The sequence below is a fragment of the Novosphingobium sp. B 225 genome, assembly GCF_002198665.1.
GTDB lineage: Bacteria > Pseudomonadota > Alphaproteobacteria > Sphingomonadales > Sphingomonadaceae > Novosphingobium.
This window is the reverse complement of record NZ_MWLM01000072.1, coordinates 1-54,406: the sequence shown is the minus strand read 5'-3', so window position 1 is coordinate 54,406 and position 54,406 is coordinate 1. Positions and strand designations below refer to the sequence as shown.

At 64.2% G+C, this 54,406-nt stretch carries 56 protein-coding genes, 1 tRNA gene and 1 pseudogene (1 of these 58 cut by a window edge); 30 read left to right on the top strand and 28 right to left on the bottom strand.

Going from position 1 to position 54,406, the window contains the following annotated elements:
• From MNBBLIKP_RS16635 to MNBBLIKP_RS16615, 5 genes are all read left to right on the top strand, one after another.
• On the top strand, positions 1-887 hold the 3' portion of the coding sequence (locus tag MNBBLIKP_RS16635; protein WP_088311395.1) for a class I SAM-dependent methyltransferase. It extends 178 nt beyond the left edge of the window; 887 of the gene's 1,065 nt are visible here — the last part of the coding sequence; its start codon lies beyond the left edge, outside the window; its stop codon occupies positions 885-887.
• Between the two features lie 17 nt (positions 888-904).
• Entirely contained in the window at positions 905-1,909 is a 1,005-nt protein-coding gene (locus tag MNBBLIKP_RS16630; protein WP_254913097.1) for an alpha/beta hydrolase, read from the top strand.
• A 41-nt stretch (positions 1,910-1,950) separates the two neighbouring features.
• Positions 1,951-2,574, top strand: coding sequence for a lysophospholipid acyltransferase family protein (locus tag MNBBLIKP_RS16625; protein WP_088311393.1), 624 nt, complete (start codon positions 1,951-1,953; stop codon positions 2,572-2,574).
• On the top strand, positions 2,567-3,361 hold the full coding sequence (locus MNBBLIKP_RS16620) for a DUF1295 domain-containing protein (RefSeq protein WP_088311392.1): 795 nt from the start codon (positions 2,567-2,569) through the stop codon (positions 3,359-3,361). The genes MNBBLIKP_RS16625 and MNBBLIKP_RS16620 overlap by 8 nt, the downstream gene beginning before the upstream one ends.
• 623 nt (positions 3,362-3,984) lie before the next feature.
• The gene (locus MNBBLIKP_RS16615; RefSeq protein ID WP_254913096.1) at positions 3,985-4,341 is read left to right on the top strand and encodes an endonuclease domain-containing protein; all 357 of its coding nucleotides are present in this window, start codon (positions 3,985-3,987) and stop codon (positions 4,339-4,341) included.
• A gap of 158 nt (positions 4,342-4,499) precedes the next feature.
• Here the strand turns inward: MNBBLIKP_RS16615 and MNBBLIKP_RS16610 are convergent, their stop codons facing one another.
• The gene (locus MNBBLIKP_RS16610) at positions 4,500-6,284 is read right to left on the bottom strand and encodes a bifunctional metallophosphatase/5'-nucleotidase (RefSeq protein ID WP_088311391.1); all 1,785 of its coding nucleotides are present in this window, start codon (positions 6,282-6,284) and stop codon (positions 4,500-4,502) included.
• A gap of 127 nt (positions 6,285-6,411) precedes the next feature.
• On the opposite strand from MNBBLIKP_RS16610, the gene MNBBLIKP_RS16605 reads away from it, so the two are divergent.
• Entirely contained in the window at positions 6,412-7,047 is a 636-nt protein-coding gene (locus MNBBLIKP_RS16605; RefSeq protein ID WP_088311390.1) for a TetR/AcrR family transcriptional regulator, read from the top strand.
• Between the two features lie 36 nt (positions 7,048-7,083).
• Here the strand turns inward: MNBBLIKP_RS16605 and MNBBLIKP_RS16600 are convergent, their stop codons facing one another.
• The 5 genes from MNBBLIKP_RS16600 to MNBBLIKP_RS16580 all read right to left on the bottom strand — a co-directional run bounded on the left by MNBBLIKP_RS16600 (position 7,084) and on the right by MNBBLIKP_RS16580 (position 11,917).
• Entirely contained in the window at positions 7,084-8,340 is a 1,257-nt protein-coding gene (locus tag MNBBLIKP_RS16600; protein WP_088311510.1) for an MFS transporter, read from the bottom strand.
• Between the two features lie 28 nt (positions 8,341-8,368).
• Positions 8,369-8,920: an RBBP9/YdeN family alpha/beta hydrolase gene (locus MNBBLIKP_RS16595; protein WP_088311389.1), complete on the bottom strand. Its 552-nt coding sequence runs from the start codon at positions 8,918-8,920 to the stop codon at positions 8,369-8,371.
• A complete protein-coding gene (locus MNBBLIKP_RS16590; protein WP_088311388.1) occupies positions 8,917-9,969 on the bottom strand; it encodes a 3-keto-5-aminohexanoate cleavage protein in 1,053 nt (350 codons plus the stop codon). The genes MNBBLIKP_RS16595 and MNBBLIKP_RS16590 overlap by 4 nt, the downstream gene beginning before the upstream one ends.
• 107 nt (positions 9,970-10,076) lie before the next feature.
• Positions 10,077-10,925: a TauD/TfdA dioxygenase family protein gene (locus MNBBLIKP_RS16585; protein WP_088311387.1), complete on the bottom strand. Its 849-nt coding sequence runs from the start codon at positions 10,923-10,925 to the stop codon at positions 10,077-10,079.
• Positions 10,926-10,939: 14 nt separating this feature from the next.
• Positions 10,940-11,917: a quinone oxidoreductase family protein gene (locus MNBBLIKP_RS16580; protein WP_088311386.1), complete on the bottom strand. Its 978-nt coding sequence runs from the start codon at positions 11,915-11,917 to the stop codon at positions 10,940-10,942.
• Between the two features lie 87 nt (positions 11,918-12,004).
• Between MNBBLIKP_RS16580 and MNBBLIKP_RS16575 the strand changes: the two genes are divergently transcribed.
• From MNBBLIKP_RS16575 to acs, 3 genes are all read left to right on the top strand, one after another.
• Complete coding sequence (locus tag MNBBLIKP_RS16575; protein WP_140420638.1) at positions 12,005-13,045, top strand: AraC family transcriptional regulator; 1,041 nt, start codon at positions 12,005-12,007, stop codon at positions 13,043-13,045.
• Positions 13,029-13,772 carry an energy transducer TonB gene (locus MNBBLIKP_RS16570; protein ID WP_254913095.1) on the top strand — a complete coding sequence of 248 codons (744 nt, stop codon included), beginning with the start codon at positions 13,029-13,031 and terminating at the stop codon, positions 13,770-13,772. The genes MNBBLIKP_RS16575 and MNBBLIKP_RS16570 overlap by 17 nt, the downstream gene beginning before the upstream one ends.
• Positions 13,773-14,255: 483 nt before the next feature.
• Entirely contained in the window at positions 14,256-16,184 is a 1,929-nt protein-coding gene (gene acs, locus MNBBLIKP_RS16565) for an acetate--CoA ligase (RefSeq protein ID WP_088311384.1), read from the top strand.
• A gap of 51 nt (positions 16,185-16,235) precedes the next feature.
• Here the strand turns inward: acs and MNBBLIKP_RS16560 are convergent, their stop codons facing one another.
• Entirely contained in the window at positions 16,236-16,784 is a 549-nt protein-coding gene (locus MNBBLIKP_RS16560) for a lipocalin family protein (RefSeq protein WP_088311383.1), read from the bottom strand.
• A gap of 88 nt (positions 16,785-16,872) precedes the next feature.
• On the opposite strand from MNBBLIKP_RS16560, the gene MNBBLIKP_RS16555 reads away from it, so the two are divergent.
• Positions 16,873-17,313, top strand: a complete 441-nt coding sequence (locus MNBBLIKP_RS16555; RefSeq protein ID WP_088311382.1) for a DUF2721 domain-containing protein — start codon at positions 16,873-16,875, stop codon at positions 17,311-17,313.
• A 43-nt stretch (positions 17,314-17,356) separates the two neighbouring features.
• Here MNBBLIKP_RS16555 and MNBBLIKP_RS16550 read toward each other — a convergent pair whose 3' ends face one another.
• The 7 genes from MNBBLIKP_RS16550 to MNBBLIKP_RS16520 all read right to left on the bottom strand — a co-directional run bounded on the left by MNBBLIKP_RS16550 (position 17,357) and on the right by MNBBLIKP_RS16520 (position 23,488).
• Entirely contained in the window at positions 17,357-18,139 is a 783-nt protein-coding gene (locus tag MNBBLIKP_RS16550; RefSeq protein ID WP_088311381.1) for a hypothetical protein, read from the bottom strand.
• A 5-nt stretch (positions 18,140-18,144) separates the two neighbouring features.
• Entirely contained in the window at positions 18,145-18,399 is a 255-nt protein-coding gene (locus MNBBLIKP_RS16545) for a hypothetical protein (RefSeq protein WP_088311380.1), read from the bottom strand.
• A 271-nt stretch (positions 18,400-18,670) separates the two neighbouring features.
• Entirely contained in the window at positions 18,671-18,964 is a 294-nt protein-coding gene (locus tag MNBBLIKP_RS16540) for a polyhydroxyalkanoic acid system family protein (protein WP_088311379.1), read from the bottom strand.
• Positions 18,961-19,707: a hypothetical protein gene (locus MNBBLIKP_RS16535; protein ID WP_088311378.1), complete on the bottom strand. Its 747-nt coding sequence runs from the start codon at positions 19,705-19,707 to the stop codon at positions 18,961-18,963. The genes MNBBLIKP_RS16540 and MNBBLIKP_RS16535 overlap by 4 nt, the downstream gene beginning before the upstream one ends.
• 175 nt (positions 19,708-19,882) lie before the next feature.
• Positions 19,883-21,088, bottom strand: coding sequence for a toxic anion resistance protein (locus tag MNBBLIKP_RS16530; RefSeq protein ID WP_088311377.1), 1,206 nt, complete (start codon positions 21,086-21,088; stop codon positions 19,883-19,885).
• Positions 21,089-21,344: 256 nt separating this feature from the next.
• Positions 21,345-21,617, bottom strand: a complete 273-nt coding sequence (locus MNBBLIKP_RS16525) for a hypothetical protein (protein WP_088311376.1) — start codon at positions 21,615-21,617, stop codon at positions 21,345-21,347.
• A 92-nt stretch (positions 21,618-21,709) separates the two neighbouring features.
• Positions 21,710-23,488, bottom strand: coding sequence for a fatty acyl-AMP ligase (locus tag MNBBLIKP_RS16520; RefSeq protein ID WP_088311375.1), 1,779 nt, complete (start codon positions 23,486-23,488; stop codon positions 21,710-21,712).
• Positions 23,489-23,627: 139 nt separating this feature from the next.
• Here MNBBLIKP_RS16520 and MNBBLIKP_RS16515 point away from each other — a divergent pair, with 139 nt between their 5' ends.
• The 4 genes and pseudogenes from MNBBLIKP_RS16515 to MNBBLIKP_RS16500 form a co-directional block, all read left to right on the top strand.
• Entirely contained in the window at positions 23,628-24,170 is a 543-nt protein-coding gene (locus MNBBLIKP_RS16515) for a regulatory protein RecX (protein ID WP_088311508.1), read from the top strand.
• Positions 24,167-24,655 (top strand): DUF192 domain-containing protein, encoded by a 489-nt coding sequence (locus MNBBLIKP_RS16510; protein ID WP_088311374.1) that lies wholly within the window; start codon positions 24,167-24,169, stop codon positions 24,653-24,655. Before MNBBLIKP_RS16515 ends, MNBBLIKP_RS16510 begins: the two co-directional genes overlap by 4 nt.
• A 47-nt stretch (positions 24,656-24,702) precedes the next feature.
• Positions 24,703-25,116, top strand: coding sequence for an NADH:ubiquinone oxidoreductase subunit NDUFA12 (locus MNBBLIKP_RS16505; protein WP_088311373.1), 414 nt, complete (start codon positions 24,703-24,705; stop codon positions 25,114-25,116).
• A pseudogene (locus tag MNBBLIKP_RS16500) lies at positions 25,116-25,514 on the top strand (DUF2155 domain-containing protein); the annotation flags it as partial. The gene MNBBLIKP_RS16505 and the pseudogene MNBBLIKP_RS16500, both read left to right, overlap by 1 nt.
• Before the next feature lie 35 nt (positions 25,515-25,549).
• On the opposite strand, the gene aat reads toward MNBBLIKP_RS16500, so the two are convergent.
• Positions 25,550-26,320 (bottom strand): leucyl/phenylalanyl-tRNA--protein transferase, encoded by a 771-nt coding sequence (gene aat / locus MNBBLIKP_RS16495; protein ID WP_088311372.1) that lies wholly within the window; start codon positions 26,318-26,320, stop codon positions 25,550-25,552.
• Between the two features lie 94 nt (positions 26,321-26,414).
• Here aat and MNBBLIKP_RS16490 point away from each other — a divergent pair.
• The 8 genes from MNBBLIKP_RS16490 (at position 26,415) to rplA (ending at position 32,690) form a co-directional block, all read left to right on the top strand.
• Positions 26,415-26,490: transfer RNA gene (locus tag MNBBLIKP_RS16490), tRNA-Trp, on the top strand.
• Between the two features lie 29 nt (positions 26,491-26,519).
• A complete protein-coding gene (locus MNBBLIKP_RS16485) occupies positions 26,520-28,052 on the top strand; it encodes a hypothetical protein (RefSeq protein WP_140420637.1) in 1,533 nt (510 codons plus the stop codon).
• Positions 28,053-28,187: 135 nt separating this feature from the next.
• Positions 28,188-28,382, top strand: coding sequence for a preprotein translocase subunit SecE (secE, locus tag MNBBLIKP_RS16480; RefSeq protein WP_088311370.1), 195 nt, complete (start codon positions 28,188-28,190; stop codon positions 28,380-28,382).
• Positions 28,383-28,417: 35 nt separating this feature from the next.
• Positions 28,418-28,954 (top strand): transcription termination/antitermination protein NusG, encoded by a 537-nt coding sequence (gene nusG, locus MNBBLIKP_RS16475; protein ID WP_088311369.1) that lies wholly within the window; start codon positions 28,418-28,420, stop codon positions 28,952-28,954.
• Between the two features lie 4 nt (positions 28,955-28,958).
• Positions 28,959-30,281: a M20/M25/M40 family metallo-hydrolase gene (locus MNBBLIKP_RS16470; RefSeq protein WP_088311368.1), complete on the top strand. Its 1,323-nt coding sequence runs from the start codon at positions 28,959-28,961 to the stop codon at positions 30,279-30,281.
• A gap of 45 nt (positions 30,282-30,326) precedes the next feature.
• Positions 30,327-31,406 carry an acyltransferase family protein gene (locus tag MNBBLIKP_RS16465; protein ID WP_088311367.1) on the top strand — a complete coding sequence of 360 codons (1,080 nt, stop codon included), beginning with the start codon at positions 30,327-30,329 and terminating at the stop codon, positions 31,404-31,406.
• A 146-nt stretch (positions 31,407-31,552) separates the two neighbouring features.
• Entirely contained in the window at positions 31,553-31,984 is a 432-nt protein-coding gene (gene rplK / locus MNBBLIKP_RS16460) for a 50S ribosomal protein L11 (protein WP_088311366.1), read from the top strand.
• 4 nt (positions 31,985-31,988) lie between these two features.
• On the top strand, positions 31,989-32,690 hold the full coding sequence (gene rplA, locus MNBBLIKP_RS16455; RefSeq protein WP_088311365.1) for a 50S ribosomal protein L1: 702 nt from the start codon (positions 31,989-31,991) through the stop codon (positions 32,688-32,690).
• A gap of 57 nt (positions 32,691-32,747) precedes the next feature.
• Here rplA and MNBBLIKP_RS16450 read toward each other — a convergent pair whose 3' ends face one another.
• The 3 genes from MNBBLIKP_RS16450 to MNBBLIKP_RS16440 are packed head-to-tail and all read right to left on the bottom strand — an operon-like array spanning position 32,748 to position 35,577.
• Positions 32,748-33,287 carry a hypothetical protein gene (locus tag MNBBLIKP_RS16450; RefSeq protein WP_140420636.1) on the bottom strand — a complete coding sequence of 180 codons (540 nt, stop codon included), beginning with the start codon at positions 33,285-33,287 and terminating at the stop codon, positions 32,748-32,750.
• Positions 33,277-34,035, bottom strand: coding sequence for a competence/damage-inducible protein A (locus MNBBLIKP_RS16445; protein ID WP_088311363.1), 759 nt, complete (start codon positions 34,033-34,035; stop codon positions 33,277-33,279). Before MNBBLIKP_RS16445 ends, MNBBLIKP_RS16450 begins: the two co-directional genes overlap by 11 nt.
• A gap of 42 nt (positions 34,036-34,077) precedes the next feature.
• Complete coding sequence (locus MNBBLIKP_RS16440) at positions 34,078-35,577, bottom strand: flavin-containing monooxygenase (RefSeq protein WP_441339291.1); 1,500 nt, start codon at positions 35,575-35,577, stop codon at positions 34,078-34,080.
• A 104-nt stretch (positions 35,578-35,681) separates the two neighbouring features.
• Here MNBBLIKP_RS16440 and MNBBLIKP_RS16435 point away from each other — a divergent pair, with 104 nt between their 5' ends.
• Positions 35,682-36,656, top strand: a complete 975-nt coding sequence (locus tag MNBBLIKP_RS16435; protein WP_088311361.1) for a magnesium and cobalt transport protein CorA — start codon at positions 35,682-35,684, stop codon at positions 36,654-36,656.
• Positions 36,657-36,925: 269 nt separating this feature from the next.
• Here MNBBLIKP_RS16435 and MNBBLIKP_RS16430 read toward each other — a convergent pair whose 3' ends face one another.
• On the bottom strand, positions 36,926-38,236 hold the full coding sequence (locus MNBBLIKP_RS16430; RefSeq protein ID WP_088311360.1) for a UDP-glucose dehydrogenase family protein: 1,311 nt from the start codon (positions 38,234-38,236) through the stop codon (positions 36,926-36,928).
• Complete coding sequence (locus MNBBLIKP_RS16425) at positions 38,237-39,034, bottom strand: metallophosphoesterase family protein (RefSeq protein WP_088311359.1); 798 nt, start codon at positions 39,032-39,034, stop codon at positions 38,237-38,239.
• Between the two features lie 295 nt (positions 39,035-39,329).
• On the opposite strand from MNBBLIKP_RS16425, the gene MNBBLIKP_RS16420 reads away from it, so the two are divergent.
• Entirely contained in the window at positions 39,330-40,028 is a 699-nt protein-coding gene (locus MNBBLIKP_RS16420) for a TorF family putative porin (protein WP_441339289.1), read from the top strand.
• Between the two features lie 78 nt (positions 40,029-40,106).
• On the opposite strand, the gene MNBBLIKP_RS16415 is transcribed toward MNBBLIKP_RS16420, so the two are convergent.
• Entirely contained in the window at positions 40,107-40,874 is a 768-nt protein-coding gene (locus MNBBLIKP_RS16415; protein WP_088311357.1) for an SIMPL domain-containing protein, read from the bottom strand.
• Positions 40,875-40,958: 84 nt separating this feature from the next.
• Between MNBBLIKP_RS16415 and MNBBLIKP_RS16410 the strand changes: the two genes are divergently transcribed.
• On the top strand, positions 40,959-41,393 hold the full coding sequence (locus MNBBLIKP_RS16410; RefSeq protein ID WP_088311356.1) for a VOC family protein: 435 nt from the start codon (positions 40,959-40,961) through the stop codon (positions 41,391-41,393).
• Between the two features lie 123 nt (positions 41,394-41,516).
• Here the strand turns inward: MNBBLIKP_RS16410 and nhaA are convergent, their stop codons facing one another.
• The 7 genes from nhaA to MNBBLIKP_RS16375 are packed head-to-tail and all read right to left on the bottom strand — an operon-like array spanning position 41,517 to position 47,986.
• Positions 41,517-42,698, bottom strand: coding sequence for a Na+/H+ antiporter NhaA (gene nhaA / locus MNBBLIKP_RS16405; protein WP_088311355.1), 1,182 nt, complete (start codon positions 42,696-42,698; stop codon positions 41,517-41,519).
• A gap of 59 nt (positions 42,699-42,757) precedes the next feature.
• A complete protein-coding gene (locus tag MNBBLIKP_RS16400) occupies positions 42,758-43,486 on the bottom strand; it encodes a hypothetical protein (protein ID WP_088311354.1) in 729 nt (242 codons plus the stop codon).
• Entirely contained in the window at positions 43,483-44,214 is a 732-nt protein-coding gene (locus tag MNBBLIKP_RS16395) for a hypothetical protein (protein WP_088311353.1), read from the bottom strand. Before MNBBLIKP_RS16395 ends, MNBBLIKP_RS16400 begins: the two co-directional genes overlap by 4 nt.
• Positions 44,198-45,241 carry a hypothetical protein gene (locus MNBBLIKP_RS16390; protein ID WP_088311352.1) on the bottom strand — a complete coding sequence of 348 codons (1,044 nt, stop codon included), beginning with the start codon at positions 45,239-45,241 and terminating at the stop codon, positions 44,198-44,200. The genes MNBBLIKP_RS16395 and MNBBLIKP_RS16390 overlap by 17 nt, the downstream gene beginning before the upstream one ends.
• A 21-nt stretch (positions 45,242-45,262) precedes the next feature.
• Positions 45,263-46,342 (bottom strand): toxic anion resistance protein, encoded by a 1,080-nt coding sequence (locus MNBBLIKP_RS16385; RefSeq protein WP_088311351.1) that lies wholly within the window; start codon positions 46,340-46,342, stop codon positions 45,263-45,265.
• Between the two features lies 1 nt (position 46,343).
• Entirely contained in the window at positions 46,344-47,081 is a 738-nt protein-coding gene (locus MNBBLIKP_RS16380; RefSeq protein WP_088311350.1) for a hypothetical protein, read from the bottom strand.
• Between the two features lie 59 nt (positions 47,082-47,140).
• Positions 47,141-47,986 carry a hypothetical protein gene (locus MNBBLIKP_RS16375; RefSeq protein WP_088311349.1) on the bottom strand — a complete coding sequence of 282 codons (846 nt, stop codon included), beginning with the start codon at positions 47,984-47,986 and terminating at the stop codon, positions 47,141-47,143.
• Positions 47,987-48,110: 124 nt separating this feature from the next.
• On the opposite strand from MNBBLIKP_RS16375, the gene MNBBLIKP_RS16370 reads away from it, so the two are divergent.
• From MNBBLIKP_RS16370 to MNBBLIKP_RS16350, 5 genes are all read left to right on the top strand, one after another.
• Positions 48,111-49,871 carry an acyclic terpene utilization AtuA family protein gene (locus tag MNBBLIKP_RS16370; RefSeq protein WP_254913093.1) on the top strand — a complete coding sequence of 587 codons (1,761 nt, stop codon included), beginning with the start codon at positions 48,111-48,113 and terminating at the stop codon, positions 49,869-49,871.
• A gap of 141 nt (positions 49,872-50,012) precedes the next feature.
• On the top strand, positions 50,013-51,416 hold the full coding sequence (locus MNBBLIKP_RS16365; RefSeq protein WP_254913092.1) for a glycosyl transferase family protein: 1,404 nt from the start codon (positions 50,013-50,015) through the stop codon (positions 51,414-51,416).
• Positions 51,413-52,588, top strand: a complete 1,176-nt coding sequence (locus MNBBLIKP_RS16360) for a hypothetical protein (protein WP_088311347.1) — start codon at positions 51,413-51,415, stop codon at positions 52,586-52,588. The genes MNBBLIKP_RS16365 and MNBBLIKP_RS16360 overlap by 4 nt, the downstream gene beginning before the upstream one ends.
• A gap of 49 nt (positions 52,589-52,637) precedes the next feature.
• On the top strand, positions 52,638-53,552 hold the full coding sequence (locus MNBBLIKP_RS16355) for a sulfite exporter TauE/SafE family protein (protein WP_088311346.1): 915 nt from the start codon (positions 52,638-52,640) through the stop codon (positions 53,550-53,552).
• Positions 53,549-54,301 (top strand): TIGR02186 family protein, encoded by a 753-nt coding sequence (locus MNBBLIKP_RS16350; protein ID WP_088311345.1) that lies wholly within the window; start codon positions 53,549-53,551, stop codon positions 54,299-54,301. The genes MNBBLIKP_RS16355 and MNBBLIKP_RS16350 overlap by 4 nt, the downstream gene beginning before the upstream one ends.
• The last annotated feature ends 105 nt before the right edge of the window (positions 54,302-54,406 follow it).

Below are 54,406 nucleotides of genomic sequence, written 5' to 3'. Positions count from 1 at the left end.
TCGGCGAACTGATCGGGCTGTGGCTGACCGACATGTGGATCCAGGCCGGGCGCGAGCAGGGGGTCCACTATGTCGAGCTGGGGCCGGGCCGGGGTACGCTGGCCAAGGATGCCTTGCGCGTGGCGAAGCGGTATGGGCTGGAACCGACAGTCCATTTCGTCGAAGCCTCGACCGCGCTCAAGGACATCCAGCTGGAAACCATGCCCGGCGCGCAGTGGCACCATGATCTGTCCAGCCTGCCGCCCTATGGCCCGATGCTGGTGGTGGCGAACGAGTTTCTGGACGCCTTGCCGGTGCGGCAGCTGGTCAAGACGCCCGATGGCTGGCGCGAACGGATGGTGGTGCCCGAAGGCGACCGCTTCGTCTGCATCGCGGGCAGCCAGCCGATGGACGCCGCCGTGCCCGAAGCGCGGCGGCAGGCGGCGGACGGCACGATCATCGAAACCTGCCCCGGCGCGGCGGCGACGGTCTATGAAGTGGCCGGGCGGCTGATCGAACAGGGCGGGGCGGCCTTGTTCATCGATTACGGGCACGATTCCCTGCGCGATGGATCAACCTTGCAGGCGGTGCGCCAGCATCTGAAAGTCGATCCGTTCGTGGGTCCGGGCGAGGCGGACCTGACCGCCCATGTCGATTTCGCCACGCTGGCCCCGATTGCCCAGTCGCGCGGAGTGCGCTGGCTGGGCACGGTGCCGCAGGGCCGCTGGCTGCGCGAACTGGGGATCGAAGCCCGCGCCCAGGCGCTGGGTGAAGTCGCACCCGAGCATAAGGCCGCGCTGGAAAGCGCGCGTGACCGGCTGATCGGGGAAGGGCAGATGGGCCTGCTGTTCAAAGTGATGGGCCTGGCCGCGCCGAACTGGCCGGGCGGTGTGGGGTTCCACGGGTGATCGGGGGAGTATCTGGCATGGTTCGCATGGTTCAAAAGCTGGCCTTGGTACTGATTGGGCTGGGGTTCCTGACTGGCCAGCCTGCCCTGGCGCGGACCGAAAAGATCACGGTTCATTCGCCTGCAATCGCGGGCAATCTTGAAGGCAATTCGCCTGACCGCACGGTCTATGTCGTGCTGCCGCCCAGCTATGACAGCGCGAAAAAGCGCCGCTTTCCGGTGATCTATTTCCTCCACGGGTTCAATTCGACCGCCGATACCTACATGGACCGGATCCCGTTCGATGATGACCTGAAAGCCGCCGGGAAAGGGCGGCAGGAAGCGATCATCGTGGTGCCGGATTCGATGACCAAATGGGGCGGCTCGATGTATTCCAGTTCGCCCACGATTGGCGATTTTGAAGGGTTCATCACGCATGATCTGATCGGCTGGATCGATGGGCACTATCGCACTTTGTCCAAACGTGAATCGCGCGGGCTGGTGGGGCATTCGATGGGCGGTTACGGCACCTTGCGGCTGGGGATGAAGCACCCGCAGCTGTTCGGCGCGCTCTATGCCATGAACCCGTGCTGCCAGATCCCGCGCCCGGCCGCGCTGGCCGATCCGAAGTTCGAGGGCTACTCGGTTGAGGAAGCGCTGAAGCTCGACTGGATGTCGCGCGGGAACTACGCAGTGGCCTCCGCCTGGTCCTCCAATCCGCAGCGCCCGCCGTTCTATTCGGATCTTGGCACGAAGGACGGCAAACCCGATGACTTCGTGCTGGCGCAGTGGGCGGCAAATTCGCCCGCGGCGATGGCCAGCCAATATGTGCCCGCACTGAAATCGATGGCCGGGATCGGGATCGATACCGGGGATACCGATTTCGTCCGCCCGGATGACGAACTGATCCATCAGCACCTGACCAAACTGGGCGTCCCGCACGATTGGGAGCTTTATGTCGGCGATCACGGCAACCGCATCACCGAACGGTTCAAGGCTGTGGTCCTGCCGTTCTTCGCGCGCCACTTGAAGGGTTCCAACTAGCCGCGATCCTGTTAGTCTTCCTGCCTGAACGGGGAGAATGAATGACACGTGCAGCGGCCGAACGGCGAGCGTCTCTTTTATCGCGCCTGGTCAAGCGCGTGTTGCTGTGGCTCTACCGCTGGAAAGGCTGGGCGCTGCAGGGGGAGGAACATATCCCGCCGCGCTGCGTGATTCTGGGCGCGCCGCATACCAGCAACTGGGACTTCGTGTTCTTCCTGGGCGCGGTTACGCAGCTGGGGGTCGAACCGGCCTTCATGGGCAAGCACACCCTGTTCAAATGGCCGCTGAAGCGCTTCATGTTCGACATGGGCGGGGTGCCGGTCAACCGCAGCAAGGGCGGCAACTATGTCGACGCGCTGGTTTCAGAGTTCAAACGCCGCAGCAAGCTGGCGCTGGTGATCGCACCAGAAGGGACGCGCAGCGGGGGCACGGGCTGGCGATCAGGCTTTTACCACATCGCGCACGGCGCCGGGGTGCCGATCGTGCTGGCCTGGGTCAATCAGGCGACCATGCAGGGCGGAGTCGGCCCGGCGATCATGCCAACCGGCGATTACCGCGCGGACCTGGCGCGGATCGCGGCGTTCTATCGCTCGGTCCTGCCGGGCCATCCGCGTAACGACGGGATCGAGGCCAGTGTAGCGCGAGAGGAGCAAGGCAATGGGTGAAGCGCTGCTGATCAATCTGGCGGTCGATCTGGCGATGATGGTGCTGCTGTGCTGGGTCGCAGTGCGGATTGGCGACGTGTCGTTCATCGACGCGGTCTGGGGCGCGGGCATGGTGGTCATGGCGGCGGCAAGCTGGCTTCAGCTGACCGCGCCGGGCCAGCGCGCCATGGTGCTGCTGGGCATGACCGCGGTGTGGGGGCTGCGGCTGGGCTGGCACCTGTTTACCCGCTGGCGCGCGCATGGCGAGGATCCGCGCTATGCCCGGATGCTGGGCAAGGCGAAAGAGCAGGGCCGCTATGGCGGCGCCGCGTTCAAAGTGGTGTTCGGCCCGCAGGCCCTGCTGCTGTTTCTGACCAGCCTGCCCGCGCAAGTCGGCATTCTGGCCAGCGAAGCACCCGCCGCGCTTGGCCCGCTCGGCTGGGCCGGGGCTTTGCTGTGGCTGACGGGCATGGTGTTTGAAGCCGTGGGCGACGCACAACTGAAAGCGTTCCGCGCCGATCCGGCCAGCAAGGGCAAAGTGCTGGATTCCGGGCTGTGGCGCTATACCCGCCATCCCAACTATTTCGGCGATACCTGCGTCTGGTGGGGAATCTGGCTGGTCGCGGCAGAGGCTGGCGGCTGGCCGGTGCTGGCCAGTGTGATCGGGCCGCTGTTCCTGACTTTCACCCTAACCAAATGGTCGGGCAAACCGCTGCTGGAAAAAGGTCTGGCCAAGACCCGGCCGGGCTATGCCGACTATGTGGCGCGGACATCGGGCTTTGTGCCCTGGCCGCCCAAACGTAACTGAGCACCGGGTTACAACCGGACAACAAGGTTACACCCTGTCCGGGCAATTTGTCTTTCAAAGTCAGATGGTTAGGCGAAATAAAGTGACACTTGGCCGGTTTTGAAGTGCTTTTTTGCGGGCGGGCACGGAAAAGTGTTCAAATTCAGGTGATTGCGGTGGGGCTATGGCAGGCGCAGGTGACACCTTGCGTCCGCCCCGCTGCGTCTGGCGCAAGGGTCGTGGCATTCCGGGGATCGACGATGTCAAAGAGCGACTTGGCTTTTCGCAGATTCGCCGCGTGTAGGAAAGTTTTGGGTGATGTCTCGGTCCTTCCCATTTTTCCCGCAGGGACAAATGGGGAGGTGGATCGCCGCAGGCGAGACGGAGGGGTAATGGCGCGGGCGTACAAAACCCCTCCGTCATTTGCTTCGCAAATGCCACCTCCCCATTTGTGGCCTTCGCCAAAAATGGGAAGGATCTTTGCTGCCACCAGATCCTTCCCATTTTCACGTAGTGCAAATGGGGAGGTGGATCGTCCGCAGGACGAGACGGAGGGGTAATGCGTCACAGCACAACCACTCCATTTGACCTCCCCAAAAATGCAACCCATCTGATAGCAACAACCAAACCAACCGGAGGCCCAATTGCCACGCAGGCGCATCCCACGCGACGTCAACAAGGCACGCGAACTGCGCGATAACCTGTCGCTTCCCGAAGCACTGCTGTGGCGTCTGCTCAAGGGATCGCCCGAGGGAGTCCATTTCCGCAGCCAGCATCCGCTTGGCCCCTATGTGCTCGATTTCTACTGTGCCAGAGCCAAGGTGGCCTTCGAGATCGATGGCATCGCGCATGATATGGGGAGCCGCCCCGAACGCGATGAACGGCGCGACGCCTGGCTACGTAGCGAAGGGATCGAGGTGGTGCGCATCGCCGCACGAGAGGTTCTGGCCGGGCCGGAGGTGGTTGCCGAGAGCATGGTTCGGTATTGCCTACGTGGATGACCCCTCCACCACCCGCTACGCGGGCGGTCCCCCTCCCCATTTGCACTTCGTGAAAATGGGAAGGATCTGGTTGCGCCAACGATCCTTCCCATTTTTGCGAAGCACAAATGGGGAGGTGGCAGCCCGCAGGGCTGACGGAGGGGTTTTGCCTTTCAGGCCTACCCCTTCGCTTCCACCGCCCGTTCCTCGGCCGGAACCGCGCGGGCGGGCGTGGCTTTCAGCCAGGCTTCCAGCGCTTCCAGATCGGTGATCGGGGCGATGGCCGCGTCGCGTTGGCGGGCGAGGCTGGAAAAGCTGTCGCCGCCGTTGGCGAGGAAGCTGTTGGTGGTCACGCGGTAAGTGGCGGAGGGGTCGATCGGTTTGCCGTCCAGCATCATCGCCACCACCCGGCTGCCGGCCGGGCGGGTCAGGTCATAGGTCCAGCTGAACCCGGCCGAAGCGGAGAGCAGCTGTTTGGGCTGGTGATCGTCCAGTCCTTCTTCCAGCGCGGCTTTCAGTTCGGCCCCGGTCAATGACTGGGTGACCATGCCATTGGTAAAGGGCTGGACCTGATAGAGCTGGCCAAAGGTCAGCGTGCCGTCCGCCGCCGGGCTCAATATGTGCGGAGCACGGATGCCGAACGGGTTCATGAAGGCGATCTGCGCCCCGGCGGTGCGGGTTGCGGCCAACTGCGCATCGGCGATCAGGTTGCCGAGGGAACCGCCGTTCCATGACGAATCCCCGCCGGGCCGCCGCACTTCGCCTGCCAGGCTGCCCGCCGGACGCTGGATTTCGACTTTCGAGGCATCGACATATTTGCCAACATAGGCCGCCACATCGGCGCGCGGGGTGAACCGGGGGACCACGTCCTTGGGTTCGATCCGCCCGATCCGGGTGGCATAGCCTTCGCTCTGCACAATCACGTTGCGCGCGCGCTTGGCCACCACGCGCTGGGTGGCGGGATCAATCTCAAGCGTGATGTCGGTCACCAGCTGGCCCATCACCCCGGCGCTGGTCAGCAGGAATGGTTTGGCCGGGTTGTACTGGGCATAGTCACAGACATAGGACCAGTGGGTATGGCCGGAAACCACCACGTCCACCCGGCTGTCCAGCCGGTCCAGGATCGGCAGAATCGCGCCGGTCAGCTGCGGGCAGCTGCTCGGGTCGGGCGTACCCTTGGTATAGCCGCCCTGATGGATCAGCAGCACGATCGCGCTGACGCCCTTGGCCTTGAGATCCGGGATCAGTGCGTTGACCGTATCGGCCTCGTCAGCGAAATGGATCCCCTTCAGCCCGTCACGCGATGAAAGATCGCCGGTTTCCTTCAGCGTCAGCCCGATCAGGCCAACCTTGACCTTGCGCTTGCCGCTGCCGAAACTGCGGATCGCGGTGGCGGGGAACAGGGTGCTGCCATTGGGTTCGATGCTGTTGGCGGCAAGATAGCCGAATTTCGCGCCCTTGAACTTTTCCAGGCGGCATGGGGTCAGCGCGGTATGGCGCTGGCAGCCGCCGTCCTGCTTGCGCTTCAGCTCGTCGCGCCCGCGATCGAATTCGTGGTTGCCCACCGCGTTGAATTCCAGCCCGGCGCGGTTCATCACCCCGATCGCCGGTTCATCGAGGAACAGCGAAGAGGACAACTGCGTCGCGCCGATCAGGTCGCCCGCGGCCACAGTCAGGTGGTTGGGATACTGCGCGCGCACGCTGTCGAGCGCGCTGGCCAGCCAGGCCGCGCCGCCCGCCGGGATCTGGACCACGCCGCCTTTGCCATCGCCGATCAGGGCCGAAGTCTTGGGCGGTTCCAGCGCGCCGTGAAAATCGTTGAGCGCGGCGATCCCCACCGTCACCGGGCCAGTGGCCGGCGCGGCGGCAGACCGTATCGCGCCTTGCCCGGCGCAGGCCGCCAGGGCCGGTGCGAGCAGCAGGGTGGGGAGGAATCGGGTGATACGACGAAGGGTGGTGGCCATGCTTCTTCCTAACCGTTCAGACAGCTTCGGCAAGGGTTGTGTATTATAAGAATAAGTCAGTTTCTTGAAATATCGCGGCGAGTGTTTATCTTGCCCTTTGCAACGCCAGCCCTGGGGAGAAACAGTCATGGCGCGTCCGCAGACGGACCTTGAAGCCGGACGGGAACAGTTGATCGATCTGGTGATCGAACTGATCGAGGAACGCGGATCGACCAACCTGACAGTCACCGAACTGGCCGCGCGGGCCAATATGTCGCCCGCCAGCCTCTATCGCTATTTTGAAAGCAAGGAGGCCCTGATCGATGCTGTGGCGGAACGCTGGTTCCAGCCCAAAGTGGCGATCATGGAAGAAGTGGTCGCCAGTGACCTTACCCCCCGGCGAAAGATGTATGAATTTTTCGCCCGCCGGTTTGCCCTGATGCAGGCGGAATGGGACCGCGATCCGGTGGCCTTTGCCACCTATGTTGAACTGGGCAAGGAAAACTTCGAACTGATCCGGTCCTATGTGGACCTGGGCGATCACTATCTGTCGGTGATCATTGGCGAGGCGATGGCCGAAGGGCATTTCGCCGGGCTTTCAATCGATGAAACGCTGAGCCTGACCAACCAGATGGTCAATTGCTATGTCAATATCGGCGCGATGGAACAGGTTATGCCCAAGCTTTCGTCCGACAAGCTGGCGAAGATCATCGATGCGATCTTTGACGGCCTGTCCGCGCAGGATCGCGGGGCCAAGGGCGTTACGGGGCTGCGCGCGGCGTAATTTTCCACTGCCCGTGGAAGGCAACACCGGAACAGCCTATTTCCTGATTGCCATTTCCGCCGCATAGGGCCGCCGCGCAAAGGCCATGGCCAGCGCCGACAGCAGGCACGGGATCGGCAGAACTTTCAGCGCATCCAGCAGCTCGAACCGGTCTGCCAGCAGCCCGGTGACATAAGGCCCCGGGGCCAGCCCCAGCAGGTTATAGGCCAGCGCCAGCACCGCCATCGACGTGCTGTGGATCGATCGCGGGGTGCAGTTGGCGATCATCGATCCGGTCACCCCGGTAATCCCCGCCACCACCAGAAGCGCGGCCGCGATCAGCGCCAGTTGCACCGGGCCGGGCGGGGAAAAGAACGCACCCGCGAACAGCGCGGTGCTGCTCAGCGAGAAGCCGATCGACAACCGCGGCGTGATTGCCGGGCGGCGGCGCGACAGCCGGTCCACCAGCATTCCGCAGCCGACCATGCCGATGGCGCAGACCAGCAGGAACAGCGCCGTGGTCCGTCCGGCCTGGGTCAGATCCATGCCATAGTGCCGGGTCAGCAGGATCGGCAGGAACACCGCCAGTGTGCCGGTGCAGAACAGCTGGATCCCGCCGGCGAAATAGGTCAGCCACAGCACGGGTCGGCCCACCAGCAGGCGGCCCAGCTCGCGCCAGTTCAGCGCTTCGCGTTTTGGCGGCACGCCCAGGCGGCTTTCGCGCACCACCAGTGGATAGATCAGTGCCAGCACCAGCCCGAACAGGCCGATCACGCCAAAAGCCGCGCGCCAGCCATAGACAGCGGCCACTTGTGCCCCCACCGCCACGCCCAGGATCTGTCCGACCACCGATCCCGCCAGAAATGATGACGATAATGTCGCGCGCAAGTGGACCGGAAACACCGCCAGCACCACCGCGATCCCGACGCTGCCATAGGCAGCCTCGCCCACTCCGACCAGCACCCGTGCGGCCAGCATCTGCGGGTAATTCTCCACCCAGGCCCCGGCCAAAGTCGCCAGGCTCCACAGCGTGGCCATGGCGACCAGGCTTTTGACCCGGCCGTACCGGTCAGCCAGGTAAGACAGTGGCAAAGTCAGCAAGCCCACCGCCAGCGCCACCACGCTGGCCAATGAGGCAAGCTCGGCATTGTTGAGGTTCCATTCGGCCTGAATCTGCGGCCCGGCGGCGTTGAGCACCTGCCGCGCCATGTGATCGCTCATCAGCAAGCCGAAACTGAGCGCGAACACCGCCCAGCCGAATGCGCTGGTGCGTTCGGGGCCGGGCTCGTCGCTGATCACTGCCGGTCCGGCCATGCTGTCCACTCTCCCCTGTTGGTGGCGGTTATTCCGCCAATTGCGCGATCAGGTCCAGCCCTTGCGGCCAGGCTCCGAACCCGGCGGGCGGGTTGAGGTGACCGACGTTGCCCGCATCGTGGAGCAGCGCGCCCCAACTTGCGGCGAGCTGGGCCACTTTGTCATAGCCTGCCAGCGGATCATTGCGGCTGGCGGCGACAATCGCGGGGAAGGGCAGGGGGCTGCGCGCGATTGGCAGCCAGCCATTTGCGTCCAGCTCGTCAAAAGTGGGGTAGCCGGGCGGCAGCGGACATTCGACATCGGCCGGAGTAGCGAGCAGCGCGCCTTTGACCTTGCGGGTCGGGGCGAGCGCCCAGGCGGCGACCATCAGGCATCCGGCGCTGTGTGCGGCAATCACCACTTCGCCGGGAATGGCCTGCAAGGCCGCATCCAGCGCCGCGACCCGTGCCGCGCGGGACAGGCGCTGCGTGGTCAGCGGTTCAACCGTGACCGATCCGGGCAAGGCCCGGGCTGCGTGGCTTTGCCAGTGGTCTTCCACATGGTCACGCAGCCCGGGAACAAACAGGACCGTTACGCTCACGCCGCAGCGCTGAGCCGGGGCGTGCGCAGACCGGGGCGCGGGCCGGGCAGCCAGCCGTTCTTTTCCAGCGTTTCCTCGACGCTGTTATAGAAAGTGCCGATCTGGTAGATCGCCTTGGCTTCCTTGCCGCTGGCGATCGGACGCCACAGCTCTTCCGAAATCCGCACCGCCTTTTCGATCTGCTGGACCGAAGTGGCGCGTTCGCCCTTGCGGCCCCACAGGTTGTCTTCCTGACCCACGCGGACGTGCAGGCCCATGGCGATGCCCATGGTGATCAGCGGGTACATGGAGCGCATCAACCCTTCGACAGTGCAAACCGCGTTCTGGGGCAGACGGTTGATGAATTCCATCAGGTTGCGCGGGTTGGGGCCATCATGCCCGCCGCCGATCGCCACCCAGTTGCAGACCAGCGGACCCATGTAGTGCCCGTTCCGCACCAGCCGTTCCAGGGTCTCAAGATCGCGTGCGCAGCCGACCTGGAAATGGGTCTGGATGCCGCTCGCCGTCAGCCGCTTCATGTGTTCCTTCATGAAGGCCGGACCGGCATCGTAATACATCTCGGTATAGGCTTCGCGGTAGGTGTCCCACATCGTGGTGCCCTTGGCGTCGTCCTCGGTGATCAGCTCCATCACGTTCATCTGGTTGGTGTTGACCGCCAGCGTGACCTGATCGGGCACCGGTTTCAGATCGGCGAGCATGTGGCGGGTATCATCATCCAGCCATTCCGCCGCCGCGCTTTCGCTCTTGGGGGCAAAGCTGATCGATCCGCCAACCTGCAGCACCATGTCGGGCACCGCGGTGCGGAGCCGGTCGAGCATTTCGTTGAACCGGTCGAGGTCCTTGGAACCGGAACCATCCGGCTCGCGCACGTGCAGGTGCAGCACGGTCGCCCCGGCGTTATAGCAATCAACCGCCTTCTGGACCTGTTCGGCATAGGAAACCGGAATGTCGTCGCTGTCCTCGGGCATGAAGCTGGGGGCATAGGGCGCGACCTGGATCACCAAGGGGTCCTGGTTTTCGGGAAGCAGGCTTTCATCGAAGAATTGCATGGTTTTACTCCTCAATCATTCCCAGGTTCCGTTCGTGTCGAGCGAAGTCGAGACACGGGTGCGCGGTGTCTCGACTTCGCTCGACACGAACGGAGGTTGTGTGAAGTTCAAAATGGCCGATCCCCGATGATCCCGGCACGCTCCATCTGGCGCACACAGGGGGGGTAATCCATCACCGCGTAGTGCTGGGTGCAACGGTTGTCCCAGATCGCCATGCTGTTCGGCTGCCAGCGCCAGCGGACCTGGTATTCGGGGATTGTGCTGCGGCCGATGAGGTACTGCAGCAGATTGGCCCCGCCCGGTGCATAGTCCTGACCATAGCGGACGTTCGCGGCGGTGTGGAAATTGGTGAAATGGGTGGTGAACCCGCAGACGTTCAGGCTTTTGGCGCCAGTTTCGGGATGGGTGCGGACCACCGGATGTTCGGCATCGGGATACTGGGCCTTCAGCGCATGCCGCTTTTCTTCGGGCATTCGCGCGCCAAAGCTGGCCTCGATGGAATGGCGGGCCTTCAGCGGGGCGATGGTTTCTTTGATGTGATCGGCCAGATCATCATAGGCCCGTTCCATATTGGCCCACATCGTATCGCCACCCACCGGCGGGCAGGCCACGCAGCGCAGCACTGCGCCCATCGGCGGCTTCTCGCGCCAGGTTGCATCGCTGTGCCACGAATTCTCATAGAAATCGGGCGGCGAATTCACGTCCTTGTAAATCCGCACCAGCCCGGGGTGATCGGGATCACTGCCGGCTACCGGATGATCTTCCAGACTGCCAAACCGTTCGGCAAAGGCGACATGATCGGCCCGGGCAATGTGCTGATCGCGCAGGAACAGCACTTTATGTTCCAGCAGCGCGGCCCGGATCGCGCCGAACAGATCGTCGTTGCGCGCCGCTTCGGCCAGATTCACACCGCTCAGTTCGGCGCCGATATGCTGGGTGAGCTTTTCGATCTTCATCGCACCTGCTCCGCTCAAATTGTAAAGATCGTCGATCCGATGGTCTTGCCGGCTTCAAGATCGCGGTGCGCTTCGACGCATTGGTCGAGCGTATAGCGCGCGCCGATCTCTACCTTGATCCGTCCGGCGGACAGGTGATCGAACCAGAACTGCGCCAGTTCGGCCCGTTCAGCCGGATCGGCATAGAAATCGGCAAAGGCCGGGCGGATGAAATAGACCGAGCCTTGCAGCATGGTCTGGAACGCATCGACAGGCGGGATCGGTCCCGATGCCGTGCCGCAGCCCACCAGCACCCCGCGCCGCCGCAGCGACTTCAGCGATCCGGCGAATGTATCCGCGCCAACGCTGTCGAACACCGTCTGCACGCCTTCGCCATTGGTCAGTTCCTTGACCCGCGCCGCCACATCCTCGCGGCGGTAGAAAATGATCTCGTCGCAGCCGAGTTCGCGCGCCTTGGCGGCCTTTTCCTCGCTCGATACGGTGCCGATCACCCGCAGCCCGATCAGCTTCGCGAGTTGCACCGCCAGCAGCCCGACCCCGCCCGCCGCAGCATGGAGCAGGATCGTATCGCCCGGGCGCAGCCGCGGGTCGGTCTTGAGCAGCCAGTAGGTTGCCGAAAGGCCGCGCATGGTGGAAGCGGCGGCGACATCGAACGGCACGTTGGCGGGCAGTTTGAACAGCGGCGCGGCGGGCATCACCCGTTCCTGCGCATAGGCACCCAGCGGCCCGCCGTTATAGCTGACCCGGTCGCCGACTTGCACAGAGGTCACGCCTTCGCCCAGTTCCAGCACTTCGCCTGCGCCTTCCACACCGATCCCGCAGGGTGGCTGAACCGGGTAATAGCCCGAGCGGAAATAGGTATCGGCAAAGTTGCAGCCGACGGCGTGGTGGCGGATGCGCACTTCGCCGGGGCCGGGGCTGCCGACGGGCAGATCCTCTACCTGAAGCACTTCCGGGCCGCCGGCAGTGTGAAAGCGTACAGTCTTGACCATGTGTGGCATCCTTATCCCGCTGCATGGGATAGCCGGTTCGGCGATGTCCATTTGACCGATGACGACAATTCTTGCACAGTTGATGACATGGAACTGGTCCGCGCCGCTACCCTGACCGGCTATCTGGAGCTCGCCGCGCAGTTCCGGCTCGATCCCCTGCCGCTGCTGCGCGGGGCGGGGCTCAGCCGCAGCGTGATTGCAGAGCCTGACCGGATGATCCCCGCGCGCTCGGTGATCCACCTGCTCGAAGAAAGCGCCCGGGCCGCGCATTGCCCCACTTTTGCCCTGCGCATGGCCTTGCGACGGACGGTCGCGGACCTGGGGCTGGTCAGCCTGCTGATCGCTCACCAACCGAGCCTGCGTGAGGCCTTCGCGGTGATGCAGCGCTATCGCAACCGGATCAATTCCACGCTGGTGCTGCAACTGGAAGAGCGCGGCGGGGTGGCGGTGCTGCATGAAAGCTGGGCGCTGGAACCGCCGCTGGTCTCGCGCCAGTCGGATGAACTCGCGCTTGGGGTGCTGGCGGGGATTGGGCAATGGCTGCTGGGCCCGGCCTGGCGGGTGGAGGAAGTGCGCTTTGCCCATGCCGCCCCGGCGGTGGGGGAAATGCCGGTCTATGCCCGTGCCTTCGGGGCGCCGGTGCGGTTTGGCAGCGATTTTGTCGGGCTGGTGCTCGATTCGGGCGTGCTCGATCTGCCCAATCCGCGCGCCGATCCCGCGCTCGCTGCCCACGCCGGAGCCATGGCCCAGGCGATGATCGAAGGCGCCCCGCGTTCGATCGAGCAGGAAGTGGAGGAGGCGCTGTTGCAGCAGTTGCCGGTGAACGGGGCCAGCCTGCCGGTCACTGCCCGCGCGCTCGGCCTCAACCCGCGCACCCTGCAACGGCGGCTGGAGGCGGCCGGACAACCGTTCGCCGCACTGCTTGAGCGGGTCCGGCGGCAACAGGCCGCGCGGCACCTGGCCAACCCCCGGCTCAGCCTGACACAAGTGGCCGAACTGACCGGCTATGCCTCACTCAGCGCGTTCACCCGCTGGTATAACTCCAGCCACGGCCTGGCCCCCAGCCGGGCCCGCGCCAAGGCACTGGCAAGCGGCGAGATTTTCCGCCAGAATGCCCGCGGAGGGTGACGCGATGCAGGATGGAGACAACACCGCCGATCTGGAAAGCTCGCCGCGCACCAAGGCCGGGGTGGCCGCGGTGGTGGTGCTGTTCCATGTCGTGGTCGTGCTCGGCCTGATCCGCGCCTTTGCTCCCGATTTCTCGGCCAAGGCGGTGGAAACGGTGCTCAGCACCTTCAACGTCACTATCACCGCACCGCCTCCGCCGCCCGCCAAGGCCCCCGAACCGGCCGGAGCCTCGGGCGATGCCGGCAAGAAAGCCGTGGCGCGCGAAGTGAAGGCGGAAAAACCCAAGGTCGAACTGGTCAAGGCCCCCGCACCCAAGGCCGCTTCCACCGGCAGCGCCAACACCAGCGGCGCGGCGGCGGCGGGATCGGGCACGGGTGCGGGCGGATCGGGCAATGGCCCCGGCGCGGGCGGCAGCGGCAATGGTTCGGGCGGCGGCGCGGTCAGCAAGGTTCAGCACGTTTCCGGCCAGATCAACAATGCCAAGGATTTCCCCGTTCCCCCCGGCGGGCGTGAGCAGCGGATCGGCAAATCGGTGATCCTCGCGCTGACCGTCGCCCCATCCGGCCGGGCTACCGGCTGCCGGATCTACAAATCAAGCGGACTGCCGGAAACGGACGGCGTAACCTGCCGCCTCGCCATGGACCGCCTGCGCTTCAAGCCCGCCACCAACGCGGCAGGGGAACCGGTGACAGCGACGTTTTACTGGCAGCAGAAGTTCTTTTTCTGATTTGCTGAATCCTCCCCCCTTGGGGGAGGTGGCCCGACGCAAGTGGGACGGAAGGGGTAGGCAGCATGCACTTTGGGTGCCGGTTGGTGCATTGGCTGAAGAGCAAAGGATTGCCTGTCCTCCTGCTTGTTGCCCTGTTGGCGCTTTTTGTAGCCGCGAACCTCCGCAGTTCGACACCCGATCGTTCGATCGCCGGGAAAATCACCGGATTCAGACTGGTTGAAATCGAAGGCCGGGGCGCTGTTCCCCATGCTTTCGTATCCTTGTCGACAGGGCAAACAGTGGTCGTGTCGATTGCAGGCATTGCGAGATGCGAAACAGGTGCGCGCGTTACTGTCATTGAGTCTGTCACATTGATCGGATCGCGCTTCAGAATGGAGCCCAACTCCTGCCAACCGCAGTAGGCATGCCGACACGCGCCATTGACGCGCCCCGCCGCCGCTCCCTAACTGCACCCAAACACGAATCTTCCCGGAGAGTCCCATGGCCACCACCCATCCTGTCCCCTCCGAATGGGCCGCACGCGCGCTGATCAATGCGGAAGTCTATGCCGAAAAGACCCGCGCCGCGCTGGAAACCCCCGAGGCATTCTGGCGCGAGGAGAGTGCGCGGCTCGACTGGATCAAGCCGTGGAGCAAGCTGGGCCACTGTTCGTTTGACGAGGCGGATTTCGGGATCGAGTGGTTCTCCGATGGAACGCTCAATGTCTCGGCCAATTGCCTCGATCGCCATCTGGCGCAGCGCGGCGATCAGGTCGCGATCATCTGGGAAGGGGATGACAGCGAGCACCAGCGCCGCCTGACCTATCGCCAGCTCCACGCCGATGTTTGCCGCATGGCCAATGCGCTGAAGCAACTGGGCGCGAACAAGGGTGACCGCGTTACCATCTATCTGCCGATGATCCCCGAAGCCGCCGTGGCGATGCTCGCCTGCGCGCGGATCGGGGCGATCCATTCGATCGTGTTCGGCGGGTTCAGCCCCGAAGCGCTCGCGGGGCGGATCCAGGACTGTGACAGCAATGTGGTGATCACCGCCGACGCCGGGATGCGCGGGGGCAAGCAGGTGCCGCTGAAGGCCAATGTCGATGATGCGCTGACGCAGTGCCCCTCGGTCAAAGCCGTGCTGACGGTGCGCCACGTTTCGAACGCGGTGACCATGGTCGAAGGGCGCGATCATTGGTGGCATGATCTGCGCGACAGCGTTTCGCCCGATTGCGCTTATGAGGAAATGGGCGCCGAAGACCCGTTGTTCATCCTCTACACCTCCGGCTCCACCGGCAAGCCCAAGGGCGTGCTCCACACCACCGGCGGCTATCTGACCTGGGCGGCGATGACCCACCAGTACGTGTTCGATTACCGCCCCGGCGAGATCTATTGGTGCGCGGCGGATGTGGGCTGGGTCACGGGGCACTCCTATGTGGTCTATGGTCCGCTCGCCAACGGGGCGACCACGGTGATGTTTGAAGGGGTGCCCAACTATCCCACCCACAGCCGGTTCTGGGAAATTGTTGACCGCCACAATGTCGAGATCTTCTATGGCGCGCCCACGGCGCTGCGTGCGCTGATGCGTGAAGGCGATGACTGGGTGAAGGCGACCAGCCGCAAGTCGCTCCGCCTGCTCGGCTCGGTGGGCGAACCGATCAATCCAGAGGCGTGGGAATGGTACTGGCGCGTGGTCGGGGATCAACGCTGCCCGATCGTCGATACCTGGTGGCAGACCGAAACCGGCGGGGCGATGATCACGCCGCTGCCCGGTGCCCACGCGCTCAAGCCCGGCGCGGCGAGCAAGCCGATGTTTGGTGTGGTCCCGCAGATCGTCGATGCCGAAGGCGCGGTGCTGGAAGGCGCGACTGAGGGCAACCTGTGCCTGCTGCAATCATGGCCCGGCCAGATGCGGACCGTGTGGGGCGATCACGAACGCTTCTTCCAGACCTATTTCACCACCTATCCGGGCAAGTACTTCACCGGCGATGGCTGCAGGCGCGATGAAGACGGCTATTACTGGATTACCGGCCGCGTCGATGACGTGATCAACGTATCGGGCCACCGCATGGGCACTGCCGAGGTTGAGAGCGCGCTGGTCGCCCACGCCAAGGTGGCCGAGGCGGCAGTGGTGGGCATGCCGCATGAGATCAAGGGGCAGGGCATCTATGCCTATGTCACGCTCAACGCGGGTGAGGAGCCCACGGACGACATGCGCAAGGAACTGGTGCAATGGGTCCGCCACGAAATCGGCCCGATTGCCACGCCTGATGTGATCCACTTCGCCCCCGCGCTGCCCAAGACCCGCAGCGGCAAGATCATGCGCCGCATCCTGCGCAAGATCGCCGAAGGGGACACCAGCAACCTCGGCGATACCAGCACGCTGGCCGATCCGGGCGTGGTCGACGTGCTGCTGAGCGAAGGACGCTAAGGCCCAAAGATCCTTCCCATTTTGCGAAGCCAAATGGGGAGGATCAGCTGGTCACGGCTGCTGGGTGATCCGCAACATGGACGTATCATAACCCAGCGCACCGGCCCGCGCGATCAGGGCGTCGCGCTGGGCCGCAGTGGGGTTCGCCTCGCGCGAGAGCAGCCACAGGTAGCGGCCTGATGGTTCACCCACGATCGACCAGCTGTAATCCTCCGCATGGTCCAGCACCCAGTAATCGCCATAGAACGGGCCAAAGAAGCTGACCTTCAGCTTGGCATTGGTGGCGGCTTCGACCACTTTGGCGCGGCCCTTGGCCTGTTTCAGCTTTCCGTCCGGCTTGCGGCAGGCGTTGAGTACCGAAATCCGGCCGTCATCGCGCCGGGCATAATCGGCGGACACGCCTTCGCAGTCTTTCTGGAACCCCTGTTCATACCGCGCCAGTTCGTACCAGCGGCCAAGGTAGCGTTCCAGATCCACTGAACGGGCTGGCTGCGGGACGGCGGCATTGCCGACCGGGTGCTTGGGACCCAAAGCTGCGCAGCCCCCCAGCAGCAGCATGGCGGTTGCGGCAAGGGCGAGCGGGCGGAGCAATCTGGTCATGACGGGCAAACCTTGCAGCGCGGCGGATGTTCCCTGCCGCAGGTGGGTTCTGCTTTATATGGGTATGAATTCGCGATAGGCCAGAGCCATGATCGCCCAGACCATCCAGCTCGCGCTTGCCCCGGTGTTCATGCTGGTGGCGATTGGCAATATCATGAACCTGCTGTCTACCCGCCTCGGCCGGGTGGTGGACCGTTCGCGCGCCTTGCAGGATGTCCACATGATGACCAAGGGGCCGGAGCACGACGCGGTCGTGGTGGAAATCCGTGCCATCGCCCGGCGCATCCACCTGATCACGCGGGCGCTGTTCCTGCTGGTGCTGGCCGGTCTGGCAATCGGCATGACCGTGGCGGTGCTGTTTCTGGACGAAATCGCCGGGTTCAAGCTGCCGCTGCTGGCGGCCGCGTTCTTTCTCTTGGCGATCAGTCTGATGATGTGGGCGCTGGTGCTGTTCCTGGGCGAAACCCGCATCGCCGCCCAGCAACTGCGCATCCCGCGCGGCTATCTTGAGCTTGAGCGCAAGCTGTAATCCGGCGTGACGGGCGCGGGGCTGCGGCCCCGGGCCCGCCCGGTCAGTGCAGCCGGATGCAGTCCACAATCGCCTGGCGCAGCGGTGTGTTATCAAACTTGAACGGACCGCTGCCTTGCTCTGCGGCGAAATCGATCACGAAATTGTGGGGATGGCCGGGCGTGGCCGCGCAGGCCTGGGGCACGAAATTGACCCCATAGTCCACCAGCGTGCCATAGCGCCGCACCGCATCGCCCAGCCCGGCGGCGGTCTGGCTGGCATATTCGATCAGGGTGTCGTTATCATGCGTCCAGGGGATCGGCGGGCCCAGGCTGACCGGCCCGATCCCATGGCAGCGCACGCCCAGGCAATAGAGCCGGTCGCGCAGCGGGCCATCGGTCTCGTTCAGCCAGCGCAGGTCCTGGCTGATATTCATCATCGATTGCGCGCCCGGACCGACGAAGACCGAACCGACGATGCTGCCGCCAGTGGTCCACCCGGCCGTGCCGTGGTGCGGCGTGTTCAGCGTCAGCACTCCATCGAACCTGTAGCCCAGCACCATCATGGTCCGCGCGACCAGCCCGCCCATCGAATGGCACACCGCATAGTGCCGGTCGAACCCCGCGCCGTTCTGCATCCAGCCGGTCTGCATCAGCTGGTGGGCGCACTGGATGAAGGTGTAATTGCGGGTGTCCTTCATGTGGACCGACTGCGAACTGATCTGGATGGCTGCCGGGTTTATCCCTTGCTGAGCCAAAGTCGCGTCGACCAGTCGCTGCACGCTGGGCAGGTCATAGGGATTGCCGGACAGGCTCCAGCCGTGGATGTAGCTGATCAGGATGCGCATGGCCCTTACCCCTCTTGCCCGGCGAACTTGGCCACGCCGTGCGCCACCCGGTAGGTATAGCGGACCTGGCGATAGCCCAGCACCACGGTGAATTCCCAGATCACCGGGTTGGTGCTGACCTGGCCGGGTTCCAACGGCGGATTGGGCAATTGCCGCTTGCCAGTGCCGACACAGCTGATCGCCGAGGGATCGGCCTGGATCGATTGCGCCAGTGCCTGCGTGGCCAGCGCAATTGCGCGGTTGGTTTGGGGATCGCTCATCAAAACAGACTCCTGTTTTCGGATATTCAGACGCGCGCCCGCAAAGTGGCGGCGTGAACCCGGGCAATAGTTCACCGGTGCCGAAAGCCGTATGCTTCAGGCACAATTGTTTTCCGGCGGTGGTGAAGCCGACCGGGCACTTGATAGGGTCAAGGTCCGGTGCGGAATTGGAAAATAACGACAGTGATTTTGTAATTAAAATCACGAAATCGTCAGGCACTGTTCTGGAATTCGGCGCGAGCGGGCGCCGCGTGATTAGCAGGTCCTGACCCTAGCTCAGCAGCTTGCGCGCCTTGGGTTCAAGCGCCGCCTTGATCATGCCCGATGCGAAAGACAGCGATTGCGGCAGATCGAAATCGAACACCACTTCGCTGTCAGCCACTTCGACCGCGCCTTTGATCGCCTTGCCCATGGCGGCGATCTGCAATTCCAGCCGGTCGGGGCTGGGCCAGCTGGTGGTCACGTCCGCCATGCCGGGGGCCACATTGGCAATGTCAGCCTCATGCTCGCGGATCCGGCGCAGCGCTTCGTCGCGGCCCAGGCTGTGGGGGAAAGCCAGCCTCATTCGGCCACCTTGGTGCCGTCTTCCAGCGCATTGCCGTATTTGTAGTCAAGATAGCGGGTCTGGATCGCCAGATTGTCGATCGCGCCGCTGGCCAACTGGCGAGTGACGCTGTCAATCTCGCCGCTGATCTTGCCCAGGCTTTCGGTCAGATGCTGATCCGGGCTGGCACCGCCGCTGGCCTCGCCGCGCAAGTGGCGGGGGATTGAGGTATAACTGGAAACCAGACCGGGCAGATGTTCCCCCACCAGCTTGCGCACTTCGCGCGCGGCGGGGGCCGCTTCATCCAGCCCGTCGAGCTGCTGGCCCAAGGCGTCAAGCTGCAGGCCGATCTGATCGACCAGCTGCACCGCCGGGGCGGGCAGGGCAGGGCGCTGGCGTTCCAGCCACAGTTCGGTCCGGCCGACCAGGCTGCGGGTATCGCCCTGGCCGAGCGATTCCAGCGTCGGCACTTTCAACTTGGGGTAATTGGAAAAGACCCCCAGCGCCACGACCATGGCCAGCATGGTCATGATCACGCCAGTCCAGCCGATCCCGTCCAGGATCAGCCCGGCCACCATCGCCGCAAAGATGATTGCCCCCAGCGCCAGCACCGCCCGCAGCGCCTTGCGCATGGTGTGCTCGCGCTTCAGCGCAGCCGAGCGCCGCCCGATCGAACCCGCCCGCCGCCCGCCGGCCTGCTGGCCAGCCAGCGACTGGCGCGCCTGCCGCAGGATCAGGTCACTCTGCTGCGCTTCGCCGGCCATCAGGAAATCCTCTCCATTTCTGGCGCATGCCACAAAGGGGAAGGTGGCAGACGCCGCAGGCGGCTGACGGAGGGGTGTCCGCCGTGCCGCATTACCCCTCCGTCAGTTCCTGCGGAACTGCCACCTCCCCATTTGCACTGCGTGAAAATGGGGAGGACCTGTCCGGCCATGCCCATCAGCCCTCAAGGCTCAGCATCGAGGGCGCATCGGCGGCATTGGCGGCCTGTGAGGCGCCTTCGGCCCGGGCGATATAGCCCTTGGACTTTTCGACTTCGGCCGTCAGCGTGGTGACGGTCTGCTTCATGCTGTCGAGCGCTTTCAGCTTGAAAGTGTCGATATTGTCCATCGTGTCATAGATGTTCTGGAACGCGCGCTGCAGCACTTCGACCGAAATGGTGCTGGCGGCGGCCTGTTCATGGATCTTGCCGGTTTGTTCGCGCAGCAGCTTGCCGGTGGAATCGATGATCCCCGATGTGGTGTCGTTCAGGGCGGTGATCTGGCCCAGCACCATGCGCTGGTTGTACATCGCCTGAGCCACGGTCACCGCGGTGCGCAGCGCGCCGACGGTGGTGGTGCTGGCGCGGTCCACGCCCTTGACCAGTTCGACGTTGTTCTTTTTGACCAGATCGAGCGCAAGGTAACCCTGCACCGTCACGGCCATCTGCGTCAGCAGGTCCTGGGTGCGCTGGCGAACATAGAACAGCGCGCTTTCGCGGATCGCCTTGGCCTTGGCCGGTTCGATTCCGTCAAGTTCCGCTGCCTTTTCCTCAAGCTTGCCATCCAGCGTGCGGCTGATGTGGATCATCTGTTCCAGGTTGCCCATGGCTTCCCACAACTTGCCGCGTTCCACATCGATCGCGGCATTGTCCATCAGCAGCTCATCCTTGCCCGAGGCAAGGTGCCCCAGGACCGACTGGATATGGCCCTGCGCGCTTTCATAGCTTTGGAAATAGCGCTTCACCGAATTGCCGAACGGAATGAAGCCCAGGATCTTGCGCCCGGTGGAAAGCTGGCCCTTTTTGCCGGGGTCCAGCTCTTCCACCACCTTGCGCAGTTCCGCCAGATTCGCGCCGACGCCCGAATCCTTGTCCATCGCCCGCACCGGACGATCAAGGAACCGGTTCGACATGGCCGATGCCGCCGCAATCTCCTTGCGCCCCATGTTGGTCAGCTGGTCGATCCGTTTGCCGAATTCGGGCGAATTGGCGTCCTGCGCGACCAGATCGGTGATGAAGGCATCAACCTTCACTTCCAGTTTGGATTTGCTGTCTTCCGATACCGGCACCAGCCCAATCGCCTGTTCAGGCACGATCACCGGCACCGGATCGGGCGGGGTCAGGGTGATGGTCGGCGCGGCGGTCTGTTCAGGCGTAGTGGCCATGGTCTGTGTTTCCGTACTTTCTGTCCGAACGGTTATGTTGTGTGCAACCCGCTCGAGTTCAAGCTGTGTTATCGAAATAAGACAGGGCCTGCAAGCGCAAGGTGATCGATTTTGCCGGAGCAATCTTTGCGCGCTGCGCAGCTTATACCAACCTGCACCGGCTCAGTTGGCGCCCTTACCGAACCGGTGCGCCTGCCGGTGCCGGGCACGTGCCCATGCGATAATGGACCAGCCGGGCTGGTTCGTTCATCAGGCTCTAGGGCTGACCCGTCAGCACCCGGCCCAGCCAGCCCTTGCGCCGGGCGGCGGGTTTCTTGTCGAGCACGCCCAGCAGATAGTTGGCGAGCAGCAAGGCCTGGTTTTCGGTCATGTAAAAGTGCTGCTGCTGGACATCTTCCTGCTCGGCCTCGGCCATCGAGCCAACGCGCTGCAGGCACAGGTCCAGCCGTCCGTTGAAACCATGATGCGACCAGCCGACGAGCACGCCGTAGCCATCATCCGCAGCGGGCGGGCTTTGCTTTGTCCCCATCCCATATCTCCCGTGGTGCGACCCACGGGGAAGAACTTAGCGCAGCCTTGCGGCGTGGCAAGTCGGTAGGATTCCCGATCCGGTACGGCCGCTCACGCAGCCAGCTGGAATGGCTCGATCTCGCCAGACAGGAACATTTTCTTGGCCTTGGCGCGGCTCAATTTGCCGCTGCTGGTGCGGGGCAGGGTGCGCGGGGGGACCAGTTCGACCACGCAGTTCATGCCGGTGATCGAACGCACCTTGTCGCGGATCATGTTGCGCAGTTCGATCCGGGCTTCGGGATCGGACACGCGGCAGTGGACCAGCACAGCGGGGGCTTCCTCGCCATTTTCGGTTTCGACCGAGAAGGCGGCAATATCGCCGTGGTTGAAGCCGGGAAGCTGTTCCACCGCCCATTCGATATCCTGCGGCCAGTGGTTCTTGCCGTTGATGATGATCATGTCCTTGGCGCGGCCAACAATGAACAGATAGCCATCGACCATATAGCCCATATCGCCGGTATCGAGCCAGGCCCCCTTGCCGTCTTCGCTTGGGACAAGGCAGGCTTCGGTCGCTTCCGGATCGCGGAAATAGCCGACCATCACTGACGGACCCCTGCACCACACCTTGCCGATGTGATGATCGGGCAGGGCCGCGCCATTCTCGCCCCGGATGGCGAGTTCCATGTCTTTCACCGCCTTGCCGCAGTTGACGATCGCGCGGTAGCGGGCCGGGCGGGAAAGGTCGCGCGGGGTGCCGGACAGGCGCTCTTCCTCGACCAGTTCGACCCGGATTCCTTCGCCCGGCGGCATCAGTGTGACCGCCAGAGTTGCTTCGGCCAGACCGTACGAAGGGAGGAAGGCCTGGGCCTTGAACCCTGCTTCGGCAAAGGCATTGACGAAGCCCTGCATCACGTCCGGGCGGATCATGTCCGCGCCGTTGCCCGCGATCCGCCAGCGCGACAGGTCGAACCGGTCGGCCACATGGCTCTGGCTGGAAATCCGGCGCGCGCAGATGTCATAGCCGAAGGTTGGGGAATAGGAGATCGAATTGCCCGGATTGCGGCTGATCATGTCCAGCCAGGCGAGCGGGCGGCGGGCGAAATCCTCGGTCTTGATGTAATCGACCGAAATCTGGTTGGCGATGATCGACAGGAAGCAACCGACCAGCCCCATGTCGTGATACCACGGCAACCAGCTGATGCAGCGATCGTCCTGCTGCAACTCCATCCCTTCGCCGTGCCCGGCAAGGTTGTTAAGCAGGCTGGCATGAGTCACCGCGACGCCATGCGGGAAGCGGGTCGATCCGCTGGAATACTGCAGATAGCAGATGTCATCGCCATTGGCTACGGGCAGCGGGGCGTCGGCCGGCTCGGTCAGTGCAAAGCTTTGCCAGGTGATCCCCTCGCAGCCTTGGCGCGCGGCGGCGGCACCGGCCATTTCGGCGATCTCTTCGGGATAGAACAGCACTTTGGGGTCGCTCGATTGCAGCTGGACGGCCAGCTGGTCGATATAGCTTTCCTTGCCGCCAAAGCTGGTTGGCAGCGGCAACGGCACCGGCCAGGCCCCGGCATAGATTGTGCCGCAGAACAGCGCGGCGAATTCGGGCCCGGTTTCAGCGACCAGCGCGATCCGGTCGCCCTTGCCGATGCCATGGGCGATAAGGCGGCGGGCCATCACGAGCGAATCCTCGCGCAGCTCGCGGAACGGATAGACCCGCGCCAGGTTGCCGCGCGGATCGTGAAAATTCATGCCGCGATTGCCCTGCGCGGCATAGTCCAGCGCCTCGCCAAATGTGGCGAAGTTGGAAAAACGGCGTGGCAGATCGTCAAAATTGGGGGTGGGGACCATATGGTCCGCAGCAGTCGTCACCAGTTCGGCGGCGTCAGTCATTGCGCGTTACCCGTTTGTTTTCAAGGGGATCGACCATATTCCGGCCTGTCTCCCATCTCGTTGCACAGCACAGACCGGCATCGGCCCGCGCCCCTGATCGTTTCCAATTGCGGCACAGTGTGGCACGAATATGGCCAAGATGACCCGCGACCGTCGCAATCCCCGGCCTTTGGACCTGCCCCGGCTTAACGAGCTGGCCCTGGCATATGTCGCGCGGTTCGCCACCAGCGCGGCAAAACTGGAGGGCTATCTGCGCCGCAAGCTGCGCGAACGCGGCTGGGACGGGGATGGGGAAGCCCCGGTTCAGGCCACGGTCGAGCGCATGGTTGCGGCGGGCTATGTCGACGATGCGCAGTTTGCCCGTGCGCGCAGCGGCAGCCTGCTGCGGCGCGGTTATGGCCAGCGCCGGGTCGATCAGGCGCTGGGTCAGGCCGGAATTGCCGAGGCGGTGCGCAGCGAAGTGCGGGCCGGGGCGTGCGAACAGCGCCGCGCGGCGCTGGCCTTGGCGCGCAAACGGCGGCTGGGGCCGTTTGGCGCCCCCGCGACTGACCGCGCGGTGCGGGAAAAGCAGCTTGCGGCCATGCTCCGGGCCGGGCACCCGCTGGACAGCGCGCGCGAATTGTTGAATGCCATCAGCGTGGAAGCGGCCGAGCAATGGGCCGCGGAACCGGACGAGGAATGAACATGCGCAAATCGATGGTCGCCGCCTGTGCTCTGGCCCTGCTGGCCGCCTGCTCTCCCAATTCGAGCGAGGCGGGGGCGCAATCGACGCAGGCCGGGGCAGTTCATCCCGAATCCGGACTGACAGTGATCCCGCTGACCGTGACCCATGCGGGCAAGCAGCATGTGTTCCGGGTGGAACTGGCGAAATCGGCCATGGAACAGGCCAAAGGAATGATGTTCCGCACCAGCATGGGCGCGGACGAAGGGATGATCTTTCCGTTGGACCCGCCGCGTGGTGCGGTGTTCTGGATGAAGAACACGGTTCTGCCGCTCGATCTGATTTTCGTGGGGGTGGACGGCAAGATCAGCAACATTGCCGCCAATGCCAAACCTTATGACGAAACCCCGCTGCCGTCGGTCGGACTGGCCAAGGCCGTGCTGGAACTCAACGCGGGCCGCGCGGCAGAGCTGGGGATCGTTCCCGGCGATACGGTGGATTGGTAGGGTAAAGCCCCCTTTCAAGCAGCACACAATTCGGCTAGGCGGCGCGCATGGGAATCCTTGGCAAGATCTTCACCTGGTGGAACGGCGCGACCGTGACGACCATGCTCAATTCCGCGCTGACCGGCGAACAGGTTGGTTCTGACGCGCAGGGCAACAAGTATTACCGCGCGAAAAAGCGCTATCCGGCGGGGCATCCCTTTGCCGGGCGCGAACGGCGCTGGGTGATTTACAATGGTGCCAACGATGCCAGCCGGGTTCCGGCCGAATGGCACGGCTGGCTGCACGGCAGCTTTGATGGTGTGCCCGAAAGCAACCTGCCGCCACCGCGCATCTGGGAAGTGGAGCATAGCGCCAACGCCACCGGCACCGCTGCCGCCTATCGCCCGCAAGGCGCGCTGGAACGCGGCGGCAAGCGCGCGGCGGCAACGGGCGACTACGAAGCCTGGACGCCAGAAGCCTGATGCCGCGCCGGGCGTCTGCCCTTCTGCTGCTGGCGCTGGCCGCCTGCAATTCGGGCAACGAACCCGGAGCAACCGCGACCGAGGTGCCCAAGGCTGTGGCCGCGCAAGCTGCCGGTGCGCCGGTGGTCGAAAGCGAATATGGCACCCCGGTCAAGGACCGCGTCGCCACGCTGGGCCTGCTCAACAAGCGTAACAACCTCAGCCAGGATATTGTGCTCAAGCCCGGCGAATCGCGCCGCGTCGGCAATGTGGTGGTCAAGCTTGCCAGCTGCGAGCGGACCCTGCCGTGGGAAGATCCGCCCGAAGTGGGGGCCTTCGTTCAGGTGTTTGTCGAAGAACGCGCCGATGCCGGCAGTGCGCTGCAATGGCGCAAGGTGTTTTCCGGCTGGCTGTTCAAGAATTCGCCTTCGCTCAACACGGTGGAGCATCCGGTCTATGACGTCTGGGTCAAGGACTGCGCGATGAAGTTCCCGGGCGAGGAAGACAGTCCAGCCCCCGCCGCATCGCCCAGCAGTGCCGCAAAACCGGCGGGCAGCGCGAGCCCGGCAGCCGCCGCCTCTCCTTCGCCCGCGCCTGCCCCCGCGCCCAGACCGGCCGCCTCGCCCACGGTCGGGCTCTGAGCCGCGCGCAGCAATACCAGGTATTCGGCCTGGCTGATCTCCACCGCCCCCAGCGAGGCGAGGTGATCGGTGATGAACTGGCAATCGAGCAATTGCGTGCCCGCCCGGCGCAGCGCCGCGACCAGCCAGGCCAGCGCCACTTTCGAAGCATCGGGCACGCCGCTGAACATGCTTTCGCCGCAGAACACCCGGTCAAACCCCACACCATACAGCCCGCCAACCAGTGCGCCGTCCTGCCAGCATTCGATCGAATGGGCCTGCCCGCGCGCGTGGAGCTGGCGATAGCTCGATTCGATCCGGCGGCTGATCCAGGTGTCCTGCGCATCGCGGCGCGGCCCGGCGCAGGCCTGCATTACCTGGGCAAAGGCCTGATTGCAGGTGATCTGAAACCGCCCCCGCCGCAGCGTGCGGGCCAGCGAGCGTGAGCAGTGGAACTGATCCAGTGGCAGAATCGCCCGGCGGCGCGGTTCGACCCAGAAAATCTCTGGATCCTCACGCGCATCGGCCATCGGAAACACCCCGCCGCGATAGGCCAGCAGCAGCAGGTCCGGATCGATCGGGGATGGGCTGGCCGGGGCATGCATGGCGCGGTAATAGCCCTTTTCTGCCGCTTGGCGAAGCGAAGGATTTGCAGCCTTGCCAACCCCGGTAGTAACCTATAGAGGCCCGTCCGCCCGCAGGAGTGTAGCTCAGTTGGTAGAGCATCGGTCTCCAAAACCGAGGGCCCACGGTTCGAGTCCGTGCACTCCTGCCAGCATTTCCCGTTCACCCAGTGATGTGCCGATGTCCGCCGAACCTCCCTTCGAGCAGTTCAATGTGCGTGGTCGCTCACGCCCCGGCTGGCTATGGAGCGAGCCTGGCCCGCGCGAAGGAATGTGGCTTGGGCTGATCCTGGCGCTGCTGGCGCTGCTGCCGGTGATCGTCGCCAAGCATCCGCAGATGGTGGACTATCCCGCCCATCTGGCACGCTATCAGGTCATGTTGCACCACGCCGACAGCGCGTTCCTGCAACAGTATTACGGCTTCAACTGGAAGTGGAGCGGCAACCTGGGGGCGGACCTGCTGGTCATTCCGCTGGCCAAGGTGATGTCGCTGGAAGCGGCGGGCAAGCTGATCGTCTATCTTACCGTCCTGCTTAATGCGCTGGGCGTGCTGGCGGTGGAATGGTCGCTGCGGCGGCGGATCGGGATCGGCGCACTGCTGGGGCTGCTGTTCGTCTGGTCTCCGGCCATGTTGCTGGGGTTCCTCAATTTCGGCCTGTCGCTGGCTGCTGCGCTGTTCGCCTTTGCCCTGTGGGTGCGGCTGGATGGGTGGAAGTGGCGCGCGCCGCTGTTCATGCCGATCGGGCTGGTGGTCTGGCTGTGCCACGTTTCGGGCTGGGGCACGCTGGGCGTGATGGTGTTCGGCTATGAATGGCACAAGAACAAGAGCTGGCGGGCCTTTGTTGCGCCCTGGCCGCTGATGCTGCCGTTTGTTGCCCTGGCCGCGCTGTCGCTGGCGGGTCAGCAAAGCGGCGGTGAACTCTATTCCTATGGCAAGGTTCCGGGCACCTACAAATGGGCGATCTGGAAACAGGCGATGCGCGATACCTGGCGCTGGCTGGACTATAGCACGCTGATCGGGATCGGGGTGGTGCTGGTCGGATCGCTGGGGCTGGGGCGGCTCGACGGGCGGCTTGGCTGGGCGGCGATTGCGATGCTGGCGCTCAGTCTGGTGCTGCCGCGCCATATCTTTGGCGGGGACTATGTCGATGCGCGGATGATCTATACCGGGCTGATGGTGGGCTGCCTGGCGCTGAGCTGGCGCGCACCGCGGTTCGTGCTGTTGCTGGCCGCGGCGCTGTTTGTGGGGCGGCTGGCGCTGACCACCCAGACCTGGGCCAGCGAATCCAAGCGGACCGAACGGCTGCTGGCGCGGATTGACCAGCTGCCGCAGGGTGCGAAGATCGCCAGCCTGGTGGAAACGCGGATCGGACGTTGGCCGATCAACCCGCAGGAACATGTCGCTGGCTATGCCGTGGTGCGCAAGGATGCGCTGGTCAACATCAACTTCGCGCTGCCGATGATCCACATGCTGACGATCAACGAAGGCGGCAAATACTTCCGCGATCCCTATCACCGCCTGCTGTGGCGCAAGGGCCGCAACACCGACATGACCCACTACGATCCGGCCCGCCATGCTGACTGGTTCTGGTACGTCGGGACCGAAGAACTGGAAGCTCTGCCCAGGAAGGCCAAAGTGATCGATCGCACGGCGGATGACCTGCTGGCGCAAATGCCACCGCCCAAGCTTGCAAAACCGCAGTCGCGTCGCTAAGTGCGGCGGTGTCTTCCGTCATTTGGAGAACACGCTCATCCCCGGTAGCCCCCAGCGGCGCCGGGGCGGCGCTGTTCCCCAAGCGCGCGGCAGGCAACAGGAAACGCAATTGCAACAGGACGGGCGATAATAGCCATGGCCAAGATCAATCCCGGCGAATTCATGCGCCAGGTTCAGGCAGAAGCACGCAAGGTCGTTTGGCCGACGCGGCAGGAAACGGTCAGCACGGCGATCTTCGTCGCGATCCTGATGGTGATCCTTGCGCTGTTTTTCCTGGGGGTCGATTCGCTGTTCGGCGCAATCGTGAAGTGGCTGCTGTCGCTGGCCTGACGGTCATGCGCCCAATTTGAGGTTACGAGAGAAACATGGCTCGTTGGTACATCATCCACGCCTATTCCGGGTTCGAAAACAAGGTTCGCGAATCGATCCTGTCCGAAGCCGAGCGCAAGGGACTTGAAGCACTGGTCGAAGCGGTCGAAGTGCCCGCCGAAACCGTGACCGAGGTCAAGCGCGGCAAGAAGGTTCAGGTCGAACGCAAGACCATGCCCGGCTATGTGCTGGCCAAGCTGACCATGAACGACGACGTCTATCACCTCGTCAAGAACACCGCCAAGGTCACCGGGTTCCTGGGCCCCAATGGCAAGCCGCAGCCGATTTCGGACCGCGAAGCCGCCCGGTATTTCGGTGCGCGCGATGCCGCCGCTGCCGAACCCAAGAAGCACGTCAGCGTCGATTACGAAATCGGCGATTCGGTCAAAGTGCTCGACGGGCCGTTCAACAGCTTCACCGGCGTGGTGGAAGAACTCGATTTCGACAAGAACCGGGTCAAGGTGTCGGTCTCGATCTTTGGCCGGGCTACTCCGGTCGAACTCGATTTCGAACACGTCGAACTGGTCAAGTAGGCCCATGGCAAGGGCGCTGCGCGGCTCGGTCGCTTTCGCCCCGGCACTGGCTTTCGCGCTGGCTTTGGCCGGCGCGCCCGCCGGGGCCAAGGAAACCAAGCCGAAAGGCCCGCCGGTTCCCGCCGAACTGGCCGATGTGCTGGCGTCAAAACGCTATGTTGCCGCGCGCGAAGCGTTGCGGCTCGATCACCCCCGGATGGTCGAACAGATCGTCACTCTGACCGAGATCCCCGCGCCCCCCTTTGGCGAGGCGGAACGCGGGACGAGTTTCGCCGCGCTGATGCGGGGCACGGGGCTGGCCGATGTAACCACCGATGCGATCGGCAATGTCATCGCCGTGCGCAAGGGCAGCGATCCCAAGGCCGCACCGCTGGTGGTGGCGGCCCATCTTGATACCGTGTTCCCCGCCGGAACCGACGTGAAAGTAAAGCGCGAGGGCACCCGCCTGTCGGCCCCCGGGATTGGGGATGACACGCGCGGGCTGGCCGTGATGCTCGCTGTGATCCGCGCCATGGACAGGGCCGCGATCCGCACCACCCGCGACATCATCTTCATCGGCAACGTGGGTGAAGAAGGGCCGGGCGACCTGCGCGGTACGCGGCATTTCTTTGCCAATGACCCGCGCGCCAAAGGTGCGGCCGGGTTCATCACGATCGACGGCGCCGGGGCCGGGCTGGTGACCACGCGCGGAGTGGGGTCGAAACGCTATCGGCTGATCTTCAGCGGGCCGGGCGGGCATTCCTATGGCAAGTTCGGGATCGTCAATCCGCTGGCCGCGCTGGCGAAAACGGTGACCGGGCTGTACGCCGTGCCGGTGCCGCAAAGTCCGCGCACCACCTATTCGGCAAGCGTGGTGGGCGGGGGCACATCGGTCAACACGATTCCCAACGAAGTGTTTCTCGAAGTCGATATCCGCTCGGAAACGCCGCAGGAAGTGGCGCGGGTGGATGCCGCGCTCCATGAAATCGCCGCCCGCGCGGTGGATGAAGAAAACGCCGCCCGGCAGACCGATGGCGGCAAAGTGACAGTGACCTTCAAGCCGATCGGGGACCGTCCCGCCGGTACGACCCCGGATGAGGCTCCGCTGGTCCGCATTGCCGCTGCGGCGCTGCGTGCCAACGGGATCGAACCCAGCCTGGGCGCGCAATCGACCGACGCCAATGTGCCGATGAGCCTGGGGATCCCGGCCATCGCAATTGGATCTGGCGGCACCGGGGGCGGCGCTCATGCTCCCCACGAATGGATTGACGTGGCCGAAGGGCCCAGCCTTGCCGGGATCAATGCTGCCATGGCGACCATCCTGGGCGCGGCAGGGATGCAGAAATAGCGCTCTTTACCGGGCACTAACCATGTTCGGCTATCCCGCCAGACAATGGTCGGAACATCTCCACTTCCCGCAGCCGCGCCGCAGCGGCTGACCCGGCTGGACGGGCTGCGCGGGATCGCGGCCTGCGTGGTGGCCTTTACCTATCACCCGCGAACGCTGTTCGCGCCCGAACTGTTCACCGATCACGGCATGGTGTTCGCCTGGCTTAGCCATTGGGGCTGGGCCTTTGTCGATCTGTTTTTCCTGCTGTCGGGCTATATCTTTGCCCATGTCTATCTGGCCGGGGACAAGCTGTCCCGCCCGGGGGCGATGGGGCAATTCGCGGTGGCGCGCTTTGCGCGGCTCTATCCGCTGCACCTGCTGACGCTGCTGGTCGTGGCGCTTTATGCCTGGGGGGAAAAGGGCAACACGGCGGGCGCCTTTGCGATGCATCTGGTGATGCTGCAAAACTTCGTGCGGCCGGTGCCCGATACGTTCAACGGACCGGCCTGGTCGCTGAGTGTCGAGGCTTGCTGCTATCTGCTGTTCGCCTTTGCCGCGATGCGCGGCGGGCGGCGGCGGTTGTGGCAGGTGACTGTGGGAGCGATTGCGCTGGGGCTGGGGCTGCTGGTGTTCAATGGCGAGCCCGAGGGGCCATGGGTGGCAGACAACCTGCCGCGCGGGCTGCTGGGGTTCTTCCTGGGGCAAGTGCTGTGGCATGCGCGCGAACGGTTGGCGCGGTTGCCCTGGCCGTTGCTGGGGGCGCTGCTCGTGATCGGGCTGGTCATGCCGACGGGGGTCTGGTCCTCGCTGTTGCCGCTGGTGCTGGTGGCTTTTCCCGCCGCGCTGCTGCTGGCGCTGCGTTCACGTTGGCTGGACGGCAGGCTGTGGTCGTGGCTGGGAGACCGGTCTTATGCGGTGTATCTGATCCATTTGCCGGTCTATGCCCTGATCAAGCGCCAGACCGGCGTGATTGCGGGGGACGGGCCGCTGGTGTGGGCGATCTATCTGGGGATCATCGCCGCGATCCTGCTGCTGTCGGACCTGACCTATCGCTATTTCGAAGTGCCCATGCGACAAGCGATCCGGCAGGCGTGGGAACGCCGCCAGACCGCGAAAGTGGCCGCGCCGCAAGCATCGGCTTGATTTCCACCCCGCTTTGCCCTAACCGCGCGCCTTCGCCTGGCCGTGGCCGGGTGATTCCGTGCGGAAGAAGGGGGGCTGCCTCCTTTGCCTGACCGCTCACTCTGAGGCTCCCCCCGGGGGGCCAACAGGAAGAAAGGAGGCCCATCGTGGCCAAGAAGATTGAAGGCTATATCAAACTGCAGGTCCCTGCAGGCAAGGCTACCCCGTCGCCGCCGATCGGCCCGGCGCTGGGTCAGCGCGGCGTCAACATCATGGAATTCTGCAAGGCGTTCAACGCCGCCACGCAGGAACTTGAAGCGTCGATGCCGATCCCGACCATCATCACGGTCTATGCTGATCGCAGCTTCACGTTCGTGACCAAGACCCCCCCGGCCAGCTATCTGATCAAGAAGGCTGCCAACCTGAAGTCCGGTTCGAAGGAACCCGGCAAGGTTTCGGCCGGAACCATCGCCCGTTCCAAGCTGGCGGAAATCGCGCAGACCAAGTTTGCCGATCTCAACGCCAACGACATCGAACAGGCTACCAAGATCATCGAAGGCTCTGCCCGTTCGATGGGTCTGCAGGTTGTGGAGGGCTAAGGACATGGCAAAGCTGACCAAGAAGCAGAAGTCGCTGGCCGAAAAGCTGGGCGACAATCAGAACCTCTACGGCGTGGATGAAGCCATCCAGCTGCTCAAGGATCTCAAGACCACCAAGTTCGATGAGAGCCTGGAAGTGTCGCTGAACCTGGGCGTCGATCCCCGTCACGCTGACCAGATGGTCCGCGGCATGGTCGTGCTGCCTTCGGGCACCGGCAAGGACGTCAAGGTTGCCGTGTTCGCGCGCGGTGACAAGGCCGAAGCGGCGCTGGCCGCCGGGGCCGACAAGGTTGGCGCCGAAGACCTGCTGGAAGACATGCAGGCCGGTAACCTCGATTATGGCCGCGTGATCGCCACGCCGGACATGATGGGTCTGGTCGGCCGTCTCGGCAAGGTGCTGGGTCCCAAGGGCCTGATGCCGAACCCCAAGCTGGGCACGGTTACCCCGAACGTCGCCGATGCAGTCAAGGCTGCGAAGAGCGGCCAGATCGAATTCCGCGTCGAAAAGGCCGGGATCATCCACGGCGGCCTCGGCAAGCTTTCGTTCACGAACGAAGCGCTGCGCGCCAACTTCGACGCTTTTGTCGATGCGGTGGTCAAGTCGAAGCCGGCTGGCGCCAAGGGCAAGTATGTCCGCAAGGTCGGCCTCAGCTCGTCGATGGGCCCGGGCCTGAAGATCGACGTGGCGCAGGTCCACGGCGGCTAATCCCGCAGCGGCAACGCGATGCAAAAAGGCCGGGAAGGGAAACCTTCCCGGCCTTTTTCATTCCAGATTGGCGCGGGTATAGCATTCCACCACCACCGCCAGCGGCGCGCCGTCCGGCAGGACCAGCCGCGCGCGGTGCGACAGCGCGGTGCCTGCCGGGCAGCCATAGGCAGCCCCGCGCGCTTCGCCCAGTCGCTGCCGGGTAAAGCGCAGCGCCGCTACGGCCTTGCCGAACGGGGTGCTGGTGGTGTCGAGCGTTGTGTTCATCTCTGGCGTCAGGCGCGCGCGCGCGTACCAGTTGTGCGCCTGTGACAGCACTTTGCCACCGCAGCTCAGCCGGACGTGGCGATAGCCGAGTGCCGATCCTTTCGGCAGGGCCAGCAGCGCCGGAATTTCGGCGGGCACCACCCGCTCTCCGCCCAGCACCGGCGCGGCGGTGATCTCTGCCGGATCGGCCAGGTGCCGCATGGCGCACCATTGGCCCAATGCAGCAGTGGCGCTGTCCTGCGCGGCCAGGGTGGAGCGGAAGCTGGCGAGGGGACTTGGCGCGCAGGCGGCGGTGAGCAGCAGCAGCGCGGCGGCCGCTCTAGATCCCACCCGGCACAGCCTCACGCCCCAGCGCGCGGATGCCGTTGGCGATCAGGTCCAGGCATTCGTCAATCACCGCAGCATCGGTCGATCGCACAACAAAGTTCGCGCCGACTTTGCCCTCGCGGAAAAACGGGTAGGACCCGATAGAAACGCCTTCGTGCGTCCGCTCGGTCTCGCGCAGCAGGTCCGCCATTTCGGTTTCGCCGATCCAGGCTCCCACAGTTCCGGCCAGCAGCGGCAGGCCGCCTTCGAGTGTGCCGGTCAGCGCATCGAGCATCCCCGCGGTAATCGCGGGCACCCCGGCCATGATGAAGACATTGCCGGCCTTGATCCCCGGCGCGCCGGACATGCGGTTTTCGATCAGGTCTGCCCCCGCAGGGACGCGCGCCATGCGCAGCCGCGCCTCGGTCAATCCGCCACGGGTGGTGTAATAGCTTTCCAGCACCGCGCGCGCCTTGGGGTGGATTTCCACCTCCACGCCCAGTGCTGCCGCGATCGCATCGACGGTGATGTCATCGTGGGTCGGGCCGATCCCGCCGGTAGTGAACAGATAGTCGTTGCGCGCGCGCAGCGTGTTCACCGCCTCGACAATCGCGTCCATCACATCGGGCACCACCCGCACTTCGCGCAGGCGGATGCCTTGCACGTTCAGCCACGATGCCACCTGGGCAATGTTCTTGTCCTGCGTGCGGCCAGAGAGGATTTCATCCCCGATGACAATCAGCGCGGCGGTCCAGATGCGGGATTCGGTCATGGCTCGACGCTAGGTTGGAGCGCGGGCTTCGACAAGCGCCGATCAGGCCCTGACCAGCTCCTTCACCCGCGTGAACTCCATCACCCCGTCGTCGATCGGGGCCTGGCGCATGTCCATGCGGTCCTTGCGGTATTCCTGGTTGAGCCGCCACGGCATGCTGGGCCCGTTGCGCGGCATGATGTCCTTGCCGCGGGCAAGATAGCCCGAGGTGAAATCGCCAAACACGTCTTCCGGGGTCAGCGCGGCATCATCAGGCAACACGGGCGTTGCCGCGACCGCGCCATAGACATCCATCTGCCGCAGCAGCCGGGTGATATATTCGCCAATGATGTCCACCCGCAGCGTCCAGCTGGCGTTGATATAGCCAAACACGCCCGCCAGGTTCGGCACGCCCGAGAACATGCAGTTGCGGTAATAGAAGGTCTTGGAAAAATCGACCGGCTTGCCATCCACGGCAACCGCGATCTTGCCCGCAATGGCCAGGTTCAGCCCGGTGGCAGTCACGATCACGTCCGCATCCAGATGCTTGCCCGATTTCAGCTTGATCCCGGTGGCGTCAAAACTGTCGATGTGGTCGGTCACCACGCTGGCCTTGCCCTGGTTGACCGCTGCAAAAAAGTCAGCATCGGGCACCAGGCACAGCCGCTGGTCCCACGGGTTGTAGGGCGGCACGAAATCGGTTTCGTTGAACTTGTCCCCCAGCAGGTCACGCACTCCGCCGATCAGAAAGTCCTTGGACTTTTCAGGGTGATTGCGCACCCGCTTGAACATCATGTCCTGCATGGTGATGTTCTTGAACCGGGTGATGGCATAGGCCACTTTTTCCGGCAGGACCTTGCGCAGGAAATTGGCGATCCCGTCCTTGGCCGGACGGCTGACCATATAGGTTGGCGTGCGCTGCAGCTGGGTAACGTGGGCCGCGCCCGAATGGGCCATAGCCGGAACGATCGTTACTGCCGTTGCACCCGAACCGATCACCACCACGTTTTTGCCGGTATGGTCGAAATCCTTGGGCCAGAACTGCGGGTGGATCACCGTGCCCTTGAACTTGTCGCGGCCCTTGAACCCGGCGTCATAGGGATCGTCATAATCGTAATAGCCCGAACCCAGGAACAGGAACCGGCCCAGCACGCGCTGGCGGGTGCCATCGCCGCTTTCGGTCACCACGGTCCAGCGCGCGTCCTTGCTGTCCCAATCGGCGGAAACCACCTTTTGCCCGAACCGCATCTTGCCGCGCAGGTCATACTCGTCGGTGATCGCGTCCAGATATTCCAGAATCGCCGGGCCATCCGCGATCGATTTTTCATGCTTCCACGGGGCAAAGGCAAAGCCCAGCGTGTGCATGTCGCTATCGCTGCGGATGCCGGGATAGCGGAACAGATCCCAGGTGCCGCCCACCTGATCACGCCGATCCAGGATCGCCACGCTTTTTTCCGGGCATTCCTTGGCCATGTGCACCGCCATGCCGATGCCCGAAATCCCTGCGCCGACAATTACCATGTCCAGCACTTCATCGATTGGCGTGATTGCGTTCATCCGCATCGTCTCCCGTTCCGGGCGCTTACACCCGTGTCAGTATTTAACCGGCTGCTTAAGCGATTCCATTCGCCATTGCCAGCATCATGCCGCTTTGGCAGTGACACGCAATGACGATTGTTGCCGCGCGCCGCTATTCCGGTGGGAAGATTACTGATGCCGGGCTGAAGCTCGACGGAACCCTGCGCGAAGCCTTGCCGCCGCACAGCTTTGACTGGGTCGGCCTGGCGGAACCGGACGCGGAAGAGATGGAGCTGGTCCGCAGCCAGTTCGGCCTGCATCCGTTGGCGGTAGAAGATGCGCTGACACCCACCCAGATGCCCAAAGTGGAAGTCTATGGTCCGCAGCTGTTCATCGTTGTGCGAACTGCCGACATGACCAATGGCGAGAACATCGAATATGGCCAGACCGCGCTGTTCCTGGGCCGCGATTTCATCGTCAGCGTGCGGTTCGGTTCCAGCCGCGCCCACAGCGATCTGCGCACCCGGCTGGAAAGCAATGACCAGCGGCTGGCCGAAGGGCCGGACTATGTTGCCCATGCGATCCTCGACTTCGTGGTCGATGGCTACATTCCGATCCTGGAAAAGCTGGAAAGCGCGGTGCTGGGGATCGAGGAACGTGCGATCGATGCCTTTCCCGATCCGATTACGATCCGCCGGATCTTTCGCCTGCGCCGCCAGCTGCGCCGGTTCCTGCGCGTGGTCGGCCCAACCGATGAGATGTGCGAAAAGCTGGTGCTGCACGATTACCCGGCAATCGATCCATCGGCGCGGGTCTGGTTCCGCGACGTGCTGGACCATGTCCGGCGGGCGCTGCGCCGGGTGGGCGGCCTGATCGAAACACTGGCCAGCGTGGTCGAAACCGCATCAATGCTGGAACAGCACCGGCAGGGCCAGATGACCAGGCAATTGGCCGCCTGGGCCGCGATCCTGGCCGTGCCCACCGCGATTGCCGGGATTTACGGGATGAATTTCGATTACATGCCCGAACTGCACCACAAATGGGGTTACCCGGTAGTGCTGACCGCCATTTTCGCGATCTGCGGCGGGCTGTTCTGGCGATTCAAGCGGATCGGGTGGTTATAGGCAATCGCGCGATTTTCCTACACGGAGCGAACCTGATATATGGGCGGTGCTCTTTGACAATTGAATATCAGCCTTTGGCTGCGTCCGGCGGTTTTTGATCACCAAAACCGCAAAAGTGTCACCTTTTCTGGCCTAAGTAACGGAAAAGACAGGCTTAAACACCCGGACAGGGTGTAACCTTGTTGATCCGGGCAAGCCATTGAAAACATGCGCTTTCCCTGCCGGAACGCGCACCGGGTGTCACCTTGCTGTCCGCCTTGTGATCGGACTTAGGGCCGCCCCACGCTGGAATAGGCGAACCCCTTGGCCCGCACTTCCGCCGGATCATAGACATTGCGCAGGTCCACCAGAACCGGCGCATTCATCGCTGCCTTGACCCGCGCCAGGTCGAGCGCGCGGAAGGCGTCCCATTCGGTCACGATCACGGTCGCGTCCGCACCTTCGATCGCGGCATAGGCGCTGTCGCACATCGCCACTTGCGGCATCAGCGGCCTGGCCAGATCCATCCCTTCGGGATCATAGGCCGTAACTTCGACCCCGGCATCGACCAGCGTCTGGGCAATCGCGATCGACGGGCTGTCGCGCATGTCGTCGGTCTGCGGTTTGAACGTCAGGCCCAGCAGCGCCGCCTTTTTGCCGCGCGCCGCTTCGATCCCGCCCAGCGCTTCGATCACCTTGCGGCCCATCGCGCGCTTGCGGGCATCGTTGACCTTGACCACCGCCTCGACGATCCGGGTCGGCGCTTCATAGTCCTCGGCGGTCTTGAGCAGGGCGAGCGTGTCCTTGGGGAAGCACGATCCGCCATAGCCCGGCCCGGCGTGGAGGAACTTTGCCCCGATCCGCCCGTCCATGCCGATCCCGCGCGACACGTCCTGCACGTCCGCGCCAACCTTTTCGCACAAGTCCGCCATTTCGTTGATGAAAGTGATCTTGACCGCCAGAAAGGCATTGGCGGCGTATTTGATCAGCTCGCTCGACCGGCGGGCGGTGAACAGGATCGGCGCCTTGTTGAGGAACAGCGGGCGATAGACCTCGGTCATCACGCTGCGCGCCCATTCATCATCGGTGCCGATCACGATCCGGTCAGGCCGCTTGAAATCGCCGATCGCCGCGCCTTCGCGCAGGAATTCGGGGTTGGAGGCCACCGCGAATTTCACCTTCAGCCCGGCTTCGGACAGGATCCGTTCAACCTCGTCCCCGGTGCCGACGGGCACGGTGCTCTTGGTCACGATCACGGCGTCATTGACCAAGGTCTGACCGATCTCTTCTGCCACGGCATAGACATAGGACAGGTCGGCATGGCCATCGCCGCGGCGGCTGGGGGTGCCCACCGCGATGAAGATTGCGGCGGCTCCGGCGATCCCTTCGGCCAGATCGGTGGTAAAGCTCAGCCGCCCGGACTTGGCGTTGGAGGTTACCAGTTCGGCCAGTCCAGGCTCATAGATCGGCATTACGCCACGCTGCAGGCTTTCGATCTTGGCCGGATCCTTGTCGATGCAGACAACATCGTGCCCGAAATCGGCAAAACAGGCCCCCGAAACCAGCCCGACATAGCCCGAACCGACCATCGCGATCTTCATCTACAAGCTCCTTTGCGTGACGCGGATCGCGCCGTTTTCGTCGCGGGCCTCGATCAGCCAGCGGTCTTCGCCTTGCAATCCCAGTGCGGTCAGGCAGCCGGTACGATAGGCCCCGGTATCGATCCCGATCCGGTTGGCCCGCACTTGCGGTGCGGGATCAATGGTGTGGCCGTGGACCACCACCGGGCCGAAGCTGGCGGTGTGGCTCAGAAAGGGTTCGCGGATCCAGCGCAGGTCCGAGACGGCCTGATCCGGAATCGCCACATCGGGCCGGATCCCGGCATGGACGAACAGGTAATCACCCAGCTCGATCCGGTCCTCAAACGAACGAATGAAATCCACATCCGCCGCCGGGATCGCCGCCTGCATCAGCGCGATCGTTTCGGCCAGGTCAGAGCGGGTATATTCCTCGGGATCGATCGGATAGCTCAGCACGGTTTCCTTGCCGCCAAAGCGCAGGAAGTGGCGCAGCACCTCTTCCTTTTCCAACGCATCAAGGAACATCTCTTCGTGATTGCCCATCAGCACCCGCACGGTGCGGCGCTGGCCCCAGGCGCGGGCAAGGGCGATCACTCCGGCGCTGTCCGGACCGCGATCGATCAAGTCACCCAGCAGGATCACGCTGGTATCGGCGGTGCCGCGCGCGGCATCATCGGCATCGATCGCGTCGCAAAGCGTGGTGAACAGATCAAGCCGGCCATGCACATCGCCCATCGCATAGGCACGCGATCCGGCCGGAAGGGCAGGGCGCGGGCCGTTATCGGCAGAGGAGAAGAGCTTGCGCAGCTTGGAAAACATGACCTGATCCGTTGCCGCCGCGCTATAGCCGCAGGGCGCTTAACGAACAATGCACCGCGCGCCAGGCGTTGCCGGAAAACCACACAATGCCGTGTTTACGCAATCGAGATGCGAATTTGCTCTTGTGCAGCGCAACAAAAATGTGCTGCAACGCACCTGTCCTTGGTGATCGCTTCCAAAAAACGAGAGGCGGCACGTTGGGCGCAGGTGGGACGAAGCACAACCAACCGCAAGGAAGATTGCCATGCTCACGTCCGTCCGCAGCAAGATTGCTGCTACTCTTTTCGCCGGCTGCATGCTCGCAGCCACCCCGGCCTTCGCGGATGAAACCGATCCGCCGTCCGAATTCACCGTGACCGGCAGTGCCACACTCGCCACCGACTATCGCTTCCGCGGCCTGTCGCTGAGCGCGGGCGACATGGCAGTGCAAGGGACGATCAACGTCAACCACGCCAGCGGCTTCTATGTCGGTGCCTGGGGCTCGAACCTTGAAGATTCCGCCGTTTACGGCAACATGGAACTTGACGTTTACGGCGGCTGGACCGGCGCGGTCGCCGATGGGCTGACTGCCGATGTCGGCCTGCTCTATTACGTCTATCCCAACGGCAAGGTTGGCGATGCCAACGTCATGGAACCCTATGCCTCGCTGACCAAGACGCTGGGTCCGGCTTCGGCCAAGGTCGGCGTGGCCTATGCCTGGAAGCAGGATTCGCTGGGCGGGGATGACAACCTGTACCTCTACACCGACTGGACCCTGGGCGTTCCCGAAACGCCGATCAGCGTCTCGGCCCACCTTGGCTACACCGACGGCGCACTGTCGCCCAAGTTGCTGACCGGCAAAAGCACCGATGGCGGGTTCGATTACTCGCTGGGTGCCAGCTACGCGATTACCAAGAACCTGTCGCTGGGCGTCAGCTACATCGGGGTTGATGGCAATTCGATCAGCAGCTTCTCGAACGATGCCGTGGTCGGCACGCTCAAGGCCTCGTTCTAAGGCCTAACCAGCTTCCTGCATTCACCGGGTGCATGGCGCGGCCCGCTTCGGCAAAACCGGAGCGGGCCGTTTGGCGTTTCAGCGCAGCGAGAATTCGACCGTGGTGACCACCCGGACCTTCTTGTAGGGCGTGCTCCCCGCGCCCCAACCGCCGCCGCTTTCGTCACCGCTGGCCGCGTCACGATCGAGGATCGAGAAATAGCCCTGGGTCGCGCTACGGATCGCACCTACGGAAGTGCCGCTGTCCTTGGCGAACTGTTCGGCCGAGGCGCGGGCATCCTTGGTGGCGGCGGCGATCATCTCAGGCTTGATCGCATTGAGCCGGGTAAAGCTGTAATTGATCGCCGACCCGTCCTCCAGCTCCACCCCGGCGCGGACCAGATCGAACTGGCGCTTGGCTGCATCCTGCGCGCGCTTGATGTCCTGGGTGCGCAAGGTCATGCGCTGGCGAACGGTCACTTTGGGACTGCCGTTTTCGGTAAAGGTCGAAACGTTGACCCCCACCGGCTGCAATTCGCCCACCGGAAAGCCGGCCTCCTTGAAGAAGGCCCGGATTGCGGCGGCATCGCGGTCGGCATCGGCCTGGGCGCTCGTCAGGTCCGGCGCGCTGGCCGAAAAGCTGAGCGACCAGACGGCGAGATCGGCGGTCACGTCCTTTTCCGCCAGCCCCCGCACAGTCACCGCGCGGTCCGCCTCACGCGCGCGGACCAGACCGTTGCCGAGGAGATAGCCGCCCACGATCAGGCCCACGGTCAGCACCCCGGCCGTGGCCAGCCAGCGGCGGTTTTCCGGATCACGCCAGAATTGGGTGGCTAATTCGGGTTCATCCTGCGTAGAATCGGACATGGCCAATCTCCCTGCGATGGGCAGGGGATGCGCTCCCTATGCTGTCTGCACGATGAACCGTGCAATTTTATCGATGAGTTGAATATGACCCAATTTCTCCATTCGATGATCCGGATCACCGACCCCGATGCGACGATCGCCTTCTTCAAACTGATCGGCGTGAACGAGGTGCGCCGCTTCGAAAGCGCGCAGGGCCGCTTCACCCTGATCTTCCTCGCCGCGCCGGGCGGGGAAGGGGTGGCCGAGGTTGAGCTGACCTACAACTGGCCGCCCGAGGACGGCGCGGGCGAGGTCTATACCGGCGGCCGCAATTTCGGCCACCTCGCCTACCGGGTGGACAACATCTATGAAACCTGCGCCGCGCTGCTGGCCGCGGGCCACGTGATCCACCGCCCCCCGCGCGACGGGCACATGGCCTTCGTCAAGACGCCGGACGGGATCTCGGTGGAACTGCTCCAGGATGGCCACCTCCCGCCGCAGGAACCCTGGGCCAGCATGGAGAATGTCGGCAGCTGGTAGGGAAAGAAAGCCCCATCCTCTTTAGAGGAGGGGGTTGGGGGTGGTGCGGTTCTCAGGCGAAAGTGCCGTGCCGCCACCACCCCCCGACCCCCTCCTCTGAAGAGGAGGGGGAGATAGAGCCGCTTACCGCCGCGCCCCGCGCAGCACCACATAGCCCGCCAAGGCCGACAACACCGACCCCGCCAGCACCCCCAGCTTGGCCTGCTCCACCAGCTCCGGCGCGTCGGGGAAGGCGAGCTGGCCGATAAACAGGCTCATCGTAAAGCCGATCCCGCACAGCAGCGCCAGGCCCCAGACCTGCCTCCATGTCGCACCCGTGGGCCGCTCGGCCCAGCCAGTGCGCGCCGCCAGCCAGACCGCGCCAAAGATGCCCGCCTGCTTGCCCAGCACCAGCCCCAGCGCGACCCCCAGCGGCAGAGCCGAAATCAGCCCCTGCGGCCCGATCCCGGCCAAGGCCACCCCGGCATTGGCAAAGCCGAACAGCGGCACGATCAGATAGGCGCTGAGCGGCGCCAGCGCATGCTCCATCCGCAGCAGCGGACTGTCGCCGCGCTGATCAAGCTGCAGCGGCACGCACAGCGCGGCCAGCACGCCCGCCACCGTCGCGTGAACCCCCGATTGCAGCACTGCATACCACAGCCCTGCGCCCAGCAGCGCATAAGCCCAGCCGCTGCGCACCCCCGCCCGGTTGCAGATGGCCAGCACGGCCAGCACTGCCGCCGCCGCGCCCAGCCATTGCCCGTCGATCCCCCGGGTATAGGCCAGCGCGATAATCGCCACCGCCCCCAGATCATCGACAATCGCCACCGTCAGCAGGAACAGCCGCAGCGATGCCGGCACGCGCGGGCCGAGCAAGGCCAGCACCCCCAGCGCAAAGGCAATGTCCGTCGCCGCCGGAATCGCCCAACCGGGCTGCAAAGCCGGATCGCCCCTTGTCACCGCCAGGAACACCAAGGCCGGAGCCACCATCCCGGCCCCCGCCGCCAGCACCGGCAACCGCCGCCGCGCCGGGCTGGACAGTTCCCCGTCCAGCACCTCACGCTTGATTTCCAGCCCGACCACAAAGAAGAACAGCGCCATCAGCGCGTCGTTGATCCACAGATGCAGCGTATTCAGCCTGGCCACCGGGCTCCACGGCAAGGCATCGTGGAACAGCGCGTGATAACCATGCGCCAACGGCGAATTCGCCGCCACCATCGCCGCCACGGCAACGGCGATCAGCAACAACCCGGCGCCACTCTCCCCATGGAACAGGCGAGCGAGGCGGGTGGCGAGGCGGGAGAGGGGGCGGTTTCGAGCAATCATCGAACCGGGAATCGACCAAATCTGCGCGGGAGGCAACCGCAATCGACGGGCCTGTTCGTTCACCCCAGCCGCTTGGCGATCGCCATATATCCCGTCGCGATGCGGGCCATGCGCAGGCCGATCAGCAGGCTGACGGCGGCGGCGATCAGGCACAGCAGGCCAAACCGGCGTTGCCCGCCAAAATCGCGTTGCAGTGCGGCCATGTTCACTTCGGGGGTCAGGTTGGGGTCCTTGATCGCCAGCGCTTCGGCGTGCGGCAAGGGCACGGTCAGATCGTTGGCGCGGACGAAGTTGATCAGCCCGCGCATGACATAGCGGTCTCGCAAGTCTTCCACTGTGGTCCAGCCACCTTGCATCGCGGCCAGTTCGGCGGCGGCCAACCGGGGATTGCTGTCTTCGCGTGCGTTCAGCGCCAGCAGGAAGCGGACCTTGTCCCGTTGCTGCGCGGTCAGCTCGTCGCGCAATTCCGCCGCCTGATTGGGATCAGAGCTGGTCCGCTGCCGATTGGTCGCGTCCTGCTCTGCTTTGATCAGTATGCTATATTCGGTGAGGTCACCCTGCAGATGCGCTGTGGCTGAACTGGCGGGCGGAAGCGACAGGTCATGCTCTGACGGGTTGACCGTTGGCATGATTGTCAGCACCGCCAACAGCACCAGAAACAGTGCGCCCAATTGGCGCTGGCGGGCCTGCCAGAGCATGTTGGCGATGCGCATGCGCATGGCCAGCGTTGGATCGCTGGCCGGGACCGCATTGGCAAAGCCGTGTTCGGGGAACAAACGCCTGATCATCCCAGTTGCTTGACGCGGGCTTGATAGAGGTTGGCGATCCGCGCCATCCGGGTTCCAGCGATCAGAATGGCCAGCGCGGCCAGGGCCAGTCCGGCAGCGGCGATCAACGCCGTGGTTTCCCCCAATGTCGGCTTGGCATCGCGGATAAAGGTTCGGGCGCGAGGCAGCGCATTTGCGGCAAGTTTTTCGGCCTGGCGCAGTGGCATGGTCAGATCGTTGGCGCGCACGAATTCCACCAGCCCGCGCATCACGGTTGCGTCAGACCGGTTGGCGCTTGCCCAATGTTTCTGCATCGCAGCCAGTTCTGCCGCGACCTTGCGTGGATCACCGTTGCCGCGTGCGATCTGGGCCTGAATATAGCGGACCATGTCCTGTTCGGCCGGGTCCAATCGGGTTGCTGAGCCGTTGAAGCCGCCAAATTCCAGCGCGCCGCCGGTGTTGCGGGCCTGCTGCGTGGCGGTCAGCAATTCGACCCGGTGCGGCGCCTCATCGGGAACCTGGATCCAGTCGGAGTCGACAGGAGGCAACGAAGCATCATGCTCAGCAACACTGAATGTCGGCAGGACCAGGAAAATGGCAGCGATCGCGATCAGCACCGCGCCGATCTGCCGCTGGCGGGCATGCCAGATCATGTCGGCAATCCGTTTGCGCATTGCAAAGGTCGCATCGCCGGTCTGGATCTGGCCGGGCAGGCCGGTAAAGAACAGAGGCTTAAGCGAGGGCTCCATCAAGGCTCCCTGGCTGGCGGCGGCGGTTCGAACTGGTCTCGATCGTCGTGGCAAAGCGGTGGAGGGCGCTGCGGCGCTGGCCCAGCATGCGGTTCAGCGCGAACGCGAACAGCGCGGCAGCGGCGGCAATGGACAGCAGCGCGGCCCGTGATCGCCGGGCAAACGTGCGGGGAGCGGCATTGCCGCCCATCGCGGCCAGGCGGGCTTGCTGCGCAGGTGAAAGCTGTTCGGCAGCCTCTGCGGCCATAAAGCCCAGCCGGGCGCGGTCGGCCCGCAACCGTGGATGCCAAGCGCCTTCGATGGCGGCGAGTTCGCGAACCATCGCCTGCGGCTGGTGGTCGATCCAGGCGGCTTGTGCGCGGACATAATGGTATTGGTCGCGCCCGATTGCATCGCCTTGCTCGGCGGGAAGCATGGCGGCGCCTGCCGGAGTGGTGATTTTGAGCTGGTTCTGCGCGCTGAAATCAAACTCGCCGACAACAGTGGTGATCAAGACCAAAGGTGGAAACACCAACAGCAGTCCGCCCATCGCTCCGAAAAAGCTGGTGATCCAGGTGAAAACACCGCCAGCACTGCCGCTGAAGACCCGGCGGCGGTAAACGAACCGGGTCATCGCCCAGATCAGGATCCACGGCGTCAGCAGGGTGATCCCGCCGATCATGGCCGCGCAGACGCGGGCGAAGCGGGCCTGCCAGTTGTCGAGATCGGCCTTGGTCTTTACCCAATCCTGCAAGGGGCCCAGCACTGCCAGATTGATCATGATCCCCAGCACGATCCCCTGACCCGGGGAAAGCAGCGCGCGATGGGCATAGTCGACCGTGGTGGGCACCTGATCGGTAATCAGCCGCAACGGCAGCACGACTTTATCTGCAAAGCCCAGCGCAAAGCCGGTATCGCGTTTCACCAGCATCAGCGCGGCAATGCCCAGTCCGACAGCGGTCAGACCGGCATGGATCGTCAGGCGCTGCAGGAACGCGATCCGATCTTCCAGCGCGGCGATCCGGGCGGTGTAGGTCTGGGGCAGCATGACGGACGCCGGGTGCGGCGATCAGGCCTTGGGCAGGATAGTCTGCACGGCTGCGGCGGCGCTTGCCCCCAGCATTTCCTGACGCAGTACGCCCAGTTCCACCAACGCCTTTTGCCGCATCGTCGCGCCGTCCAGATTCGCCTGGCGAACGTCGGTCAGGGTCTTGACGATGTTCTGGTGGACTGTCCGCAGCGTTTCGACGTCGATCACCAGCCGCTGGTTGGCCTTGGCTGTGGACACCGCGTTCTGGTGAAGCAGTTCGCTGTTGCGGACCATGAAATAGTTGGTCGCATCGTCGATATCGTTGGCCAGCTTGACCGCGTCGCGCTGTTCGTTGAGCGCCAGCGCCATCATGAACGCCCGCTTCCAGGCCGGAACGGTAAGGTTGCGGATGGTTTGGAACTTTTCGATCAGGACCATGTTGTTGGCCTGGATCATGCGGATCATCGGCAAGGTTTGCAGCGCGCTGTGGCGCAGCACTTCCAGATCGGCGGCGCGCTTGTCGAGAGCGACCCGGCTGGATTCCAGCGCGGCGCGCTGTTCAGCCACCACCGGATCGTTGCCGGTCAGCGCGGCCAGTTCGCCGCCCAGCGCTTCCAGCCGCAGCTTGGCGGCCGCTTCGTGCAGGGCCAGCTTGTGGTATTCATCCTCGACCCCACTGTAGAGCACGTCCAGCGTGGCAGCGCGTTCGGTCAAGCGACGTTCGGCGGTTTCGACGTCGGTCATCAGCTTTTCGACCTGCCCTTCAAGGCTGGTGAACTGTGCGACGGCGCGGGCCTTGGTGCGGGCGACCCCGGCGATTACCGGGCCCAGCAGCGGCACGCGCGCCCATTTGTTGTCGAAACTGTCGATATCGAAGCTGCGCGCGGCGACGACCACTTCGTTGAGCTTGCCGCCCATCTCGTCAAGATCGCCGGACCGCGCCTGGCTCAGCAGGCTGTCGGAATAGTCGCGCGCGGTCTTGCCGATCTCCTGACCGAACCCGGCCACGGTCAGCGGCGAGGTAACGTCGATCATCGCGGCCAGAGCTTGCGCCTCTGCCATATCGACCATGCCTTGCGGCGCCGCGTCGTGCGGCTCGATCCTGGTCAGTGCACCCATGTTATGCCCCCTGTTTGTCCAGGCATTCGGCCAGCTCGGTGCTGGCTGCCTGGAAACGGTTGAGTTCCTGGTATTCTGCGGTGGATCCGCTCGCCGCCTGGGCGATGGCCAGCGCGTGCTGCTGCCAGGCCGGCAACAGCAGCTTGCGCAGTTCGCCGAACCGGTCGAGCTGCGCGGTGAGTGATTTGATCGTCAGGTCAAGCTGCGCCTCGCTCAGCCGGTTGGCGCTGCACATGGCTGCTAGGTTGGCCGCGCGGCGCTGAAACCGGGCGACGAATTCGTCCTGCGGGTTTTGCCCGCGCAGTAGCGCTTCGGCGGTGGTCAGCAGTTCCTCGTGGCGGGGCGCAAGCTGCGTCAGCCGCGTGCGCTCGCCGTGCAGAGTTTCCAGCATCGCCTGCGCTCGCCGGGCGGCGGTATAGGCGGCGTCGATTTGCTGCGAGACGAAGTGCGCAGCCAGATCGAATTCGATCCGCGCCTGCAAGTCGGCCCCGGTCAGCCGGTCGAGCCAGCCGAACTTGCGGGTCAGTCGCTCGAAACTGAGTTTGCGCAGCGAATCGACCAGCGCGGCCATGGAATCACCCAGTTCGTTGCCGACGATCTGGTCCTGCAGCCGTTTGTCGAGCTCGAACGGGTTCACCGCCGCATCGAACGCGGCCAGGGTCTGGCCGTCGATGTGGTACAGCTCCGCTGTCGGAGCGGAAGCTGGCGTCGCGGCAGGTTGCGAAAGCGGCTGAGACATTGGCCCCGAGATAGGGCAACGTGCTTAAGAAGCGTTTAATCAGCTACTTGCTCGCGGGTCTACTCCGCTGCTTGGGCCATGGGATAAGGGAGCTTGCCTTCATAGATCAGCCCCTCGCTCTCGCTCTCGATATCGACCGCGCCGACCACGCCCAGCGCAGTGCGGGCTTCGGCGACGCTCAGGTGCCAGACGTCCTCGAACTTCGCCATCCACAGCGGCTCGCTCGCCCGGCCGATGGCGAGGCCGTGTTCGATGCACTGGATCACTTTGGGCCAGATCGCGGGGTAGTGCAGGACGGAGCGGGTGAGGATGCGGGTCATGCCGAAGATGGAGAGCAGGTTGAGCTCGCCGACCAGTTCTTCGTTCTGGACATAGCGGTGAATGTTGGACAGGCGCATCCAGTAGGGCAGCAATTCGCCCAGATAGTTGAACCCGCCGCCGCACAGGATGTGTTCGAAATCGTGGGTCTGCCCGGCGCGCATGTTGAAGAACTGGAACTGGGTCTTGGGCTGGGTCCAGGGGACGATCTGCAGGCCGTAATTGCCGGCTTTGCACGCGGCGTAGAGCGTGCCGCCGATGCTGTCTGCGGGCAGATCGGCCATGGCGTCGAGCTTGTAGCTGGAGACGAAGCCTTCACCGATCCACTGGTCCAGCCGGGGGTTGGTGCGGCGTTCTTCGGTGAACAGCGCCTCGATCCGGTCAAAATCGCGCAGTTCGTCAAGGATCGGCAGCAGCTCGTACATCTCGGCCGGGCCGGGGAAATCGAGCCCGCCCTTTTTGAGCTGCGAACGCGCGACCCAATCGCGCAGCTTGGGAGAATTGAGGTATTTGGACGAGGAGACCAGCACGCTGCTGATCGTCTGCTGCTGGTTCACACCCTGATACAGATAGGCATCGTCGGCCATTTTTACTCTCCCGCAAGAATCGCAGCCTTGCGCGGCTGGGACAATGCTGCATCATCCAAACGGGTGATGCCCCGTGCGCCGGGCCGTGCTGGCCTTGCCGGACAAGAATGGGAGAGGAACAGCCGTGGCGCAAGACATTTACCGGATCGGCGGGGGCGGCGGGTTCATGGTCGATTCGATCACTGCGGTGCCGCAATTGCTGGCCGCAGGCGTCGATGCAGTGATCATGGACTTTCTTGCCGAGGGCGCGATGGGCCTGTTCGGGCGGATGCGCGCCGCGGACCCGGGCAAGGGCTATGCCGGCGATTTCCTGACCCGCTACATCGGCCCGCATCTGGATGAGATCGCGCGGCGGGGGACGAAGATCGTCAGCAATGCAGGGGCGCTCAACCCCGGCGCTTTGGCCGCGCTGCTGCGTGAGGAGATTGCGCGGCGCGGGCTGGATCTGAAAGTTGCGGCGGTGACAGGCGATTGCCTGATGGAACGGGTGAGTGAATTTGCCGGGATCAAGGGGATCGAGGGCGAGGATGTGCTGCCCGAAAGCGGCGTCACCAGCATCAACGCCTACCTTGGCGGGTTTCCGATCGCGGCGGCGCTGGCGGGCGGGGCTGATATTGTCGTGACCGGGCGGGTGGTCGATTCCGCGCTGGCGCTGGGGCTGCTGATCCACCGATTTGGGTGGAAGGCAGAGCAATGGGATCTGATTGCTGCCGGAACGCTGGTGGGCCATCTGATCGAATGCGGGGCGCAGGCCACGGGCGGCACTTATACCGATTGGGATCAGGTCGAAGGCTGGGACTATATCGGCTTCCCGATCGCCGAGTGTCATGCCGACGGCACCTGCGTGATCACCAAGGGTGAAGGCACCGGCGGGCTGGTGACAGTGGGGACAGTGGCCGAACAGCTGCTGTATGAAACCAGCGATCCGCAGGCCTATATCGTGCCCGACGTGGTTTGCGATTTCACTTCGGTGACCATGACCCAGCAGGGCAAGGACCGGGTGCTGGTAACGGGGATGAAGGGCCATCCGCGCACCCCCACGCTGAAAGTCTGCGCGACCTTCGATTCCGGCTGGCGGGTCACCAGTTATCAGCCGGTGATCGGCCCGCGCGCGATTGCCAAGGCGAACAAGCAGGCGGAGGCGCATTTTGCGCGTGGGGCGGCGCTGCTGCGGGATCGCAACATGCCGGGGTTCCTCAGCAAGGACACGGTGCTGATCGGTGCGGGCGAAAGCGTCGGCGCGCGGGCGCCCGATCCTGACAGTGTGATGGAAGTGCTGCTGAAAATCAGCGCCGATTTCGAAAGCCAGCAGAGCGCGGGGATCTTTGCCTATGAACTGCACACGCAGCTGTGCGGGATGGCGCCGGGGACCAGCATCGTGCCGTTCGGCGGGATCGCCCCGGTGCTGCACATGGTCGCGTTCCTGATCCCGCGCGAAAGTGTGACGGCCCTGGTCGATCTGGACGGGTTCGCGCGGCCTTGCCCGGATCAGGGTCCGGCGGGAGTGCCACTGCTCATCGGCAGCCGCCCGCCCGCACCGCCTGCACCTGCTACCACCGGCACGCCGGTGCCGCTGGAACAGATCGCCTTCACCCGCAGCGGGGAAAAGGGCGAGACGGTCAACGTCGGCGTTATCGCCCGCAATCCGGCCCACTTGCCCGCGATCCGCGCCGCCTTGACCCCGGCGGCGCTGGCGCAGTGGTTCGCGCACCTGTTCGCCGATCCCGCCAAGGCCGAAATCACGATCTATGACTTGCCCGGAATCCACGCGATCAACGTGGTTCTGGGCGGGGCGCTGCCGGGCGGGATCAACGCCAGCACCCGGCTCGATTCCGCAGCCAAAAGCGTCGGCCAGCAGTTGCTGCCGTTCCCGATTGGGGTCTGAAATATCCGGTAAGTTGTGATCTTTTTACCATTTTGAATGTTGCGCGTTGCCACGCTCCGGCAAGGCGACTAGGCTTCCTATTCAAGAGGGTGCGGAACGGGGGCTCTCGCCAGAATGGATCAGGCTTTGATCGGGCAGTTGGTGTCTGCGCTTGCCATGTGCGAGCGTGAGCTGCTGATCTTTGCGGCATTCTGGTTTGTACTTGGTCTCGCCGATGAGCTGGCGATTGATCTTGCCTGGCTGTGGCTGCGGGCAACAGGCCGCGCGTCGACGCAGCGTTTGCCGCAAGGCTATGGCCGTGACCCCTTGTCCGGGCCGCTCGCTGTACTGATCCCGGCTTACCGCGAAGCAGGTGTGATTGCGACCACCATCGCGCATGCGCTGGATGCCTGGCCGCAGCGCGATTTGCGGCTTTATGTTGGATGCTATGCCAACGATGCCGCTACCCTTGCCGCTGCGATGGAGGGTGCTGGCTGCGATCCCCGCGTGCGGCTGGTGGTGCATGGTGCCAGGGGCCCAACCACCAAGGCCGATTGCCTCAACCGGCTCTACCGTGCGCTGTGCGATGACGAAGCGCGCAATGCCATGCGGTTTCGCGGGGTGCTGCTGCAGGACGCGGAAGACATGGTCCACCCTGCCGCCCTGCAAGCGATCGATGCGGCGTTGGGGGCGGTTGATTTTGTACAATTGCCGGTTCGCCCGGCGATCCAACCCCAGGCCCGCTGGATCGGCGGGCATTACGCAGATGAATTTACGGAAAGCCATGCCAAGGCGCTGGTCGTGCGCAATGCGCTTGGTGCACCGCTCCCGGCTGCTGGGGTCGGTTGCGGCTTTGCCCGCGGTGCGCTGCAACGGTTGGCTGAACGTCGCGGCGATGAAGCAAGCCATGGACCGTTCTCGCCCGAATGCCTGACTGAAGATTATGAATTGGGGATCGAACTGTCCCGTGAAGGGCGGGGCAGCGCCTTTCTGCGTTTGCGCGATGCGGATGGTGCACTGGTCGCAACCGGAAGCTATTTTCCCGCCACGCTTGACGCTGCCGTACGGCAGAAGACCCGCTGGGTGCACGGAATTGCCTTTCAGAGTTGGGACCGCCAAGGCTGGACATCGCGCCCGGTCGAATTGTGGATGGCGATCCGCGACCGGCGCGGTCCGCTGACGGCGCTGGTGCTCTGCGCAGCCTATCTGTTGCTCGCAATCGATGCAGTGCTGATGATCGCCGAAAGGGGCTTTGGCTATCACGCGGTTTTGCCACTGTCTGCGCCGGTCAAGGCGATGGTCGCGATCAGCTTTGCCGGGTTCATCTGGCGCGCTGTCAGCCGTGCCGCATTCACCGCGCGTGAATATGGTCCAGCCGAAGGCGTATTGGCGGTGCTTCGTATTCCGGTCGGCAATGTCATCGCGATCATGGCGGGACGCCGCGCGCTGGTCGCCTATCTGCGCTCGTTGGCCGGGGCGCGGGTGGTATGGGACAAGACCGAGCATGCGGCCCACCCGGCAAGTGCCCATGCCGCCGCGCTGCCGCTGCGCAGGGTCAACGCATGAAGCGCGTCGTCACCAGAGGTCAACCGGTGCTGAGCCTTGCGCTGTTGCTGGCAAGCTGGATTGGTGCGCGGGCGATGCTGCTTGAGGCTGCCGATACCAAACCCGGCGATGCCGCGCAGGTTCAAGCGGCTGTAAGCAGTTCAGTACCTGATCAGGGTGACAGTCTGGCGAACGCCGCAGCGCTCCCCTCCTCGGCAGGGCAGAACCTTGCGGCAAGGGAGTTGCTGGGCGCAGCACCCGTTGGAACCGCAGCGGCATCAACGCCCACCCCTGCATCATCCCCTGCCGCCGCTGATCTACCGCCAGTGGTGTTGGCACCGATTGCCGAACCCAGTCCGCGGGTCGATCCGATTGCTGAGCCAGAAGCGCCCAACCCGTTTCGCGGCAAGCCCCGGTTGGCGGGTGGGCACCAGCTGCTCTGGTTAGCCGCGCTGGCGCAATTGCCACTGCCGCCCGAGGCCACGCCTGAAGCTCGCGCGGCGCCGCCCAAGCCCAAACCCAAGGCGCAGGCGGATGGCGGGCGCTGGTCAGGTGACGCCTGGTTGCTGTTGCGCCGCGGCGGCAGCGGAGCAGGGCCGCTTGGCGGTGCTCCGGCCAGCTACGGTGCCAGCCAGGCAGGCGCGGTGATCCGGTATTCGCTTGCACCGGCGAGCTCACTGCGGCCCAAGGCGTACCTGCGGGTCAGCAGCGCGGCGCGCAGCCCGCATGATGAAGAGGCCGCTGCCGGACTCTCGCTTCGTCCGATCCCCGGTTTGCCGGTTGCCGCCATGGCCGAACTGCGCGTGACCCGGCTGGCCGGCGGCACAGTGCTGCGACCTGCCGCGATGCTGGTCAGTGAATTCGCCCCAGTGCCGCTGCCGGGACAGTTCAGGGCGGAAAGCTATGGCGCAGCGGGCTATGTTGGCGGAAAGTTTGCTACGCCTTTTGCCGATGGGCAGCTGCGGGTTGAGCGCCCGGTGGCGCGGTTCGGTCCGGCGGAATTGCGGGTAGGCGGCGGATTGTGGGGCGGGGTGCAAAAGGGCGCCAGTCGGCTCGATGCCGGGCCCGGGGCAACGCTTGGTTTCCCGCTGGGTGCCGGGGGTGGACGGCTTTCAGCGGATTGGCGGTTCCGTCTGGCGGGCAGCGCCGCACCGGACAACGGACCGGCTTTGACCATTTCCGCAGGTTTTTAGGCGCTTTCGCTTTCCCCGGGCGCCGCGCTGGGCTAGGCCAAATCGCTACATGGACGTCTATCTGCCCATCGCCAACCTGTCGGTGAACGGCCTGGTGATCGTCGCGCTTGGGGCGTTGACGGGGATCCTTTCAGGCATGTTTGGCGTGGGCGGCGGGTTCCTGACCACGCCCCTGATGATTTTCTATGGCATCCCCCCCACCGTTGCTGCTGCCAGCGCCGCCAGCCAGGTGACCGGAGCCAGCGTTTCAGGCGTTTTCGCGCACTCGAAGCGCAGCGGGGTCGATTACCAGATGGGCGGGGTCATGGTGGCGGGCGGGCTGATCGGAACCCTGCTGGGCGCCGGGCTGTTCCGGGTGCTGCAGGAGCTGGGGCAAATCGATGTGGTGATCAACGTGCTCTACGTTGTGCTGCTCGGCTCGATCGGCACGATCATGGCTCGCGAAAGCTGGCAGGCGTTGCAGGCCCAGAAGACCGGCGTATCGTTGCCCGCGCGCAAACGCCGCCACCACCCGATGGTCGCCAGTCTGCCGCTGCGCTGGCGGTTCTATCGCTCGGGGCTCTACATCTCGCCTCTTGCCCCGCTTTTGCTTGGGGTGTTTACCGGCATTCTCACGATGCTGATGGGGATCGGTGGCGGCTTCGTGCTGGTCCCGGCAATGCTTTATATCCTTGGGATGAGCGCCAACGTCGTAGTCGGGACGTCGCTGTTCCAGATCCTGTTCGTGACCATGGCCACAACCATGATGCATTCGCTGACCACCAAGGCGGTGGACATCGTGCTGGCGGTGCTGCTGCTGATCGGTTCGGTATCGGGTGCGCAGATCGGCGCGCAGCTGGCACAAAAGGTTCCGGCGGAGCGGCTGCGGTTCATCCTGGCGGCCATCGTGCTGGTGATCGCGGCGCGGATGGCGCTGGGGCTGGGCTGGCGCCCGGACGAGATTTACACGGTGACGCTGTTATGAGGGCTTTGCTGCTTCTTTTGGCGCTGCTGTTCCTCACCGGTGCGCGGGATCCAATTCTGGTTCCTGAGATTTCGCAGCACGAAGTGCAGGTGCGGCAGGGATTTCGCGGTGCGGAACTGTTGTTGTTCGGGGCAATCCTGACGCCGGAAGGTCAGCGCGCCGGCCAGGACTATGATATTGTCGTCGTGCTCAAGGGGCCAACCCAATCGATCACCTTGCGCGAAAAGCAGCGGATCGTCGGGATCTGGGTCAATGCCGCCAGCACCGAATTCCGCAGCGCACCCAGCTTTTTCGCAGTGGCCTCGTCCCGTCCGATTGAAAAAATGGTCGATGACAAGACCGCCGCGATTTACGAACTGGGGTTGAACTGGCTGCAGCTGTCCCCGGTGGGAGCTTATGATCCGAAAGAGCAGGCGCGGTTTTCCGCCGGGCTGGTTGATCTGATGCGCCGAAACGGGCTCTACAAGGATGATCCCAAGGGCGTGAAAGTGAGCGAGCAGGTGCTCTACCAGGCGCGTATTGCACTGCCATCCAGCGTTCAGATCGGCACTTATACGGCTGAAACCTTCGCGATCACCCGCGGCCGCGTGGTCGCTTCCGCGCTTAGCAGGGTAGAGGTGAAGAAGACCGGGTTTGAACGCGCCACAGCTGAATTCGCGGATGACTATGGCTTTTTCTATGGCCTGCTCGCCGTGGCGATCTCGGTGGCGATGGGCTTTTTGGCCGGGCGGCTGTTCGCGCTGGTTTAGTAAGCGGCTATGCCTATTTAAGCGATCTTAACCCGCCAAGCCTATGAACGTCTTTCAATTGGCCAAATGGCAGAAGGACGCTGGCGGGTAATGGATAACATCGGG

Excerpts from the sequence above, each read along its gene's own strand:
- MNBBLIKP_RS16630 (WP_254913097.1), top strand. The coding sequence starts at position 905 with ATGGTTCGCATGGTTCAAAAGCTGGCCTTGGTACTGATTGGGCTGGGG.
- MNBBLIKP_RS16625 (WP_088311393.1), top strand. The coding sequence starts at position 1,951 with ATGACACGTGCAGCGGCCGAACGGCGAGCGTCTCTTTTATCGCGCCTG.
- MNBBLIKP_RS16620 (WP_088311392.1), top strand. The coding sequence starts at position 2,567 with ATGGGTGAAGCGCTGCTGATCAATCTGGCGGTCGATCTGGCGATGATG.
- MNBBLIKP_RS16610 (WP_088311391.1), bottom strand. The coding sequence starts at position 6,284 with ATGGCCACCACCCTTCGTCGTATCACCCGATTCCTCCCCACCCTGCTG.
- MNBBLIKP_RS16605 (WP_088311390.1), top strand. The coding sequence starts at position 6,412 with ATGGCGCGTCCGCAGACGGACCTTGAAGCCGGACGGGAACAGTTGATC.
- MNBBLIKP_RS16600 (WP_088311510.1), bottom strand. The coding sequence starts at position 8,340 with ATGGCCGGACCGGCAGTGATCAGCGACGAGCCCGGCCCCGAACGCACC.
- MNBBLIKP_RS16590 (WP_088311388.1), bottom strand. The coding sequence starts at position 9,969 with ATGCAATTCTTCGATGAAAGCCTGCTTCCCGAAAACCAGGACCCCTTG.
- MNBBLIKP_RS16585 (WP_088311387.1), bottom strand. The coding sequence starts at position 10,925 with ATGAAGATCGAAAAGCTCACCCAGCATATCGGCGCCGAACTGAGCGGT.
- MNBBLIKP_RS16580 (WP_088311386.1), bottom strand. The coding sequence starts at position 11,917 with ATGGTCAAGACTGTACGCTTTCACACTGCCGGCGGCCCGGAAGTGCTT.
- MNBBLIKP_RS16575 (WP_140420638.1), top strand. The coding sequence starts at position 12,005 with ATGGAACTGGTCCGCGCCGCTACCCTGACCGGCTATCTGGAGCTCGCC.
- MNBBLIKP_RS16570 (WP_254913095.1), top strand. The coding sequence starts at position 13,029 with ATGCCCGCGGAGGGTGACGCGATGCAGGATGGAGACAACACCGCCGAT.
- acs (WP_088311384.1), top strand. The coding sequence starts at position 14,256 with ATGGCCACCACCCATCCTGTCCCCTCCGAATGGGCCGCACGCGCGCTG.
- MNBBLIKP_RS16560 (WP_088311383.1), bottom strand. The coding sequence starts at position 16,784 with ATGACCAGATTGCTCCGCCCGCTCGCCCTTGCCGCAACCGCCATGCTG.
- MNBBLIKP_RS16555 (WP_088311382.1), top strand. The coding sequence starts at position 16,873 with ATGATCGCCCAGACCATCCAGCTCGCGCTTGCCCCGGTGTTCATGCTG.
- MNBBLIKP_RS16550 (WP_088311381.1), bottom strand. The coding sequence starts at position 18,139 with ATGCGCATCCTGATCAGCTACATCCACGGCTGGAGCCTGTCCGGCAAT.
- MNBBLIKP_RS16545 (WP_088311380.1), bottom strand. The coding sequence starts at position 18,399 with ATGAGCGATCCCCAAACCAACCGCGCAATTGCGCTGGCCACGCAGGCA.
- MNBBLIKP_RS16540 (WP_088311379.1), bottom strand. The coding sequence starts at position 18,964 with ATGAGGCTGGCTTTCCCCCACAGCCTGGGCCGCGACGAAGCGCTGCGC.
- MNBBLIKP_RS16535 (WP_088311378.1), bottom strand. The coding sequence starts at position 19,707 with ATGGCCGGCGAAGCGCAGCAGAGTGACCTGATCCTGCGGCAGGCGCGC.
- MNBBLIKP_RS16530 (WP_088311377.1), bottom strand. The coding sequence starts at position 21,088 with ATGGCCACTACGCCTGAACAGACCGCCGCGCCGACCATCACCCTGACC.
- MNBBLIKP_RS16525 (WP_088311376.1), bottom strand. The coding sequence starts at position 21,617 with ATGGGGACAAAGCAAAGCCCGCCCGCTGCGGATGATGGCTACGGCGTG.
- MNBBLIKP_RS16520 (WP_088311375.1), bottom strand. The coding sequence starts at position 23,488 with ATGACTGACGCCGCCGAACTGGTGACGACTGCTGCGGACCATATGGTC.
- MNBBLIKP_RS16515 (WP_088311508.1), top strand. The coding sequence starts at position 23,628 with ATGACCCGCGACCGTCGCAATCCCCGGCCTTTGGACCTGCCCCGGCTT.
- MNBBLIKP_RS16510 (WP_088311374.1), top strand. The coding sequence starts at position 24,167 with ATGAACATGCGCAAATCGATGGTCGCCGCCTGTGCTCTGGCCCTGCTG.
- MNBBLIKP_RS16505 (WP_088311373.1), top strand. The coding sequence starts at position 24,703 with ATGGGAATCCTTGGCAAGATCTTCACCTGGTGGAACGGCGCGACCGTG.
- aat (WP_088311372.1), bottom strand. The coding sequence starts at position 26,320 with ATGCATGCCCCGGCCAGCCCATCCCCGATCGATCCGGACCTGCTGCTG.
- MNBBLIKP_RS16485 (WP_140420637.1), top strand. The coding sequence starts at position 26,520 with ATGTCCGCCGAACCTCCCTTCGAGCAGTTCAATGTGCGTGGTCGCTCA.
- secE (WP_088311370.1), top strand. The coding sequence starts at position 28,188 with ATGGCCAAGATCAATCCCGGCGAATTCATGCGCCAGGTTCAGGCAGAA.
- nusG (WP_088311369.1), top strand. The coding sequence starts at position 28,418 with ATGGCTCGTTGGTACATCATCCACGCCTATTCCGGGTTCGAAAACAAG.
- MNBBLIKP_RS16470 (WP_088311368.1), top strand. The coding sequence starts at position 28,959 with ATGGCAAGGGCGCTGCGCGGCTCGGTCGCTTTCGCCCCGGCACTGGCT.
- MNBBLIKP_RS16465 (WP_088311367.1), top strand. The coding sequence starts at position 30,327 with ATGGTCGGAACATCTCCACTTCCCGCAGCCGCGCCGCAGCGGCTGACC.
- rplA (WP_088311365.1), top strand. The coding sequence starts at position 31,989 with ATGGCAAAGCTGACCAAGAAGCAGAAGTCGCTGGCCGAAAAGCTGGGC.
- MNBBLIKP_RS16445 (WP_088311363.1), bottom strand. The coding sequence starts at position 34,035 with ATGACCGAATCCCGCATCTGGACCGCCGCGCTGATTGTCATCGGGGAT.
- MNBBLIKP_RS16440 (WP_441339291.1), bottom strand. The coding sequence starts at position 35,577 with ATGCGGATGAACGCAATCACGCCAATCGATGAAGTGCTGGACATGGTA.
- MNBBLIKP_RS16435 (WP_088311361.1), top strand. The coding sequence starts at position 35,682 with ATGACGATTGTTGCCGCGCGCCGCTATTCCGGTGGGAAGATTACTGAT.
- MNBBLIKP_RS16430 (WP_088311360.1), bottom strand. The coding sequence starts at position 38,236 with ATGAAGATCGCGATGGTCGGTTCGGGCTATGTCGGGCTGGTTTCGGGG.
- MNBBLIKP_RS16425 (WP_088311359.1), bottom strand. The coding sequence starts at position 39,034 with ATGTTTTCCAAGCTGCGCAAGCTCTTCTCCTCTGCCGATAACGGCCCG.
- MNBBLIKP_RS16420 (WP_441339289.1), top strand. The coding sequence starts at position 39,330 with ATGCTCGCAGCCACCCCGGCCTTCGCGGATGAAACCGATCCGCCGTCC.
- MNBBLIKP_RS16415 (WP_088311357.1), bottom strand. The coding sequence starts at position 40,874 with ATGTCCGATTCTACGCAGGATGAACCCGAATTAGCCACCCAATTCTGG.
- MNBBLIKP_RS16410 (WP_088311356.1), top strand. The coding sequence starts at position 40,959 with ATGACCCAATTTCTCCATTCGATGATCCGGATCACCGACCCCGATGCG.
- nhaA (WP_088311355.1), bottom strand. The coding sequence starts at position 42,698 with ATGATTGCTCGAAACCGCCCCCTCTCCCGCCTCGCCACCCGCCTCGCT.
- MNBBLIKP_RS16400 (WP_088311354.1), bottom strand. The coding sequence starts at position 43,486 with ATGATCAGGCGTTTGTTCCCCGAACACGGCTTTGCCAATGCGGTCCCG.
- MNBBLIKP_RS16395 (WP_088311353.1), bottom strand. The coding sequence starts at position 44,214 with ATGGAGCCCTCGCTTAAGCCTCTGTTCTTTACCGGCCTGCCCGGCCAG.
- MNBBLIKP_RS16390 (WP_088311352.1), bottom strand. The coding sequence starts at position 45,241 with ATGCTGCCCCAGACCTACACCGCCCGGATCGCCGCGCTGGAAGATCGG.
- MNBBLIKP_RS16385 (WP_088311351.1), bottom strand. The coding sequence starts at position 46,342 with ATGGGTGCACTGACCAGGATCGAGCCGCACGACGCGGCGCCGCAAGGC.
- MNBBLIKP_RS16380 (WP_088311350.1), bottom strand. The coding sequence starts at position 47,081 with ATGTCTCAGCCGCTTTCGCAACCTGCCGCGACGCCAGCTTCCGCTCCG.
- MNBBLIKP_RS16375 (WP_088311349.1), bottom strand. The coding sequence starts at position 47,986 with ATGGCCGACGATGCCTATCTGTATCAGGGTGTGAACCAGCAGCAGACG.
- MNBBLIKP_RS16360 (WP_088311347.1), top strand. The coding sequence starts at position 51,413 with ATGAAGCGCGTCGTCACCAGAGGTCAACCGGTGCTGAGCCTTGCGCTG.
- MNBBLIKP_RS16355 (WP_088311346.1), top strand. The coding sequence starts at position 52,638 with ATGGACGTCTATCTGCCCATCGCCAACCTGTCGGTGAACGGCCTGGTG.
- MNBBLIKP_RS16350 (WP_088311345.1), top strand. The coding sequence starts at position 53,549 with ATGAGGGCTTTGCTGCTTCTTTTGGCGCTGCTGTTCCTCACCGGTGCG.